The sequence below is a fragment of the Pseudoneobacillus rhizosphaerae genome, from assembly GCF_917563885.1.
GTDB lineage: Bacteria > Bacillota > Bacilli > Bacillales > Cytobacillaceae > Pseudoneobacillus > Pseudoneobacillus rhizosphaerae.
This window is the reverse complement of record NZ_CAKJTG010000007.1, coordinates 133741-191411: the sequence shown is the minus strand read 5'-3', so window position 1 is coordinate 191411 and position 57671 is coordinate 133741. Positions and strand designations below refer to the sequence as shown.

At 38.4% G+C, this 57671-nt stretch carries 41 protein-coding genes and 1 pseudogene (2 of these 42 only partly in view); 30 read left to right on the top strand and 12 right to left on the bottom strand.

Annotated features, from left to right (window positions below; genetic code table 11):
- On the bottom strand, window positions 1–358 hold the start of the coding sequence (locus tag LRP83_RS07885; protein WP_230496143.1) for a Rieske 2Fe-2S domain-containing protein. The gene continues 620 nt to the left of window position 1, outside the view; 358 of the gene's 978 nt are visible here — the first part of the coding sequence; it begins with the start codon at window positions 356–358; the stop codon falls past the left edge of the window.
- A gap of 313 nt (window positions 359–671) precedes the next feature.
- Between LRP83_RS07885 and LRP83_RS07880 the strand changes: the two genes are divergently transcribed.
- The 6 genes from LRP83_RS07880 (at window position 672) to LRP83_RS23205 (ending at window position 9530) form a co-directional block, all read left to right on the top strand.
- Window positions 672–2036 carry a uracil-xanthine permease family protein gene (locus LRP83_RS07880; protein WP_435531335.1) on the top strand — a complete coding sequence of 455 codons (1365 nt, stop codon included), beginning with the start codon at window positions 672–674 and terminating at the stop codon, window positions 2034–2036.
- A 242-nt stretch (window positions 2037–2278) separates the two neighbouring features.
- Entirely contained in the window at window positions 2279–3289 is a 1011-nt protein-coding gene (locus LRP83_RS07875) for an asparaginase (RefSeq protein ID WP_230496142.1), read from the top strand.
- A 53-nt stretch (window positions 3290–3342) separates the two neighbouring features.
- Window positions 3343–4995: a peptide ABC transporter substrate-binding protein gene (locus tag LRP83_RS07870; protein ID WP_230496141.1), complete on the top strand. Its 1653-nt coding sequence runs from the start codon at window positions 3343–3345 to the stop codon at window positions 4993–4995.
- Window positions 4996–5573: 578 nt separating this feature from the next.
- A complete protein-coding gene (locus tag LRP83_RS07865) occupies window positions 5574–6509 on the top strand; it encodes an ABC transporter permease (protein WP_230496140.1) in 936 nt (311 codons plus the stop codon).
- Window positions 6510–6514: 5 nt separating this feature from the next.
- On the top strand, window positions 6515–7498 hold the full coding sequence (locus LRP83_RS07860) for an ABC transporter permease (RefSeq protein WP_230496139.1): 984 nt from the start codon (window positions 6515–6517) through the stop codon (window positions 7496–7498).
- Between the two features lie 28 nt (window positions 7499–7526).
- On the top strand, window positions 7527–9530 hold the full coding sequence (locus LRP83_RS23205) for an ABC transporter ATP-binding protein (RefSeq protein ID WP_290369512.1): 2004 nt from the start codon (window positions 7527–7529) through the stop codon (window positions 9528–9530).
- A 332-nt stretch (window positions 9531–9862) separates the two neighbouring features.
- Here LRP83_RS23205 and pepV read toward each other — a convergent pair whose 3' ends face one another.
- On the bottom strand, window positions 9863–11257 hold the full coding sequence (pepV, locus tag LRP83_RS07845) for a dipeptidase PepV (protein WP_230496138.1): 1395 nt from the start codon (window positions 11255–11257) through the stop codon (window positions 9863–9865).
- 217 nt (window positions 11258–11474) lie between these two features.
- Here pepV and LRP83_RS07840 point away from each other — a divergent pair, with 217 nt between their 5' ends.
- Window positions 11475–12458, top strand: coding sequence for a winged-helix domain-containing protein (locus tag LRP83_RS07840; RefSeq protein WP_230496137.1), 984 nt, complete (start codon window positions 11475–11477; stop codon window positions 12456–12458).
- 160 nt (window positions 12459–12618) lie between these two features.
- Here the strand turns inward: LRP83_RS07840 and LRP83_RS07835 are convergent, their stop codons facing one another.
- Window positions 12619–13314, bottom strand: coding sequence for a response regulator transcription factor (locus LRP83_RS07835; protein WP_230496136.1), 696 nt, complete (start codon window positions 13312–13314; stop codon window positions 12619–12621).
- A gap of 129 nt (window positions 13315–13443) precedes the next feature.
- Between LRP83_RS07835 and LRP83_RS07830 the strand changes: the two genes are divergently transcribed.
- On the top strand, window positions 13444–15603 hold the full coding sequence (locus LRP83_RS07830; protein WP_230496135.1) for a PQQ-dependent dehydrogenase, methanol/ethanol family: 2160 nt from the start codon (window positions 13444–13446) through the stop codon (window positions 15601–15603).
- A 742-nt stretch (window positions 15604–16345) separates the two neighbouring features.
- Here the strand turns inward: LRP83_RS07830 and LRP83_RS07825 are convergent.
- On the bottom strand, window positions 16346–17020 hold the full coding sequence (locus LRP83_RS07825; protein WP_230496134.1) for a DUF2642 domain-containing protein: 675 nt from the start codon (window positions 17018–17020) through the stop codon (window positions 16346–16348).
- Window positions 17021–17048: 28 nt separating this feature from the next.
- Window positions 17049–18410: an arsenic transporter gene (locus LRP83_RS07820; RefSeq protein ID WP_230496133.1), complete on the bottom strand. Its 1362-nt coding sequence runs from the start codon at window positions 18408–18410 to the stop codon at window positions 17049–17051.
- A gap of 418 nt (window positions 18411–18828) precedes the next feature.
- Between LRP83_RS07820 and LRP83_RS07815 the strand changes: the two genes are divergently transcribed.
- The 12 genes from LRP83_RS07815 (at window position 18829) to LRP83_RS07760 (ending at window position 35717) form a co-directional block, all read left to right on the top strand.
- The gene (locus LRP83_RS07815) at window positions 18829–20121 is read left to right on the top strand and encodes a methyl-accepting chemotaxis protein (RefSeq protein WP_230496132.1); all 1293 of its coding nucleotides are present in this window, start codon (window positions 18829–18831) and stop codon (window positions 20119–20121) included.
- A gap of 236 nt (window positions 20122–20357) precedes the next feature.
- A complete protein-coding gene (locus LRP83_RS07810) occupies window positions 20358–21689 on the top strand; it encodes a hypothetical protein (protein ID WP_230496131.1) in 1332 nt (443 codons plus the stop codon).
- A 375-nt stretch (window positions 21690–22064) separates the two neighbouring features.
- Entirely contained in the window at window positions 22065–23309 is a 1245-nt protein-coding gene (locus LRP83_RS07805) for an ABC transporter substrate-binding protein (protein ID WP_230496130.1), read from the top strand.
- 77 nt (window positions 23310–23386) lie between these two features.
- Window positions 23387–24313, top strand: a complete 927-nt coding sequence (locus LRP83_RS07800) for a carbohydrate ABC transporter permease (protein ID WP_230496129.1) — start codon at window positions 23387–23389, stop codon at window positions 24311–24313.
- A complete protein-coding gene (locus LRP83_RS07795) occupies window positions 24310–25131 on the top strand; it encodes a carbohydrate ABC transporter permease (RefSeq protein WP_230496128.1) in 822 nt (273 codons plus the stop codon). Before LRP83_RS07800 ends, LRP83_RS07795 begins: the two co-directional genes overlap by 4 nt.
- Window positions 25132–25147: 16 nt before the next feature.
- Window positions 25148–28219 carry a glycoside hydrolase family 2 TIM barrel-domain containing protein gene (locus LRP83_RS07790; protein WP_230496127.1) on the top strand — a complete coding sequence of 1024 codons (3072 nt, stop codon included), beginning with the start codon at window positions 25148–25150 and terminating at the stop codon, window positions 28217–28219.
- A gap of 12 nt (window positions 28220–28231) precedes the next feature.
- On the top strand, window positions 28232–29908 hold the full coding sequence (locus tag LRP83_RS07785; protein ID WP_230496126.1) for an amylo-alpha-1,6-glucosidase: 1677 nt from the start codon (window positions 28232–28234) through the stop codon (window positions 29906–29908).
- Window positions 29909–30790, top strand: a complete 882-nt coding sequence (locus tag LRP83_RS07780; protein ID WP_230496125.1) for a DMT family transporter — start codon at window positions 29909–29911, stop codon at window positions 30788–30790.
- Window positions 30791–30818: 28 nt separating this feature from the next.
- A complete protein-coding gene (locus LRP83_RS07775) occupies window positions 30819–31814 on the top strand; it encodes a LacI family DNA-binding transcriptional regulator (RefSeq protein WP_230496124.1) in 996 nt (331 codons plus the stop codon).
- A gap of 135 nt (window positions 31815–31949) precedes the next feature.
- A complete protein-coding gene (locus LRP83_RS07770; protein ID WP_435531334.1) occupies window positions 31950–33128 on the top strand; it encodes a galactokinase in 1179 nt (392 codons plus the stop codon).
- 5 nt (window positions 33129–33133) lie between these two features.
- On the top strand, window positions 33134–34627 hold the full coding sequence (gene galT / locus LRP83_RS07765) for a UDP-glucose--hexose-1-phosphate uridylyltransferase (RefSeq protein ID WP_230496174.1): 1494 nt from the start codon (window positions 33134–33136) through the stop codon (window positions 34625–34627).
- Window positions 34628–34640: 13 nt separating this feature from the next.
- Window positions 34641–35717: an aldose epimerase family protein gene (locus LRP83_RS07760; protein ID WP_230496123.1), complete on the top strand. Its 1077-nt coding sequence runs from the start codon at window positions 34641–34643 to the stop codon at window positions 35715–35717.
- Window positions 35718–35928: 211 nt separating this feature from the next.
- Here the strand turns inward: LRP83_RS07760 and LRP83_RS07755 are convergent, their stop codons facing one another.
- The 4 genes from LRP83_RS07755 to LRP83_RS07740 form a co-directional block, all read right to left on the bottom strand.
- Entirely contained in the window at window positions 35929–36180 is a 252-nt protein-coding gene (locus LRP83_RS07755) for a hypothetical protein (protein WP_230496122.1), read from the bottom strand.
- Window positions 36181–36397: 217 nt separating this feature from the next.
- Window positions 36398–37030, bottom strand: a complete 633-nt coding sequence (locus LRP83_RS07750) for a nitroreductase family protein (protein WP_230496121.1) — start codon at window positions 37028–37030, stop codon at window positions 36398–36400.
- Between the two features lie 410 nt (window positions 37031–37440).
- The gene (locus LRP83_RS07745; RefSeq protein ID WP_230496120.1) at window positions 37441–37992 is read right to left on the bottom strand and encodes a CBO0543 family protein; all 552 of its coding nucleotides are present in this window, start codon (window positions 37990–37992) and stop codon (window positions 37441–37443) included.
- Between the two features lie 215 nt (window positions 37993–38207).
- Window positions 38208–39407 carry a uracil-xanthine permease family protein gene (locus LRP83_RS07740; RefSeq protein ID WP_230496119.1) on the bottom strand — a complete coding sequence of 400 codons (1200 nt, stop codon included), beginning with the start codon at window positions 39405–39407 and terminating at the stop codon, window positions 38208–38210.
- 650 nt (window positions 39408–40057) lie between these two features.
- Here LRP83_RS07740 and LRP83_RS07735 point away from each other — a divergent pair.
- Entirely contained in the window at window positions 40058–41761 is a 1704-nt protein-coding gene (locus LRP83_RS07735; RefSeq protein WP_230496118.1) for a methyl-accepting chemotaxis protein, read from the top strand.
- Between the two features lie 360 nt (window positions 41762–42121).
- Here LRP83_RS07735 and LRP83_RS07730 read toward each other — a convergent pair whose 3' ends face one another.
- Together LRP83_RS07730 and LRP83_RS07725 are read right to left on the bottom strand one after the other, a co-directional pair.
- Window positions 42122–43810: a putative bifunctional diguanylate cyclase/phosphodiesterase gene (locus LRP83_RS07730; RefSeq protein ID WP_230496117.1), complete on the bottom strand. Its 1689-nt coding sequence runs from the start codon at window positions 43808–43810 to the stop codon at window positions 42122–42124.
- Between the two features lie 127 nt (window positions 43811–43937).
- Window positions 43938–44675 (bottom strand): IclR family transcriptional regulator, encoded by a 738-nt coding sequence (locus LRP83_RS07725; RefSeq protein WP_230496116.1) that lies wholly within the window; start codon window positions 44673–44675, stop codon window positions 43938–43940.
- 201 nt (window positions 44676–44876) lie between these two features.
- Here LRP83_RS07725 and LRP83_RS07720 point away from each other — a divergent pair, with 201 nt between their 5' ends.
- The 7 genes from LRP83_RS07720 to LRP83_RS07690 all read left to right on the top strand — a co-directional run bounded on the left by LRP83_RS07720 (window position 44877) and on the right by LRP83_RS07690 (window position 53940).
- A complete protein-coding gene (locus LRP83_RS07720; RefSeq protein ID WP_230496173.1) occupies window positions 44877–45731 on the top strand; it encodes a dimethylarginine dimethylaminohydrolase family protein in 855 nt (284 codons plus the stop codon).
- Window positions 45732–45756: 25 nt separating this feature from the next.
- Window positions 45757–46518 carry a dimethylarginine dimethylaminohydrolase family protein gene (locus LRP83_RS07715; RefSeq protein ID WP_230496115.1) on the top strand — a complete coding sequence of 254 codons (762 nt, stop codon included), beginning with the start codon at window positions 45757–45759 and terminating at the stop codon, window positions 46516–46518.
- Between the two features lie 35 nt (window positions 46519–46553).
- Window positions 46554–47960, top strand: coding sequence for an amino acid permease (locus LRP83_RS07710; RefSeq protein WP_230496114.1), 1407 nt, complete (start codon window positions 46554–46556; stop codon window positions 47958–47960).
- A 144-nt stretch (window positions 47961–48104) separates the two neighbouring features.
- Window positions 48105–49712, top strand: a complete 1608-nt coding sequence (locus LRP83_RS07705; RefSeq protein ID WP_230496113.1) for a M20/M25/M40 family metallo-hydrolase — start codon at window positions 48105–48107, stop codon at window positions 49710–49712.
- Window positions 49713–50494: 782 nt separating this feature from the next.
- Window positions 50495–51703: an ATP-binding protein gene (locus LRP83_RS07700; RefSeq protein ID WP_230496112.1), complete on the top strand. Its 1209-nt coding sequence runs from the start codon at window positions 50495–50497 to the stop codon at window positions 51701–51703.
- Window positions 51704–51945: 242 nt separating this feature from the next.
- A complete protein-coding gene (locus tag LRP83_RS07695) occupies window positions 51946–52605 on the top strand; it encodes a Yip1 family protein (protein WP_435531333.1) in 660 nt (219 codons plus the stop codon).
- Window positions 52606–52671: 66 nt separating this feature from the next.
- A complete protein-coding gene (locus LRP83_RS07690) occupies window positions 52672–53940 on the top strand; it encodes a M48 family metallopeptidase (protein WP_230496111.1) in 1269 nt (422 codons plus the stop codon).
- 21 nt (window positions 53941–53961) lie between these two features.
- Here LRP83_RS07690 and LRP83_RS07685 read toward each other — a convergent pair whose 3' ends face one another.
- Complete coding sequence (locus LRP83_RS07685; protein ID WP_230496110.1) at window positions 53962–54321, bottom strand: hypothetical protein; 360 nt, start codon at window positions 54319–54321, stop codon at window positions 53962–53964.
- A 299-nt stretch (window positions 54322–54620) separates the two neighbouring features.
- On the opposite strand from LRP83_RS07685, the pseudogene LRP83_RS07680 reads away from it, so the two are divergent.
- Together LRP83_RS07680 and LRP83_RS07675 are read left to right on the top strand one after the other, a co-directional pair.
- Window positions 54621–54939, top strand: a pseudogene (locus LRP83_RS07680) (transposase); the annotation flags it as partial.
- A 489-nt stretch (window positions 54940–55428) separates the two neighbouring features.
- Window positions 55429–57671: the 5' portion of a S8 family serine peptidase gene (locus LRP83_RS07675; RefSeq protein ID WP_230496109.1), read on the top strand. It continues 199 nt past the right edge of the window; only the first 2243 of its 2442 coding nucleotides appear in the window; its start codon is at window positions 55429–55431; its stop codon lies beyond the right edge, outside the window.

Genomic DNA, 57671 nt, shown 5'->3' with positions numbered 1-57671 from the left:
TGTTGTTCAGATTAATCCATACAAATCCATATGCTTCTTTACATAAATAGTTCATCGCTTTTGCTTTTAATGGAATCGGTCTTCCTTCAGGGAGCTGCGGAATTTTTACGCATGTACCTTCAGAATTATATTCCCAGCCATGATAATTACAAACGAGATTCCCGTCCTTCACACATCCTAGTGAAAGGGATGCGCCTCGATGAATACATAAATCCTTAAAGGCATGGATTCCTTCCTCGTTACGGAAGAGAACAATTCTTTCGCTCATGAGTACAACTTGTTTTGGCGCTTCTTTAATGTCTTCTATTTTACCCGCAACGATCCAATCGCTACGTAAAACATTATCTTCCACTATCATTTTTATCTTCCCTTCTTAAATCCGGATTCACCAATATTACGCTAATAATATCTTTATTCTAAGAAGCAATTATTAAAAAGTCAACCAAAAAGACGAACGTTAAATAACTAAAACGTTTTAATATACGTAAATTTATATTTACACCCATTGGAATCTTCCCTTATAATGCTAGTATGGTTTTTAAGTCAGCTGTATTGTAAAAGTGAAATTGAAATAAAAAAATCAGCTTAAAACCCATATTTAATAGCTATTTTCAAATGGTTAGACTGCTATTTTTCCTGATTACAGTTTATAAATTCAAGAAAAAATTATCATGGAGGCGAATATTTCAGTGGAGCAAAACGAGCAAAATCCGAACATTATCGTAGGCGTTGATGAAAAAATTAGTTGGGGGAAGGCTTTTTTACTTGGTATGCAGCATGTGCTAGCGATGGATCTCTATATCGCGCCAATCATTTTTGCTGGTTTACTTGCGTTGGATACGATGAATACAACCTTTTTCATTCAAATGTGTTTTCTGGCTGCAGGACTTGCTACACTCATTCAAACGATTGGCGGACTGAAATTACCAGTGGTCCAAGGGCCTTCCTACGTTCCTATAGGTGCATTGGCAGCTATTGGCGGCAAGCTTGGATTAGGAGCCGTTTTTGGTAGCCTTATACCAGGTGCATTACTTATTGCAATCCTCGGTTACCCGTTGAAATGGTTTGCTAAAGCGGTACACAAAGTAATTCCGCCATTAGTCGGGGGAACCGTTATTGTCATTGTAGGAATTTCATTAATGCCAGCTGCTTTTAATAGTATTTATCATGCACCTGGAAATGTCGGGCATAATGTTTTGATTGCGTTTGTCTCTGCTGCGGTTTTAATCATTTGTATTCTTCTTGGACGTAAGAAAAAGGGGTATGGAACATTTTTTCGTTTAGTTTCAGTCATTCTGGCCATTATTGCTGGCACGGTCACTGCATCGCTATTCGGATCCCTAAACTTCTCTGCTGTAAAAGAGGCTTCTTGGTTTGCACTTCCAAGCTTCTTCCCATTCGGGAAACCCATCTTTGATTTACAAGCAATTTTAACAATGGTATTTATCTATTTGGTTATTTTGATTGAAACAACTGGTACATGGTTCGTTGTATCAACCGTAACAGGCAGTGAATTAGATGAAAAAAGATTAAACCGTGCCTCTGTCGGCGAGGGACTTGGCTGTTTCGTTGGCTCTCTTTTTGGTGGTACACCAATGACTGGATATTCTTCAAACGCAGGTATCATTGCTATCACTGGAGTAGCAAGTAAAATGGCGATTATCGCTGCGGGTATTATTCTAGTAGCTCTTGGATTAATTCCTAAACTTTCTGCTGTCATTACATGCATTCCTGAACCAGTAATCAATGGAATTTTCGGTGTCGTTTGTGTGGCGATTGTTATGAACGGATTTAAGGTTATCCAAAAGATTGAAATTAACGACCGAAATATGATGGTCATTGGGGTACCAATCTTATTAACAGTAGGTACAATGGTGCTTCCGAAAGAAATCTTATACAGCGTTCCAGATTTCGCAAATTACATCTTATCTTCTGGAACAGCAGTTGGGGCAATCGCAACACTAATTCTAAATCTCATCATTCCGCAAGAACAAAATGAACCAAATGAAAAAAGACAAGAACCTTTAATTAGTTAGACGTAAATGGGTCCCACCAAAGGATAAAAATTAAAAGAACGATTTCTATGACGAGTTTCGTCTAGATATCGTTCTTTTTTTAGGGACAAGGGGAAATGGAATTAATAGGATGAAATAGGCAGACTATTTAAATTAAATAATATATTTATAGAAAAATAGGTTGCAATAGGGTTTAATGTGATTTACTATTATTCTAATATTATAAAAAACCCTAAAATTCTAATAATTTAAGAGGTGTCGGGATGACGGCGGAAGTTTTAGTTAAGGTATCTAGAGGCGGTTTGGTTGAGAGCTTACATAGAGGTCATATTGCGGTTGTTAATTCCAAAGGTGAATTACTGTATTCAAAAGGAAATCCACGAGAAGTTGTGTATGCAAGGTCGTCAATGAAGCCACTTCAAGCGATTCCGATTGTAGAGACAGGGGCTGCAGAGCATTTCCATTTTGACCATGCGGATTTATCTTTAACCTGTGCCTCGCATAATGGTGAGGATCAGCATACAAATCGAGTTCAATCGATATTGGAAAGAGCAGAGTTAACCTTCGCGGATTTACAGTGTGGAACGCATAATCCAAGATGGCAGGAAACGTATGAAGCGTTAGTAAAAGCGGGTGGAGAAGTTACAGCCATCTACAATAATTGTTCAGGGAAACATAGTGGGATGCTTGCAACAGCAAAGCATATGAATGAATCAACCAGTGATTATTACAAACTAGATCATCCCGTTCAGCAACGAATTATTGAAGCAATCAGTGATTTAACAGAGGTTCCGAAAGAGGAAATCGAAATTGGTATTGATGGTTGTGGAGTGCCTGTACACGGTATCCCGTTAGAAAGTTTAGCGTTAGGTTTCGCAAAAATGGCCGATCCGAGTTTGTTGCCTGTTAAACGTCAAGAAGCTATACATAGAATAACAACGGCGATGATGGAAGCACCAGAAATGGTTGGAGGGACGGAACGTTTTTGTTCAGACTTTATGCGTATTTTAGAAGGCAGAATGTTTGGGAAAGCCGGAGCAGAAGGCGTTTATTGCATTGGTGATAAAGAAACGGGAATCGGTATTGCGATTAAAATTGAAGATGGTAATGGAAGAGCCACATCCCCGGTAGCGGTGGAAGTTTTAAGTCAATTGGGTCTTTTAGGGGAAGTTCAAAAGGAACAATTACAATCCTATCATTACCCACAACTAAGAAATTGCCGAAAAGAGCAAATTGGAGAGTTACGACCAGCTTTTACGTTAGGACATGCATAATGCATTCTCTATAAAATTGTCAAAATAATAAAAATTAATAGGAGGAATTACAAGTGAGAAAATCTATTAAATTATTAGCACTGTCAATGCTAGCACTTGTTCTTGTATTGTCAGGCTGTAACTTCTCTAACTCATCTTCAACTAGTTCAGGAGATGGTAAAAATCAAGGGGAAAAAACAGAAGCGAAAAAGACACTAAACTTAAGTTTAGAAAATGATATTCCGGATTTAAATCAAGTGAAAACTACAGATGGTATTTCTTTTAGTGTTTTAAATAACATTATGGAAGGTCTTTACCGATTAGATGAAAATCACGAAGCTGTTCCAGCGATGGCAGAAAGTGTAGATATCTCTGACGACAAACTAACGTATACGTTCCATATTCGTGAAGGTGTGAAATGGAGTAATGGAGAAGTGGTAACAGCCCATGATTTCCGCTACTCATGGTTAAGAGCGATGCATCCAGATACAGCCGGATCTTATTCCTTTATCATTGCCGATTATGTAAAGGGTGGAGCGGAATATTTAGCTGGTGAAGCAGCAGATAGCGATGTAGGTATCGTAGCGGAAGACGACCAAACATTAGTCGTAACAATTAATGAACCAACACCTTATTTCCTTGGGTTAACAGCATTTGTTACGTACTTCCCTCTTAACGAAAAGTTTGTAACGGAAGCTGGAGATAGCTTTGCGCTTACAGCTGATAAAATTCTATATAATGGTCCGTTTACATTAACAGAATACGATCAAGCAGCAGGCGTAAAATTAGTCAAAAACGATCAATATTGGGACAGCTATAATGTAGATATTGATGAAGTTAGTTTAAAGGTTATTAAAGAAAATAGTACGGCTTTAAACCTATTTGATGCGGGAGAATTAGATAAAGTTTATCTTTCTTCTTCTGATATTTTATCTTACCAAGATAGCGAAGAATATGGTACAGAATCGAAGTTTAACTCATGGTTCTTACAAATGAACTTAACGAAAGCTCCATTTGATAATTTAAACATTAGAAAAGCATTCCAATTGGCAGTTGACCCAGAAATCTTGACTTCTCAAATTTTAAACAATGGTTCTACACCTGCTTCAGGGGTAGTAGCTGCTGGTATGGCTGGGGTTGACGGACAATTATTCCGTGAATTAAATCCAAATCTAGTAACACCTGACATTGAAAAAGCGAAAGAATATCTTGCTGCTGGACTTGCTGAAATCGGTGGAAAACTTCCTGAGGTTACCATCTTAACAGCTGATGACACAATTGCAAAAGATACAGCTACTTTCCTTCAAAGTGAATTTAAGAAAAATTTAGGTGTAGATGTACAAATTTCAACTAAGCCTTATAGCGGAAGACTTCAAGCGATGAGAGATGATGATTATCAGCTTGGTATCAACAAATGGGGCGCAGATTATAACGATGCAAGCACCTACTTAGATCTTTGGGTATCAGTTCCGGAAGCAAAACCACTTCGCGGTAACTACTCAAGTGAAAAGTACAATGATTTAGTGGCAAAAAGTAAAACAGAAAAAGACGAAGCGAAACGTATGGAATACCTTCTTGAAGCAGAAAGAGTCATGGTTGTAGAGGATTCCATTCTTACACCACTTTACGACGAAGGAAAAGCATTCTTATTAAACACAGACGTATCGAATTTCACAACACATCCTTATGGGGCACCATTAGAATTGAAATACGTGAAGAAAAACTAATAAAGAGTGTAGGGAAGAGAGAGAATTTCTCTCTCTTTTCTTCATTTGTATCCTTAACACATATAAACGAATTTCATTTAATAAGGCTATTTTCGTAAACATTGTTGTAATTTTTTTAAGGCTCTGTGACTTTCCTAAGAAACTAACGGAATTGAACAAGTAACAATTGGGTTATTGGTTACCAGTAGCAGCCAAAAAGAGAGAAAACGGTAACTAATAGAGGCTAATAGTTACCGTAAACAGTAAAAAAGAGAGAAAACGGTAACTAATAGAGGCTAATAGTTACCGTAAACAGTAAAAAAGAGAGAAAACGGTAACGAATAGAGGTTAATCGTTACCGTAAACAGCGCCAAAGAGAGAAAACGGTAACTAATAGAGGCTAATAGTTACCGTAAACAGTAAAAAAGAGAGAAAACGGTAACTAATAGAGGCTAATAGTTACCATCAACATCAAAAAGGTGAAAAAGCGAAGTTTTATCTTTTGTTCTAATATCAACATCGCATTTTAATAGAATCTTTATTAAAAAACACTAGCAACAATCTATACGAAAATAGCCATACCAAAGAGGTGAACTAGATTGAAAAAATTTCTTGCTGTAAGGATCTTCAATATCTTAGTGACATTATTCGTTATTGCAACAGTGACATTTTTCCTGATGAAATTGTTACCAGGATCTCCGTTTGATGAAGAGAAATTAGCCGATTTATCAGATGAAGCAAGAATGGAGTTTTACGCACGTTACGGACTTGATCAACCTGTTTATGTCCAGTATGCGAAGTATATGGGGAATCTTGTGCAGGGTGACCTAGGAATTTCTTATTACTATAAAGGACAAAAGGTTGAATCTTTAATTTCGGGCCGAATTGGTCCATCTGCTTTACTAGGTGTACAAGCTACTATTTTGGGCGTGTCCATTGGGTTAATTTTAGGAATGATTGCCGCCTTTAGGCATAATACCGCGTGGGACTTTTTCACGATGTTCATTGCCGTCATTGGCGTAGCCATACCAAACTTTGTGTTCGCCGCACTTTTACAATATTATGTTGGATTAAAATGGGGCATTTTGCCGGTAGCCTTCTGGGAGAGCTATGACAGCTCCATCCTACCGACAATCGCTCTTTCGATGATGGTTATCGCCTTGATTGCTCGTTTCATGAGGAATGAAATGCTCGAGGTGCTGCAGCAGGATTACATCTTAACCGCAAGATCAAAAGGATTATCTCAAATGAAGGTCATTATTCGTCATACACTCCGTAATTCAATGATTCCAATCCTTACGATTCTTGGACCGATTGTCGTTAGCTTACTGACAGGGTCGCTTGTCATTGAAAATATCTTTGGTATTCCAGGTATCGGCAGTTTGTTTGTTGATTCGATTAAAGTAAATGACTATACAACGATTATGGGCTTAACGATTTTTTACAGTACCTTTTACATTTTAACCGTTCTAGTTGTTGATTTACTATATGGAATCGTGGATCCGAGAATACGCATAGCTGGCTCAAAGGGGTGAAGAAAATGACGAACTCAACTCTAGAAAAATATGAAAAGACAAATATAGAAAAAAATGAAATGAACAATTTTGACCACCTTTTTAAGGAAGATTCCTTTAAAGTCGTTGGCGCAAAAAAAGATTCACAGGATGCCATCACAAGACCTTATGTAGGGATTTTCAAAGAAAGTTGGTTGAGATTGACCAAAAATAAAGGTGCCGTTGTTAGCTTGGTGGTTCTTTCAATTTTGATTATCCTAGCGTTAATTGGACCTTATATGAATGAATACACCTATGATGAAACTAATTATGAAAAGGCCTTCCAGGAGCCTAATAGTGAGCATTGGTTCGGGACGGATAAATTCGGACGTGACCAATGGACAAGAATTTGGGAAGGGACACGAATTTCCCTATACATTGCCCTTCTAGCGACTGTCTTGGACTTAGTCATTGGGGTCCTTTACGGCTCCATTTCAGCACTTGTCGGAGGTAAAGTCGATAATGTCATGCAACGTATTATTGAAGTACTCGTTGGGATTCCGAATCTTATTCTCATTATTTTATTGATTATGCTATTAAAACCAGGGATTTTCACGATTACCGTTGCCATGGTCATTACAGGTTGGGTAAATATGGCGAGGCTCGTTCGTTCACAAGTATTTAAGTTAAAGAATCAGGAATTCATTCTAGCATCAAAGGCATTAGGTGCTTCCAATAGCAGGCTGATTAAAGAACATTTCATACCAAACACGTTAGGTCTCATTATCGTTAATATGATGTTTACGATTCCATCAGCCATTTTTACCGAAGCCTTCTTAAGTTTTATCGGCTTAGGATTACAAGAGCCATTAGCTTCTCTAGGTGTACTAATCAATGATGGGTTCAAGGCTATGAGAAATAACTTCTACTTATTATTGTACCCAGCAGGTGTCATCGTTGGTTTAATGGTCTGCTTTAACTTATTAGCTGATGGGCTACGCGATGCATTGGACCCTAAAATGAGAAAATAATACATGAACGATAAGAGGGTGAATCATGATGGAAACACTATTAGAAGTAAAGGACTTGAATGTTTCATTTCGTACTCAGGCTGGTGTGGTAAAAGCGGTTCGAGGTGTTAATTTTAAAGTAAATAAAGGTGAAACATTAGCTATTGTAGGTGAATCCGGATCAGGTAAATCCGTAACCTCTAAAGCGATTATGCAGTTATTACCGAATCAAACCGCCACTTATGATAGTGGAGAAATCATTTTTGACGGTCAAAACATTCTTGAGATCAATGATAAAAAGATGGAAGCGATTCGCGGGTCGGAAATAGCGATGGTCTTCCAAGATCCGATGACGGCCCTTAATCCGACGATGACGATTGGGAAACAAGTCGCGGAAAGTATCTTGAACCATAATAAGAATGTAACGAAAAAAGAAGCGTTACAGCGAGCGGTTGAAATACTCGAGCTCGTTGGGATTCCGGAACCTGCTGCACGTGTGAACCAATATCCGCACCAATTTTCTGGAGGCATGCGTCAACGTGTCGTCATTGCGATAGCGATTGCCTGTAATCCAAGATTGCTTATTGCTGATGAACCGACCACTGCGCTAGATGTAACGATTCAAGCTCAAATTCTTGATTTGTTAAAGGATATTCAGAGGAAAACGGGAACGTCTATCATTTTGATTACTCATGATTTGGGCGTTGTTGCCAATATGGCGGATAAAGTGGCTGTAATGTATGCAGGTAGGATTGTCGAACAAGGAACGGTTGAAGAAGTATTTGATTCCGCGGAACATCCTTATACGTGGGGACTGTTAAAATCAATCCCTGATTTGGACGCAGATGAAGAATTGTATTCGATTCCTGGAACACCTCCTGACCTGCTGAGTCCGCCTATCGGTGATGCATTTGCAGCTCGAAATGAATTTGCGTTAGCGATTGATTATGAAGTGCAGCCGCCGATGTTCGCCGTTTCGGAAACGCATTCGGCTGCTACGTGGTTATTGCATGAAAAAGCACCTAAGCTTTCAACGATTGTCCAAGAAAAAGAATCCGTTAGAGCGAAGAGAAAAGGGAAAAAGAATCTCACATTGGCACAACCAATTATTCAAGTACGTGATTTGAAAAAACATTTCCGCATGTCAGGTGACAGTTATTTAAAAGCGGTTGACGGGGTTACTTTTGATATTAAAAAAGGCGAAACCCTCGGCTTAGTTGGAGAGTCTGGCTGTGGGAAGTCCACAACCGGTCGGACGATTTTACGATTATATGAACCAACGGGTGGAGAAGTGTATTTTAACGGAAAACCTATTCATGGTGATTTGAAGAAAAGTGATGAAAACACGATCAGACAGAAAATGCAAATGATTTTCCAAGATCCGTACGCTTCACTAGATCCGCGGAAAAAAGTACTTGATTCAGTGGCAGAAGGAATTGATATCCATAAGCTTGCAGCAAGTGCAAAGGACCGTAAAGATACCGTTCAAAACTTGTTGGAAATTGTTGGGTTGAATAAAAGCTTTATGAATCGCTATCCACATGAATTTTCAGGTGGACAAAGACAAAGGATCGGGATTGCTAGAGCATTAGCCCTCAATCCAGAGGTGATCATTGCGGACGAACCTATATCTGCACTAGATGTTTCGATTCAAGCTCAAGTAGTCAATTTGTTAAAGGATTTACAGCACAAACAAGACTTAACGTATTTATTCATTGCCCATGATATTTCCATGGTTAAATATATTAGCGATCGAATCGGCGTCATGTACTTAGGTAGCCTTGTTGAACTTGCACCGACAGATGAGCTAAGCAAGGAGCCGTTGCATCCGTACACGCAAGCCTTATTATCAGCTGTTCCTACACCAAATCCGAAAATTGAACGTGGAAGAGAACGGATTATTTTATCTGGAGACCTTCCTAATCCAATTAATCCACCAGTAGGTTGCCGTTTCAGAACTCGCTGTCCATATGCAATGGAGAAGTGCGGGGAGACTCCTATTTGGAAAGAGGCACAGCCAAACCATTGGGTTGCTTGCCATTTAATAGAATAGTAGAATGACCCACCAAATCATATTCGGTGGGTTGTTTTTTCATTAAGACTCAGTTAAAATTTGATGTTGTTTTTTTTAATGATTAGGTTTGTTTCCGGACATAGGTTCCGCTATTGGTGCAAAAAGTCCCTTTTTAAAGGTCTTTCCGGACATTGGATCCGTTATTTCGTAAAAAAGGGGATATTTTCATTAGAATTTAGTAGATAACGGATTCCATGTCCGTCAAAACCAAAAAGGATGTCATTTTTAGTCAAATAGCGGATTCTGTGTCCGCAAAAAAGTTTACCTTTTCTAATTTCAGCAACACCACTATTTAAAGAGCCTAATTAGATTTATTTCTCCAAATGAACTAATTTAGAAAGTGCCTTTTGATAGATATCGACTGCTTTATATAAATCTTCGAGTTCAGCGTACTCATCAATTTGGTGAGCGGTACTCTTTTTATTTGGAAAAAGTGCGCCAAATGCAACGCCGCTATCTAAATAACGAGCATAGGTTGCGCCTCCGGTCGAGAGCAGCGTTCCTTCTAATCCTGTTTCTTCCTCATAGGATTGAACGAGGGCTTGTACACCCGGGTGATCTCCGCTTACATAATGTGGATTACGCTCTCTGATGGCGTTAATGGTAAAGCCGTAGTTTAGTGCAGCCTTCTCCACATTTTGCTTCGTTGTTTCATATGGAGTGGTAACCGGGCAACGGATATTTAAAGAGATTTCTCCACCTTCAAGGGCTTTGAACTTGAAAATACCTGCATTTACCGTTAGCGGTCCTGTAACCTCATCAGAATGCTCAATCGACAGCTGTTCTCCATAATGATTATTTTGCAAGACAGTTTGGATGAAACGAATATAAGTAGATTGGCTACCGGAAAATGGAAGCTTGTGAAGTAGACTTGCAGCTGAAAATGCTGCATTCTCACCCTTAAAGGGCTCTGCTCCATGGGCTGATTTTCCCGTCACGGTTAAGGTCCAAACATCACCTTCATTGACCAAAGTGTAAGGAATGGACCGTTGGCTAGCCTCTTGCTCAATTGTGGTCACCCATTTGTCCACCTCGTTGCCTTGGAAGGTAGCTACACAATGATCCGGAACCATATTTCCGCGTTCACCAGATACAAAGGTTAGTAATGTAAAATCAGAGGCTGAGCCAGTTGTATCATCGATTTTTAACGTCAGGCTAATCTGTCCTTTTTCAGCATGAATGATTGGAAAACTAGCGTCAGGTGCAAATCCAAAAAGGGCTGCTGGCTCTGTTTCAACATATTTCTGCATACAGGACATCCCACTCTCTTCGTCCGTACCAATGATGAGGCGAACGCGGTGGGTTGGTGCTTTTTCTGTTTCCTTCAGCTGTTTCAACGCATAGAAAGCAGCCATTGTTGGCCCTTTATCGTCAATCGCACCGCGGGCTACGATTTTTCCGTCAACGATCGTCGGTGTGAACGGGTCACTTGTCCATTTTCCGGTTGCTGGAACCACATCTACATGGCAAAGGACAGCAATATAGTCTTCTGCCTCTTCTGGACCGTATTCTATGTACCCGTAATAGCCATTATGATTCTTTGTACGGAATCCAGCTTTCTCACCGAGGTTCAACATATAAAGTAAAGCGTCGTTCACTGCATTACCAAAAGGCGCCTGTTCTGTTGCTGCGGATGTGTCTTTTAGGCTTGGAATAACTAATAATCCAGATAAGTCTTTGATAAATTCGCTGCTTGCTGCTTTCATTTTTATCTCTCCCGTTTGAAGTTTATTTTTTAAAAAGATAGAATTGTGTGATAATAGTATTGTATCACTTTATTGGTGTGAATAGGTTGTTAGATGTTTGATTAGGTACACAAATGATACTATTTCCAAAAATCAGTCTTTGCTGTATTCTGTAGGTAGGTAAATGGTCCTAATGTTTTTTAAAAAATACTAAATGCCCCTAAATGAGGTTAATTATATGAAAAGAAAAGTTCATGTCATATCTATACAGGAAGAATATTTAGATATTATTTCAAAACAATTGATTGAAGTGTTGGGTGACAGAATCGAAATTTATTCGATAACGATAAAAAGTTTAAAAATGGATATGATTTTGCCTGGCGATATCGTTATTTTATCGAAGGGAATTTTGAAAGGGATTACACGGCCGTTTATCCCAGCCTCATGCCCGATTATTATTGGCAAACGTGAGATCAACATCGTGAATACAAAGGAATTAATCATCTTGCCGGATGGTCAAAATATATTAGTTGTTAATGATACGATCGAACAATCAAAGGAAACAGCCTTTTCGCTTGAAAATATATATTTTGAACATACGTATTTTGTCGATGATGGTGTTAATCCTATTCCTGAAAACATTGATTTTATTGTAACTCCTGGTGAAAAGCAGTTAGTGCCAGAACATTTTACCAATGTTATAGATATCGGACCACGGATATTGAGCTTTCAAACGTTTTTGGAGCTGTCCAATCTTATCGATGAGCACAATGATAAATTGCACTTAATGAATCGTTATATGAAATCGCAAATTTCCTTGGCGAAAGAATTCATCCATGACTTGGGCGGGAAAAGGAAGGATACAAGAGAGCTAGTAGAGTTGTATAATCCGGATATTCCACCAGTGAAAACTAGCAGCTCTATATTAACAGATGATAAAATCAACAGCATTACTAGTAAAATAGACAAACACGGATTTTTAGAGGAAAGCATTAAAATTCTTGAACTATATGAAAGAGGAAAAAGGCAATTTCAATCTTACGGAAGGCTGAAAGTGAAACAAATGCTAGAAGATAGCGGGTTTACCCTGTCTGAACAACAAATCCGTATCCGCCTCGAAGTCCTACAAGAATTAGGATTGCTACTCGCCCGCCAAGGTAGGGGAGGAACAACCATCACGACCGTTGGGGAGAAGTTTTTGGAGGTACAGAGGGGGAAGTAGGGACAAGGGGACAGGTTCCTTGTCCCAATCTGGGTTTACATATCCCCTTAAAGATAAAATTAAGGCAGAGAATTTATTAAAATCCTCTGCCTGTTTCTGTTCTCTGGTTTACATAATAACCAGGTCTTATTGGGACAAGGAACCTGTCCCCTTGTCCCGCTCAAGATAATATCCCCCTCCGAAAAAGTTCTCCTACGGCGTGTGATCGGTTATGAGCGCCTAGTTTTTTTATGGCTGATTTTACGTATTGTTTGACTGTTAGTTCGCTTATATCCATTTGTTCTGCCATTTCTTTGGTGCTTTCTCCCCAAGATATTTTTCTCATTACTTCTAATTCTCTTTTACTTAATTCTTGCGTTTCCTCTATATGATTGGTTTTCTCCATATATTTTCCTACTAATCTTCCAAATTGGCTAAGCGATGTAAGGATTTCTTCATCTATTACAACATCTTTAGCAAATTCATTTGTACATATATAACCAATCGCGACAGAACTAAAACATATTGGCACAACCAACAAGGCGTTCACATTAGAAGTTACGATGTATTTACTACTAGTTTGTTTTAAGAGTTCTAGTCCAGAGCAGTATTTTGCCTTCCTTTCAAGGGTAGAGGAGTACAAAATGGGCAGTGTCCGTACATCGTCCCGAATATCGTTAATGTATACGAGACCCTTTTGATCCAACATGATGATTCCTTCTCCAACATAGCCTAATGGAGAGAATCGAAATAAGTGGGCATTCAGAGCTGGATAAAGTGACATGTATATTTCTAGAATTTTATATAATTTTTCCTCATGACTTTTTACGTCCTTTAATTTTAGTAGCTGATCCGAAAAGGTATGGGATGGGATCATTTTATCATCTCCTTTTGGGGGATATGTCACATAGATAATTGGGAATATTCAAATTATATAGGAAATTGTACCATTAAAGTAGTCTTTTAGAGTATCGAAATAACTTTTTAGAAAAAGAGGGGGAAAAGAATGAGGAAAAATAAGCAATTTATTGTTATTGGTGCGTTTTTAATCCTTACTTTAGTCTTTATGGTAATGATGACAATTAGCATCGAAAATCGGACAGAGGAAGTATCAGGAGATGTGCCATCTAATGAGCCGGTTCAAAATGAAACCGATTCCAACCCTGAAGTCAAAGATTCGACTGCACCAGCTTTTACAGGATTGGATTTGACCGCTGTACCAAATGAAAATTGGTTTGCAAATGGGGGGAGCGTCTATAACCAACGTTACTCTACATTAGATGAAATCAATACATCTAACGTGGCAAACTTAAAAGGGAAGTGGGTAACCAAACTGGGTTCTGGTCTAGAATTTAAATATTCTGGTGAATCCAGTCCGATTGTCTATAACGGTGTGATGTATGTCAATACAGGTGCCCACGAAGTTTCTGCACTTGATGTAAAAACCGGGGACATTCTTTGGAAGTATAAGCCGGACCTTCCGGAATTGACAACAGTCTGTTGTGGATGGACGAGTCGAGGTGTTGGTCTTGGAGATGGACTTGTTTATGTAGGATTATTAGATGCTAGATTAGTAGCACTTGATCAAAAAACAGGTGAAGTCGTATGGGAGACTAAGGTTGAAGATTGGCAAAAAGGTTACACCATCACAAGTGCGCCGCTTTATTATGATGGAAAGGTTTATACTGGTTTAGCTGGCGGTGAATATGGTATTCGTGGAAGACTTACTGCCTTTGATGCTAAGACGGGAAAAGAGCTTTGGAGGTTTTACACGATTCCAGGACCTGGTGAGATTGGATATGACTCATGGCCAAGTGATAATGATTCCTGGAAACGGGGTGGGGCGCCAGTTTGGCAAACTCCAGCTGTCGATCCTGAGTTAGGCACTCTTTATTTTTCAACAGGTAACGCAGCACCAGATTTAGATGGAAGCACTAGAAAAGGAGATAACCTATTTGCAGCCTCCATCGTAGCAATTGATGCGGAAACTGGCGCTTATAAATGGCATTTCCAAGAAGTGCACCATGATATATGGGATTTAGACGCACCAAATCCGGTCATTCTTTTTGATGTAACGATTGATGGAAAAGAAAGAAAGGCACTTGGGCAAGCGGGTAAAACTGGTTGGGTCTATTTCTTAGACCGAACAAACGGGGAGCCGTTGATTGGTATTAATGAAACGCCAGTTCCACAGGATGAGCGACAAGCGACCTCGGCTACACAACCGATTCCAGTTGGTGATTCCTTTGTTCCTCAAATTGTTACCAAAGAGGATATAGAAAAGGAACTACCTAATTATGGTGGAACGTATGGGAAGATATTTGATCCTTTCTGGGATGAAGCTTTATTGTTAAAGCCATCTGCATTTGGAGGGGCAAACTGGCCGCCATCTGCTTACAATCCAGAAACTGAATTATTTTATGTTCTCGGAACGGATATGTATATGAATTTCACTAGAAGTGAAGATGAATATGAAGAAGGGGAAATGTACGTTGGTAGTATCATTGCCCCTGTTAATGAAGCTCCTGTAAGAGGAACGATCACCGCACTTGATGTTAAGACGAACAAAATCGTATGGCAGCAGGTATGGGATGCAATGGCTTACAGTGGGGTTATGACCACAAAGGGCGGATTGGTGTTTGTTGGACATAATGATGGAAGACTCATCGCGTTTGATGCTAAAACGGGTAAGCAAGTTTGGGAATTCCAAACAGACGCAGGAGTGAATGCTCCTCCTGTGACGTATGAAGTAGACGGTGTACAATATATTTCCGTACTTGTTGCGGGTAACTCATTAGCTGGCTCAAAACACGGCGATTCCTTATGGACCTTTGCTCTTGATGGCGATATTGAGTCAGGGGAAGCGGTAGCTGTGGACGGAGAGGCAACTTCTGATGATAAAACCGATGCAGAAGTGGTTGCTAATGCAGATGAAGGTTTAAAGGTATATGAAGGAAATTGCTTAGCTTGTCATGGTAAAGGTGGGGAAGACGGCCATAATGGTCCTAACCTTAAACTAAGTAAAGTAACAAGCGATGCCCAAAAAGTCATAGAACGAGTGAAAAAGGGCGGAACCACCATGCCGGCCTTTGAAGGTATCTTGACTGAAGAGCAAATCAATAATGTTGCTGCTTATCTTACAGACGTGATTGCTAAAGAGGAATAAATGTGTGGCGGGACAAGGGGACAGGTACCTTGTCCCGATTTTTTTTATCTGATTTTACTGGAATAGGTTAGGTAAACCAGCTGGGACAATTAACCTGTCCCCATGTCCCTTTAGTAAATGAGGTTTATTAGCCCAATACCACTCCTCTAGAACAGGTTAAGCATCCGACTTGATAAATAGGCGGAAAAACTTCGGTTAATTTGTAAATGGCGGTGAAAATTGCTTATATAGACGGAGAGATTCCGCTTATTGATTCGAAAAACGTGAAAATGAGGGCTTTTGCTTTGCATAGTCGGAAAACCTCCCCTTATATACCCTGAAACAAGCGCCATTCTAAATTTAACGGAAAATCCTCCGCTTATTTTAATTTCGCACGTTACAAAATTAAAGATTGGATCGGGACAAGACAAGGTTCCTTGTCTTGATTATTTATTTGATCTTCCTAAAATAGGTGAGGAAAAAGAGCTGGGACAATTAACCTGTCCCCATGTCCCATCTGAAAAATATTTTCTAACATGGACCAAAATTAAAAAAAATTCATATGTTAAGAGTAGAAGTACATCACACAAAAAAGACCGCTGCTTGAATGCTACGGTCTAAAAAACAACTTTAGAAGTGAGTGAGTAATCCATCCTCGTCTGCAAACACAGGGTGGATTATTTTTTTTTGTCTACACATCTAGATATCACCTACTGACTTATTTTTAGAAGAATTAAGTTCCACTTCACCTATACCTAGTTATTCACGGTAATTGTATCGATTTGATATGCTCTATATTCCGATACACCGTTTCTGCTTCGGCTGTAATTAGAATCATTTTGTTATTTCGAACCTTTTGAAGTAAGCCTATTTTTTCAGTATTTTCTCCACCATCGATTATAACTAGTTCATTTTCTAATTTTTTCAATTGTTCATCAAAGGTTTTGGCTAATGGGGCAGTTACGGGCGTAATGGATAGATTTTCGTTTTTTAAGGAATACGGTGTTTTATTTGGTGGATACGGAATGATCCATTTGACGTGGTTTATTGAAATTAACATTGTTTTATACACAGGAGAGTGAAAGACAATATAGTCGTTCATGATGTTAGTTAAATAGCCATGAATCGATTTATTTCCTGTGACGTAAACCTTGATAAACAAACCTTTAGCAATCGTTAAAGCTTTATAAAACGATATGACATCCGTTTCAATTGGTTTTTCTGAAGTAGGGTTATAGGCGGTATCTTCTTCTTCTATAATGGTTTCTTTCAATCTTTGAACATGAACAAATGGGATGTAGAGGTAAGAATTGGTACTTCCTTGGTATAACACAATGATGTCCACTCCAGAATCTATTAGGATTCCTTTATGAAAAACACCACCGGAAATTTCCACCTCAATTTTTTTTCCTATCAAATCAACAAAATCAATTAGCATCTAAATTCTCCTTTTTTTCTAAAAAGTCTTATCCTTGAAGAGTGCCACCAAAAAGCCAAGAAACCCAATAATATAAGACGATTAAAGTAAACAATGTCGCAGGTGGTATGACGACGATTGTGATTTTTATATACTGCATCCAAGTAATCCGAACTTTCCCTTTCCGTACGATATGCATCCACATCAGAGTAGCAAGAGTTCCCATTGGAAGTAATAACGATCCCATATCGCTGCCGATGACGTTCGCCAAATAGGCAATTTTCAATTCAAGTAAACTTAGATCCATATTCATTAATGTGAGTGTCCCAACCATGAGGGCAGGGTGGTTATTAAAAATATTGGAGAGTACCGTTAGTAGGGTACCCATCATGACACTCGCATGGAGTAGGCTTCCAGATACCATCGGCTTCATGAAGGTGATGAGCCAGTCTGTTAATCCGATGTTATTGAGGCCGTAAATGATGGTGTACATACAGAAGGCGAAAATGATAATATACCACGGTGTTTTTTTTAGCATATCGGCAGGGGATATTTTTAAATACACCCATCTCCAGGCTAAAAGAACAAGCGAGCCGATAACAGCCATAACAGAAACAGGGATGTTCATAAACGAAGCGACAAACAGGCTACAGCGGACTGCAAATACGAACAGCAGAACATTTCGCATAAATCTTGAACGGTCTTTTTCCGAAGTCTGCTGCATTCCCGTTTTGAGTGGGTGGTAGGATTTAAGTGACAACCCCGTTACGGTAGTAGGAACGGTTTTCGGTAAGACTTTTTTAAAGCGAAGGAACAAGAACCAAGTCAGCAATAGTAAACCTAGAGTGGCTGGAACGAACATCATCGCTGTATGCAACCATAAATCCATGTGGACGATTTTTAGAGCGATTAAATTCACGATGTTACTTACACCAATTGGAGCACTCGAAGCAGTCGCGATTAATGCTCCAGACAGCAAATATGGAATTTTTTGGTGATTTTTTAAACCCATGTTATTTAATAACATGACTAGAATGGGGGTTGTGATTAAGATACTTCCGTCATTATTGAAAAAGAGTGTCATGAGGAAACATAATAAATTGACATACCAGAATAAACGAACCCCTGACCCCTTTGCTTTTGCAGCGAGTTTTTCGGCCACCCAATTAAAGAAACCAAAACTTTCTAACACAATTGCCATGACGATTGTTGCCATAATGGTAATAGCTGCGCCGCTTATTGTTTCTGCGATGATACCCAGGTCTGATAATGAAACACTTCCAATTAGTACGACAATAATCGCGCCTATTGCTGCGGGGATGGCTTCGTTGATCTCTCTGGGTCTCCATAGAATAAATCCGAGGGTAACCAAAAAAGTTAAGATGGTTATCCAAACGGTTAGATGAATCATACTTTTTCTCCTTTCATTTTGCTAGGTTTCATGATGTTTCCATGAGATGACCTCACCTCCTCATGAAATTTTACTCCGCTCTTGTCCCCCCCTTCCATCTATCCCTCTTGAGTTGTTGTACTGTATTAATATGTATCACGGATAAGACATGTCATGGGTTTGTACCCATTTTTCTAATTTTCCGCATCAACCTATCGATAAATGCCTGAATAATAACGATAAAGGTGGTTGGTTGTCTTGAGTCTCCTTTAAATTGATATTTTTCTATTGGTGTGTGAAATGTCATAGAATTGCTACATGATTCTGGTTTTGCTTATTTTATACTAGTGTCAAATGTATTTTGTGTTTAGCAAACTTAAAAACGGGATGGTTTGGTTTATCTGTTTTAAAAAAAATCTTTATGGGAAAGGGTGGAAAAATGAAAGGAAAAAAACATAGCTTCGGAATTCAAAAAAAGATGGTATTGGGAATAACCGTTGTGGCATTTATTACCTACGGAACAAGTGCCTTATTTATTTTTTACTTGTCTGACTTTTTAGGTGAAATGCTAAATGTGAATGACTCTATTTTTACAATAGTGACACTTTTGTTTGGTGTATTTTGGTGTGGGGTTCTAGGATACTTTGGTTCATATTACATCACAAAACCGATTACTAGACTTGAGGAATCAGTATCAAAAGCAGCAAAGGGTGATATACGCCACGATATCCATATTCCAAAATCAAATGATGAAATTAGGTCGCTTTCCGTTTCTTATAATCTAATGTTAGAGAATTTAAGAAATATGGTAAAAGATATTAACTACAATTTTGAAGAAACGAATAAAAACGTAAGTGTGATTAGTGATTTTATAAAAACAGGCACAGATTCTTCGGAAGAGATTTTTAAAAATATGAAACAGATTACTCATGGTTCTGAAAGCACATCAAATGCTATTAATAATACTTCTAATTTAATCTCTGATACGAAAAGTATCGCATTGAATATTCAAACAAAAGCTAATTTATCTAAGGAATCTTCTGATAGTATGAAATTGACTTTAGATAATACAACGAAAATCGTCCAAATGGTCATAACCGGAATCGATAATATTTCACAAAAGAATAATGAATCCTTGAAATCTGTTCAGGAACTGCAAAAATATGCAGAAAAAATAAGTGATATTATTTCATTAGTAGGAGATATTTCTACACAAACTAACCTTTTAGCATTAAACGCTTCTATTGAGGCGGCAAGAGCTGGAGAGCATGGAAGAGGTTTTGCGGTTGTAGCTGAAGAGGTTAGAAAGTTAGCGGACGGAAGTGCTCAAGCTGTAAAAGAAGTCACTGAATACATCCAAGATATTCAAGGTGAAGTTCAAAATGTTGTTATAAAAATCGAAGAGCAAAGTGTTCTCACTGCTGAAGAAGCATCCCAAGGGGTTACAGTAGAAAACCAAATGAATAAGATGAATTTGGCTATTTTGAAGATTGCTAATGACATCGAGGAAATTAGTGGCTTAATTGATAATCAAATGGTGCATATGATGGAAACGGATGTGAAAGCACAAGAAGTTGCCCATATCGCTGGAAATACATATCATTTCTCTGAAATAGTAAAATCTGCTATTGAAGAACAAAATACCGGAATGAAACAGATGTTTAATTCATCCCATTCGTTATCATTATATTCAAACAGGTTGAAAGAAACTATTAACCAGTTTAAGGTTTAGAGAATTTGAAGAGGCTGTCCCGAAGGTAATTTTGGGGCAGCTTTATTTTTGAAATCGGGTGTCCGGTACCGACAAAAGACAACATTGAGAAGTTGTATGTGTGGAAAATACAAATCCATTTCATATCGTTTCGTCACCCGAAACTTTTCCATTGCTAATTGTTCTGTCTGGATTTAATATTTAAATAGCTTACTTGTTTCAAATGGTGATTTTTTTTCAGCTTAGGAGAGATACAGATGAGAAGCTATCTTATTTTGGGAATGTCTATTCTTTTTTTAATACATTATTTCATTGAGACACAATGGCTGCAATATTCACTCGTTATCGTTGCGTTGCTTGCCTTTTTCGGAAGTGTAACGAAGGCGGACCGTTTTCCACGTATCGTCGGTTTGATTATGATGGGGGTGGGAGTCATCACTGAGTGGAGTAAGGGGACTGGCGGCGACGGAATTAGTGATGGGATTATCTTAATTCTTCCCTTGCTTTGTCTGTTAACGTTAGTACCACTTCTCGCCATTCCACTTAGACTTAGTGGTTTCTTTGAGTCAATTTCGCTTCTGCTGCAGTATCTATTACATCAGCCGAAAAAATTATATACAGGAATAACGGGTACTTTATTTATATTAAGCCCAGTCCTGAACCTTGGTTCCATTAAAATTATTCATGAATTTTTGGAGGATTTGAAGTTTCCATCTGCGATGACAGCGAAGGGGTATATCATGGGATTTTCGACGGCCATTATGTGGTCACCTTATTTTGCCTCTGTTTCATTAGTCCTTCATTATCTTGATGTCTCGTTTAATGAATATATATTATTTGGTATCAGTCTTGGCCTATTATCTTTAATCGTAGGCAATATTTTATTTGCATTTTGGATCAAAAGGCACCCTTTGGCATTGGGAGATCCTCAAACAGGCCAAATGGATAAAAAGATACGAAAGCAATTACTAAAACTAATTTTATTGGTGTTGATTTTATTAGCGGCATGTCTTGGAATTGAGAGCATTACGCATTGGTCAATGATGGTAATTGTATGTTTCATGTCAATCATTGTTCCGTTAGTATACGGAATCATTACATCCGATTGGAAACGAATGCTCCCATTATTGGTTGACTACCGGGACCGTACCGTTCCGATGATGAATAATGAAATAATGTTATTTATGAGTGCTGGAATGTTGGCATTTGCTATGAAAGGGACAACGGTGATGAATGGAGTTAGCAGTATCCTCATGAGCATTGCAAATTTGTCCTTTTTCTTGTTCGCGGTAACAATTTTACTATTTGTTCTTGTTGTCAGCTATATAGGTATACATCAAATTGCGTCGGTTGGAGTATTAGCGATGCAGTTAAATCCAGTGGAACTTGGAATTAGTAATGTGGCATTAGCCTTGATTCTATTGTTATCCTGGTCCATTTCAACGGCGCTAAGTCCTTTTTCAGGGCTTAATCTAATGGTAAGTAAATTGGCAGGGGTATCGGGAATGAAGGAAGGACTGCGAGTAAATGGTCAACACGTAATCATTTTTTCCGTTATTAGTATTGTGATTATTTCTTTCGTTAAATAAGCGATATCCACTAAAAGGGACAAAGTGGCATCCTTTTACCAAATCAGACAATGTAATAGCGTTAGTAAAGTGCGCCACCGGAAATGGGAAAAAGGCGCACTTTTTATTTACCTTATCCTTTATCGATTTAAAGCATGTGGGGACTGTCCCCACATGCTTTAAATCGATAAAGGATTTTACTGTTTTTGTATGGTTTTTAGTAAAGTCCCTTTCTGTGGGATGAATGATTAGGCTAATGTTATTAACATATTATTATATGATTTTCCTTTACCAATATATCTTCTAGTAAAAATTTTAGTAAAAAAACTAATAAAAGCGTTTACATTTAGTAAAAATAATCGTAAAATTCAAATATATTCATATAGGAGGGATACGATGAAGGGGTCAACGTCAAGATTTAAGGTTATTTTGCTATTCGTATTAACCGCAGTACTAGTTTTAGCTGGGTGTAGCTCGTCAGCATCCAAGGAGGAGAAAAAGGATAAAGACGGTAAGGAAACGATCCGTTTTGCTACTTGGGATAATGAGGATACCCTCAATTTACAACAAAAAATGGTTGATGATTTTAATGCACAAAATGACAAAATTAAAGTTGTTTTGGAAGGGTATGGCGCTGATTACGATACGAAGATTGCTGCAGGAATGGGAGCCAAGGATGCTCCGGATGTCATGTATATGTGGAACTACCCGCTGTACAAGGATGCTTTAGAGCCGCTTGATTCCTATATTGAGAATGAAGGGGAAGAGTATAAGAATAATTTCTACGATGCTCTCTGGAACTATAATAAGACTGATGATAAGATGCTGGGCTTGCCTGTAGGGTATACAACGCATGTGGTTTATTACAACAAGGCACTTTTTGATGAAAAAGGATTGGAATATCCACAAGCTGGCTGGACGTGGAATGATCTACAAGAAGCAGCGAAGAAACTAACTGATAAATCAAAGAAAATTACAGGTTTTGCCTTCTCAGGTCAACCGGATCCATATGATTTTGAAATGTACTTATGGAGTAATGGTGCTTCTTTTGTGGATAAGGATGGAAATTTGGATGGGAATGTCAACTCCGCTAAATCAATCGAAGTATTCAATATGTTTCAAGGGATGTTAAAGGATGGCATCGCTATCACAACTGAAGGTTCAGGATCAACAGAAATGAAGTCAGGAAACGTTGCCATGTTTGTCAACGGTGCTTGGTCACTAGGATCGCTAACAGAAGCAGGAATCGATTATGGAGTTGTAGAGCTTCCTAAGTTTGAAAATGGTCAAAATGTAAGTATTGTTAGCTCTTCTGGTATTTCTATGTCAAAGGACTCTAAGCATAAAGAAGCCGCATTTGAGTTTATGCAATATTGGACAGGGGAAGAAGCGAATAAAGCAAGAATTGAATTTGAACTTCCTGTACTTAAGAGTTTAGTAGAATCAGAGCAATTAACACAGGATCCTGTGAAAAGTGTATTTTATTCAATGCTTGAAAAAAGTGACGGCTATACACCAACTTCTTATATCGTAGAGGACTGGACAACAGTAGCAGACGACTTAAGTTTAGTTTTCGAACAAATTTTCAACCCAAGTACTTTAATGGACCCTAAAAAGGTACTGAATGAAGTAGTCAAATAAAATAAAAAAAATTGGAAAAAGCATCGATGGCGTCATAAAGATGCTTTTTCCAAAATTAACTTCGTGAGGTCACTTTGATGATAAAAAAAACCAGACCACAAAAATACAATCTAGTAAATAAAAAGGTTCCTTATTTATTTATCCTGCCATGGATGATCGGATTTGTCGTGTTTACGTTGGGGCCATTAGTATTCTCGCTCATTATGAGTCTCTTTGATTGGCCGGTCACTAGCAGCCCAACCTTTGTCGGATTTGGCAACTATATTAAAATGTTTACCGATGATCCGCAGTTTTATAAATCGATTTCGATTACCTTTAAGTTTGCTTTAGTCTTTGTTCCTCTTAATCTTATCATAGCTCTAGTCCTTGCTCTCCTCATCACCCAATCAGTAAAGGGAATAAAAATCTTTAGAACAATTTTTTATCTTCCTACCGTCGTATCAGGAGTGGCCATTTCTATCATTTGGGGTTGGATTTTTAATTCTGAGTATGGGATTTTGAATTATCTTTTTTCCTTTATTGGAATTGAGGGACCAAAGTGGTTAATTGACCCCAAATGGGCCATTATTACGATCGTGATTGCTAGCGCTTGGGGAGTCGGTACGATGATGCTTATTTTTTATACCGATATAAAAAGTATTCCAAGGGATATCTACGAAGCAGCAGCCATTGATGGGGCGGGCCCACTAAGGCAGTTCTTTTATATCACGATTCCAAGTATTACGCCTACCATTCTATTTAATGTGATTACATCAGTTATTGGTGCGCTGCAGCAATTAACGCTCGTGCTCCTGTTAACTGGAGGAGGACCACTGAAGTCAACGTATTTCTACGGATTATTTGTTTATAATAACGCCTTTAAACATCACAAGCTCGGTTATGCCAGTGCGAATGCTTGGTTTATGTTTATTGTGATTCTATTACTAACATTATTAATCTTCAAATCGTCCTCTGCGTGGGTATTTTATGAAAATGAAGTGAAGAAGGAAGGTGGAAAAAAATGAAGACTTCAAAAACGTATAAATTCATCGTCTACATTTTTCTTGGTTTATTTTCATTGTACTTCTTATTTCCATTTATTTGGGTGATTTTAACGGCACTTAAGACTGAAACGGAAGTATTTGCTTTTCCACCAAAAATCTTTCCGGATATACCGCAGTTTCACAACTTTGTTGATGCATGGACTAGTCAGCCTTTTGGGGTCTATTTTAAAAACTCCGTTATTGTCACAGTCCTAACAACCATCGGTCAAGTGGCCTCTTGTTCACTGATTGCCTATGGTTTTGCTCGCTTTGATTTTAAATATAAGAATCTTCTTTTTATCCTGCTCTTATCAACGATGATGATTCCGTGGGATGTAACGATGATTCCGCTTTATATGCAATTTAATATATTTGGATGGATTAACACCTTAAAACCATTAATCGTCCCAGCCTTTTTTGGTTCCGCGTATTTTATCTTTTTACTGCGACAATTTTTAATGAATGTACCAAAGGATTTGGAGGATGCCGCTCGAATCGATGGGGCAAATGAATTTCAAATCTTTTATAAAATTTTCTTGCCTATTATGAAGGCACCACTCATTCTGATTGCGGTATTGAATATTTTAGTCGTTTGGAATGATTATTTAGGACCATTAATTTATTTGCAGGATCAATCGAAATATACGATGGCGTTAGGGTTAGCAGCCTTTAGAGGAGTCCATGATATGCAAATATTACCGATTATGTCTATCACATTAGTGATGATTATTCCACCTATCCTTGTATTTGCTTTGGCGCAGAAATACATTGTGGAGGGAATTAGTGGTTCAATAAAGTAATTCGGAGGAAATGTATATGCTACGAGAAATGAAAAGATGGGAAGATATCACACTAACAGGAATAAACAGGCTCGAAGCCCATACCGATTTCTATCGCTATCGAGAATTAGCAACGGCCCTTTCTTACGATAAAAATAAAAGTCAAGGTTACTCGTCTCTCGATGGGTCTTGGAAGTTTCTTTTCCTAGAAGCGCCTGAGTATTCACCACAAGACTTTGAAAAAAAAGACTTTGACACGAGCTCATTAGATTCGATTATGGTCCCTTCCTGCTGGCAATTACATGGATACGGGAACATGCATTATACGGATGTTCTTTACCCATTCCCGATTAATCCGCCGTTTGTTCCGGATGAGAATCCAACGGGAATCTATTTTACAGACATCACCCTAGAGGAAGTAGATGGTGATGAAAAGCTGATTTTGAAATTTAATGGCGTCGATTCGGCGTTTGATTTATATGTGAATGGCCATCATGCTGGTTATAGTAAAGTGTCGAGAATGCCTTCCGAATTTGATATTACTGGGTTTGTACAGGTTGGAAGCAATCGAATTACCGTTAGAGTGTATCAATTTTCGGATGGAACGTATTTAGAGGACCAGGATATGTGGTGGCTTTCTGGTATTTTCAGATCGGTAGAACTCTATCGAATCCACAAAAATACGCTTGCCGATTGCTATATTGAAACACTACCAGATGAAAACTATCAACATTTCGACTTACACATTGTGGGTAATTTTTTCAAAAATAAAACGACTGACATCAACGCAACGCTATGGCATGAAGGAAAAGTAGTGGAGAACTTTGCGGTTGAAGTAGTAGATGGAAAGTTCCGTGTACTGAAGAAGGTGGAAAACCCACTGCTGTGGAGTGCTGAGGAGCCGAATCTATACACGTTAACACTGGAATACACACTAGTTGATGGTGAAAAAGAAATTGTTCCATTGCGCTTCGGATTCAGAGCTATTGAAGTGATTGATAACCAAATAAGCTTAAATGGCAAAAGGATCTTTTTTAACGGTGTGAATCGTCATGATTCCCATCCGAAAACAGGACGGACGGTTAGTTATGAGGACATGCTTGAAGATGTTCTGTTAATGAAAAAGCATAATATTAACGCCGTTCGGACTGCCCATTATCCGAATCATGATGTTTTTTATGATTTATGTGATGAGTATGGCCTTTATGTGATTGATGAAGCGGATTTAGAGTGCCATGGATTCGAAAACACCGGGAACTATAATTGGATTAGTGACAATGAACTGTGGGAAAAGCAGTACGTTGATCGAGCGGTTCGGATGGTCAAACGGGACCGTAATCACCCGAGCGTCATCATGTGGTCATTAGGAAATGAATCGGGAGCGGGTAGAAACTTTGGGGCGATGTACAAGGCCATTAAGGAAATGGATGCTTCACGATTGGTTCATTACGAAGGGGATCGCACGGCTTCCTTTAGTGACGTGTTTACGACAATGTATACAAGACTAAATAGGCTTGAGGAAATTGGTCAGGATGCAGAAGGGAAGAAGCCGCATATTCTTTGCGAGTACGGTCATGCGATGGGGAATGGTCCTGGTGGGCTAACGGAATATCAAGAAGTCATGCGGAAATATCCTAGACTGCAAGGCGGATTTATTTGGGAATGGTGCGATCATGGGATTGAACAGGTTGAGGAAGATGGAACGATTCGTTATCTATATGGCGGCGACTATGGTGATTTTCCGACAAATGGTAACTTTTGTATCGATGGATTAGTCTATCCTGACCGGACACCATCACCAGGATTAATCGAATATAAAAAAGTGATTGAGCCAATCGTCACGGAATTAATCGATGAGCAAGAATTAATGATTAAGGTAAAAAATCGATATGATTTTAGAAACCTTGAAGGAATTGCGGCGCATATCAAGCTAGTATCCTTTGATAAAGTAATTGAAGAGAAAACAATCCTGTTGCCAACTGTTCATGCTCAAGAAGAAAAGGAAATCCGATTGCCGCTTAACCTTGACGATGCGTTAAAATACGAGGATGTCCATCTGTATGTAAGTTATGTAGAGCCAACTGATACTCCGTATGCCCAAAAAGGCCATGAAATTACGAAGGAAGTTTTTCTTCTTGAGGCGACAAAGCTTGTGAAGCAGGTGGCTTGCACGACCACTAATAGCGATGATGTAGCGGAAATGACTATCCGTGAGGATCATTTACAGCTTGTTCTTGAAACTAATCAGTTGAAAACCGTCTTTTCAAAGGTAAAGGGTAAGCTCGTCTCGCATGAAGTAGATGGAGAAGTGATTATTGAAAGTGGACCTGAGTTGACGCTATGGCGGGCAATTATGGATAACGATATGTACAAGAAGGACGATTGGATTAATAAGTACTTTTTGAAAAATGGAAAAGAACAATTGGTCTCGTTTAACTATGTGAAGCAAGATGGATATGTGGACATTGTCATCGAGAAGTATTTTTCAACCGTTAACCAAGGCTGGGGCTTTCATTTGCAATACCATTATAAGGTCACAAATGAGGGAGTATTAAGCCTTACCCTAAATGGAAAAGCGGTTATCCGTGGTAAGGAAATCCCACAGCTATTACCGAGGATCGGTATTACGATGCATGTAAATCAAGAACATAAGGATGTCATTTGGTATGGCCGTGGTCCTTCTGAAAGCTATCAAGATAGTAAAAGAAGCCAGTTGATGGGTCTATATCATAAAACGGTGGAGGAAATGCATACTGATTACGTGTATCCACAGGAAAACGGCTCAAGATGTGATACTTCTTTCCTCGCTGTTGCCAAAGGGGAACAGGCTTACTTGTTTAATTTTAATGAAAATCGCGATTTCACTATTCATGACTATGAAACAAATGCCCTAGAGGAAGCGAAGCATCGAGGAAAGATTAAGAAATCACCCTTTCATGTGCTTACGATTGATTACCGCCAGAGTGGGGTTGGCAGTAATAGTTGTGGGGAAGAGCAGCTTCCGAGTTACCGAGTGGATCTTCGGGATTTCGCTATTCATTTTGAATTGAGAAAAGTACAAAAAAGCCATTTGGTAGAAGAAAGTAAATACTTTAGAACGAGTATATAAGGAGAACATTTTATGAATCTAGATATAAGAGAAATTCCTTTTTCGCGATTTGGGTCGTACTTTTGTATATCAATGGAAAGGGATTGTAAGGATGTCTATATAAGAGATGTTCATGGTGGAGATGAAGCACCGTCCCGACTGTTTAAATTGGAGTTCCTCCAGGACGGTCAAACAAAAGATGTGGAAGTCGAGGCGACGGAAACTTCTCTTACCTTCCGTATAAAAGAGGATCCGAGTAGCTATGTAGAGTTCATTATCCCGGAAGAAGATGAACTTCATATCGAAGTAAACGGAATCGAATTGCGGCTAACGGATAAAAAAGTGAAATACGATTCCCTTATGGAAATCGAGGATGGGATGTATGAATACCATATCTATCCGAAGGAATTAAAGCTGATGATTATGAAGCTCGAAGGGGAAATGACGGTTCACGCCCCTTGGAAAATCATCGGTAATGATTTTATTGATATTCGGATGAACAACGGTCACTTTGTCATCGAAAGCTATCGAACCGTTTATCAGAAGAAGGACTATCTTCCATTTAATGAAGGAAAACAACAGGTAGAACGAATCTATCATGAATGGTTTGGGAAATTCAGTAACGGAGATGAAACCTATCTTCCGTCGATTGAACGGGCTTCCTATATCACCTGGTCCAGTGTTGTCCATCCGCATGGAATCTTAAAGGATTACGCCATGTATATGTCAAAGCTGTGGATGTACAATATTTGGTCTTGGGATAACTGCTTTAATGCCTTAAACCTTGGAAAGCACTATCCGGAACTCGCTTACGCTCAACTGGAAGCCTTTATTGATAAGCAAGATGAATCTGGGGCGTATCCTGATTTTATCAATGATAAATACATTTCGTACAACTGTGTGAAGCCTCCGATTTTTGCGCTTGCCTATGAGAAGCTAATGGAAATCAATGATTATTTCCAAGAACAAACTCGGTTGAGAAAAGTGTATGAGTCTACCAAAAGGGTTGCTTTATACTTTGAGAATTATCGGACCTATCCAAATCGTTTGCCGCATTACAAGCACGGAAACGATTCAGGATGGGATAATGCGTCATTGTTTCATGTTGGAATGCCCGTAGAAGCGCCAGACTTGGCCAGCTTTTTAATCCGTACCTATGATATTCTTGCCAATTTTGCGGAAAAGCTAGGAGAAGTCGAGCAGGCAAACCTATTTAAACAGAAAGCAGATTCTCTTTATGAGCTGCTGATGGATCGGCTTCACGATGAGAATGGCTTCTTTGGTCGGGTTGGGAAAAATGCTGAAAAAATCTCCATTCGATCTAGTTTAATCTTAAGGCTGCCAGTCATCATTGGTTATCGGTTGGACGAAAAGGTAATGGCAAGGCTCGTAGCGGATTTAGAAACAGATTTTGAAACCCAATTTGGCTTGGCGACGGAAAGTTTAACTAGTCCGTACCATAAAGAAAATGGCTATTGGCTTGGTCCGATTTGGGCGCCAGTAACCTACTTATTCATTGATTCGTTACGTAAGTATGGATATGAGAAAATCGCAAATAGAGTAAGAGACAAGTTTCTGGAGCTAACATTAGTTGGCGGCATGGCGGAAAATTTTGACCCATTAACCGGAAAAGGGTTGGTTGATACCTCTTTTACTTGGACGTCGAGTGTATTCCTTTTACTACATGAAGATAAGTGGTTGGAGGAGTAAATGAAAAAGTATATTGGTGAGATTGGGTTATTCATTACAGCTGTTATTTGGGGAAGCGGATTTGTTGCCAGTGCCGTTTCTTTAGAGTATTACACACCTTATCAAATATTGGCTGGCAGGTTTTTGATCGGGGTCATTTTGTTAAGCTGCTTTTTTTATAAAAAGCTCAGACAGATTAAGAAATCAGTGATCATTAAAGGAGCAGTTGTAGGACTGTTCCTCTATATCGCTTTTGTTTTACAAACAGTGGGATTACAATATACAACACCTTCGAAAAACGCCTTTCTTACGGCAGTAAATGTTGTCATCGTGCCGTTTATTGCCTATTTTATGTATAAAAGAAAGGTCAATCGTTTTGAAGTGATCGGTGCGATTCTAGCTGTTACAGGCGTGGGAGTTATCTCGCTTAAATTATCTGGTCAAATCAATTTCGGTGACCTGCTTACTCTATTCTGTGCTGTTGCTTTTGCGTTCCATATCTTTTACACAGCCAAATTTGTCAAGGATGAAGACCCCGTACTTTTGACCTTAATTCAAATGATTACAGCAACCGTATTAGGGTTTATTATGGTATTATTTAGGGGAGAAGTAAACGTTTCATTTGAAAAAGAAGGCATTAATTCGCTGCTATATTTAGGTGTATTTTCGACAACCATAGCCTTTTTACTGCAAACGGTTGCCCAAAAATATACGACCGAAACGAATGCAGCGATTATTCTTTCAACAGAAGCCTTTTGGGGCATGGTCTTTTCAGTGATCATTTTGAATGAAATTTTAACAATGAAAATGGCCGTAGGAGCGGTTCTAATCCTCATGGCGATTATCATTTCCGAAACGAAATTGACATTTTTGACAAAACAAGTTGTTAAAGAAGGCACTTAAAATAAAATGGGTAAGTAGGTAGAGGTAAATGGCAACAATTAAAGATATTGCAGAGCTGGCAAATGTATCAATCGCAACTGTATCAAGGGTATTAAATTATGACGAAACCTTAAGTGTGACCCCAGAGACACGACAAAGAATCTTTGAAGCCGCAGAGGAACTAGAGTATGTCATTAGCCCTAAGAAAAAATCAAAAACGAAAATGAAGGTAGGCTTGTACTACTCCTATTCACTTGAGGAGGAGTTAGTCGATACCTACTATTTGTCCATCAGGGTAGCTTTAGAGAAAAAGTTGAGAGAAAAAGGCATTGAAATCCAAAAGCTATTGAGGGATGAGGCGAAAAAAAACGTTGAGAAAATGATGGGGATTATTTGTCTAGGCACCTTTAAAAAAGAGGATATTGAGCGGTTCAAAGGTTATGACAAACCCTGTGTATTTGTTGACTCCAATCCGGATGGTTCGCATTTTGATTCAGTTGTCATTGATTTTAATTCGGCAACAAGAAAAGCTCTTGATTATTTAATTGAGCTAGGTCATCAACAAATTGGCTTTATTGGCGGAACCGAAACCGATATGTACGGAAATCGTTTTAAGGATTTGCGGCAGGATGTATTTGAAACGTATTTACAGGAAAAAGGATTATTTAACGAGGAATTTGTTAAAATCGGCGGCTATAATCCTACAGAAGGCTATGTCCTTTTGCGTGAAATGCTAAGTGGGGAAAATCGCCCTACAGCGATATTTGTCGGTAATGACACGATTGCAATTGGATGCTATAAGGCTGCACATGAATTAGGTGTATCCATTCCAGAGGAATTAAGCATCGTCGGCTTCAACGACATTTCATCCGCTCAATACATGGTTCCACCACTTACAACCGTAAAACTTTACACCGAAATAATGGGTGAAACCGCAGTTGATCTACTACTTGAAAGAATCAACTCCAAAAGACCCGTTTGTAAAAAAGTCGTTATCAACACAAATTTAATTATAAGAGAGAGTGCGGCAAAACGGGAAGTATAAGGACGGTTCTCTACTTCTTAAATAATTGAAAAAGGAGTTTATCATCTATCACTTTGTAGATTGTAGACTCCTTTTCTATTGGACCTTTTGGTAAAGGACGGCACCTCTCTCACTTTTAGAAATGGAGAGAAAAATGTGAACATCAACAATCTAACGACCCTATTTCAATCCCTATATCAGGCAGAACCAGAGCGGGGATTTTTCGCCCCAGGTAGGATTAATTTAATTGGCGAACATACAGATTACAACGGTGGCCATGTTTTTCCATGTGCGATTACCTATGGTACCTACGCGGTAGCGAGAAAGCGCGAGGATCAACTGATAAAGATGTATTCCGCGAACTTCCCGGAAATCGGTATCGTTGAATTTAGGTTAAACGAGCTTGATTACGAGAAGGCTCATCATTGGGCTAATTACCCTAAAGGGATGATTCGTTACATGATAGAAGCGGGCTTTCACATACCAGCTGGCTTTGAGTGTGCGATTCACGGAAATATTCCAAATGGGGCTGGTCTTTCATCTTCTGCCTCGATTGAACTGTTAACTGGTATTCTTGTAAATGGCTTGTATGGATTAGATATTCCGAGAATGGATTTAATTCAAATAGGCAAAAAGGTGGAGAATGAATTTATTGGTGTTAATAGCGGCATTATGGATCAATTTGCTGTTGCGATGGGCAAAAAGGATGCTGGAATTTTACTAGATTGCCAGACTCTCCAATATAAGTATGCGCCGATTCAACTAGAGGACCACAAAATCCTAATCATAAATACGAACAAACGCAGAGAGTTGGCCGATTCGAAATATAACGAGCGCAGAGCTGAATGTGAAGTTGCGTTAGCGCAGCTACAGCAAAGGCTACCGATCGAATCACTTGGGCAGCTTTCTGAAGAAGCGTTTGAAGAAAATAAATCGTTGATTACAAACGAAGCGAGTCGTAAGCGTGCAAAGCATGCAGTCTATGAAAATCGAAGAACACTTAAGGCGCTTTCGGAATTAAATGCTAGCAATCTCGAAGCGTTTGGACAGCTCATGAATGAATCGCATCTATCTTTACGAGATGATTATGAGGTGACTGGAGCTGAACTTGATTGTTTAGTAGAGGCTGCCTGGAAGCAAGAAGGCGTTCTCGGTGCGCGGATGACAGGGGCTGGTTTTGGCGGCTGTGCCATTGCGATTGTAAAAAATGAAGCGGTTGACCGTTTTATCACAAATGTTGGGGCTGCCTACCATGCAAAGATAGGATATTCAGCCAATTTTTATGTGGCAAGTATTGGTGATGGCGCGAAGGAAATTCAACTAACGAAAGAGTGAGAATGATGATTTTTCAACTTATTCAGCAATTGATTCATCAAGCGATTTCTGTGCAATTAATCGAGAGAGATGATCAAATTTATGTCCGGAATCAACTCATGTCGCTTTGGCAATTAAATGAGTTTCGCGAAGTTGACCAGATCGATAAAAGGGAATTATCCATTCAGGATATCCTTGATTTAATGGTTCAATATGCATGTGAAAAGGGGATTATTGAGGATATTTTTGATTTGAAAGAGATGTTATCGAGTAAAATCATGAACTGTTTTGTGGCACGCCCATCGACCGTTAATCGAATTTTTTATGAAAAATATCAACAAAGCCCCGATTTGGCAACACGGTACTTTTATGAATTAAGTCAAAATAGCAACTATATCCAAATGAAGAGAATTCGAAAGAATATGGATTTCCAAGTGACTACTGAATACGGAGAATTAGACATTACGATTAATTTATCCAAGCCGGAAAAGGATCCTAAGAGTATCGAGCTAGAACGGGCTGCAACTACGAAGAAGAGCGATTACCCGATGTGCTTACTTTGCGCCGAGAATGAAGGATACGATGGCAGAATCGGACATCCCGCCCGCGCAAATCACCGGATGATTCGACTGAACCTTGTGGAAGAAAATTGGTTACTCCAATATTCACCGTATGTATACTACAATGAACATTGTATTGTGTTATCTGAGAAACACACTGATATGAAAATTAGCAAAAGGACCTTTATGCGACTATTAACGTTTGTGAAAAAGTTCCCTCATTACTTTTTGGGGTCGAATGCAGATATCCCCATTGTAGGTGGCTCCATCCTATCTCATGATCATTATCAAGGTGGTCATTTCGAGTTTGCCATGGAGAGGGCAGAGGTAGATTGGACCTTTGAAATGAAAGGGTTCACAGATGTCCAATGTTCGGTTGTGAAATGGCCGATGTCTGTCATCCGAATTCAATCGGAACAGATTAGTAGTCTTGTTGAAGCAGCAACGCATGTTTTGGAAACATGGAAGAAATATAGCGATGAAGCAGTGGGTATTTTTGCGAAAACGAATCAAACGCCACACAATACCATTACACCAATTGCGCGCAAAAAAGGTGAAAGATTTGAACTTGATTTAGTGCTTCGCAATAATCGAACAAGTGAGGAGCATCCACTAGGAATTTTTCATCCACATTCGGATGTTCATCATATTAAAAAGGAAAACATCGGTCTCATTGAAGTGATGGGGCTTGCCGTTTTGCCCGCACGTTTAAAGCAGGAATTGGCGCAAGTGGAAAGCTTTATTCTTGGTGAAGAAAACAATGTTGGAGAATATCATAACGATTGGGCTAACATGCTAAAGGAAAAATATCAACGAAAAGCCAATTCGACTAATATTGAAGAGCTCGTCCGAATGGAAGTTGGGAAGAAATTTTTGAAAGGGTTAGAGGACGCGGGTGTTTATAAGCGTAGTGAAGAAGGAATGGCCGGGTTCAAGCGCTTTATTGCCACTTTATCGTAGGGGATAGATGATAATGGAATTAAAAGAACGAGTATTTGGTTATGTAGAGGGAGATCCTGTTATCGAGTATACCCTTTCGAACGATTTGGGTATGTCTGTCGTTTGCCTGAATTATGGTTGTGTGATTTCCAAAATCATCGTTCCGGACCGCGATGGGAACTGTGAAAATGTTGTGCTTGGTTTTGATGAATTGGAAGGTTATTTGCAATCGCCTCATTACTTTGGGGCGATTGTAGGGCGTGTTGCCGGAAGAATTAAGGGCGCAGCCTTTGAATTAGATGGAAAGGTTTATTCGTTAACGGAAAATCAGCCCCCGAACCATTTGCATGGCGGTGAGAAAGGGTTTAATACGGTTAGTTGGAAAACGGAAAAACTAGCTGTAGTTGAAGATGATGTAGTTGGTTTGAAATTTTATTACCGTAGCCCTGATGGAGAGGAAGGATATCCGGGGAATCTCGATACCATTGTCACCTATCAGTTAACTAATCAAAATGAATTTAAGATTACGTATGAAGCTAAAACCGACCAAAAAACGGTAGTTAATTTAACGAACCACTCTTACTTTAATTTGAGTGGAAATATGAAAAGAGATTGTTTGGAGCATAGGCTTCAGCTTGATTGTGAACACTTTTTAGAATTGGATGAGGATTTTATTCCAACGGGAAGATTACTTGAGGCAGCTAATACCGAATTTGATTTTTCCAAGGGCAGACTTGTACGTGAGGGGGTTTTTTCTGAGAACCCTCAAAATCTCTTAGTTGGAAAAGGGTACGATCATCCACTGATTTTTAAAGAGGCTGGAGTAAATGCGATTGAGTTAAGGGATGAGGAAAGCGGCCGTTGCCTACAAGTAACAACCGATCAGCCATGTGTTGTTTTCTATTCAGGTAATCAATTAGAGGGCTCCTATTCGATATACGGAAAAAAGGCACAAAATTATTTGGGAGTATGCCTAGAAACGCAAGGGTATCCAAATGCAATCCATCACCCTAAGTTTCCGTCAATCGTTCTAAAACCTGACCAAACCTACCAAACCTCAACAAGCTACCGCTTTGTAAGCAGATTAAAAACAAACGGTAAAGCGCTTTAGTGCTTTAAAACATATGTGGACTAATCCCCTGTCTCATAGTAGAAAATTTTATAATGGGAAAATACTAACTGAAGCATGTTTTCACCCGAAAGTACAAAAAACATACCTCAGTTAGTCTAACAGAAGCATGTTTTCACCCGAAAGTACGAAAAACATACCTCAGTTAGTCTAACTGAAGCATGCTTTCACCCTAAAATTCAAAAGACATACCTCAGTTATTCCAATTGAAGCCTGCCAAGTATCGTGAAAAGTTCACAGCCTTCAGCCCTAGAAATTGTTCATCAAGGCGCCGAAGTGACGGTAGATTAGTCCTAGTGTCCTGCTTCTCAAAAACTCGTTCAGCTGTTGGCAGCGACTCGATATACTTTTGCATGACCATTTCTTTAGGAGCATTTATACCAAAAGTTAAAAATGGCGTTATAACGAGTACACTTAATAAGCTTACTATTAAAGTACTTTCCAATTTAACTAGTAATCTTATAAACTAATATTTCCATTCCATCCAGTTATTTTGAAAAGATTCATTGACCAATAAGCATGAAACGGTATCCATGCTTATTTTTTTACAAATGGAAGCGGTAGAAGAAAGAAATCGCTAAAGTGACAGCAATTAAAAATTTTTTTAATAAATGTAATAGCCAATATCCTCTAAATGAGCAGTTCATATATTCTAACTGTTATTAATAACCGTTAAAATTAACGAATTCCCCTACTAGTTTACGATAACCACGTGGACGTATTTTATTAACACTTTTACCAATTGTAATCATCATGACAGGTAATAAGTGTTCAGGAATATTAAACTCTTGTCTTAACTGTTCTACATTATGTACATGCATGGGGCAAGTATCGAATCCAAAATGTTTTGCACTTAACATAAATAGCATTGCATGAATCCCAGTGTTTCGAACTAATTCCAATTCTAATTTATTTCGATCTGCTTTTAAATCCTCAGCATAGCCTTTTATATGATCTAATGTCATTTCGTATTCTAGTTCATCTATAATTTTTAACATTTTCATCGGACTGTAAAGTTTTTCAACTTCTGATATTTCAATACTGTTTTTATTACCCATTACAATAATTACAGCGCTCGCTGTATGAATTTTATACTGATTATAGCTTAATTCTTTAACGCGTTCCTTTTTTTCATCATCTGTTATGACCAAATAATCTGTAAATTGTAAGTTATAAGCACTTGGCGCCAACTTGGTTAATTTAAATATTTTTTCAAAATCCTCTTCTGTCATCTTTTCATCTTTGACAAAATTATCTGCCGAATGGCGGGATGTTACTAATTCTTCAAAATTCATGTTTATTTTCCTCGTTTCTCTAAGAAGTTAATTAAGATATCTTTTAAAACTTTAAACAATTTCCCCTTAATTTCCCCTTAATTTTACCTTAATCTTGCCTAATCGCGTTATTGGAAATATCACATCTTTTAGGGAATTGTACTATTCTTATCTTTACTAATCTAGTTATTTAAATTACTCATGTAAGTATTAGCTGTCCATGGCTGGAATGTTAGAGTTTTCTATAGGGATTAATTTCCAGGCGGTGACCCTGCCGCTGTGTGGGGACAAGTGACAGCACCTTGGACCGAGGAGAAAAACTAGAAGGAATAAATTAAAAAGAGGAAGACTCAAAAGCATATGCCTTTGAGTTTTCCTCTTTATTTTTTGCCAAGGCGTAGTAATACTAACTACAGCCAAAAGAAGAATGTTTAGTGCTGTCTCTCTCCTATTTTTGCTATTAAATAAGCTGCATAGTAAAGAAACAGAAAAATAATAAAATCATATAATGTAGACCAATTTTTAGGGTTATAGAAGCCGATTGCATGAAAGAAATTCATTCCTCCAAATGCAGCAATGGCAGAGAATATGATCCCTTTTAACAGTGAATTCATTTTTGGCTTTATTTGTAATGCGAACATGATCCCAACTGGTGCTAAAGAGAAATGATAAGGTAAAAATACAAATGGTGACACAGGAACCATGATCATTGGGTAGGACCACAAATCTAGAGATAAGGCTGAAAGATCTATCGTAAGTGCCAATATGATCGTCAATAAGCCTCCTAAAAGAAGTTGTGCTGTACGATCTCTATCCCTGAATATAAACCAAATAATCCATGGGACTATAAATAATGCAAGACCGAACCACCATTGCCAGGTAAAGATAAAATACTCTGTCACCGTTTTTGCAAATAATGAGTCAACCTCTGCGAATTGATTATAAGCTTTTTCTGCTTGCTTTAGTCCTTCCTTAAATGCCATATATCATAACAGCTCCCAAGAAACTTAGTTAATGGTATTTTTTTCAACTAAGCAGTCTTTTATACAGAGGTAGAATCAATACTTTTTTCTGAAGTAAGTTAAATATTCTTATAAACATCCCATGCCTCAACAACAACCATAAAACGCTCAGAGTGAAATCTCTGAGCGTTTTTGCCTGTTAATAAGTATTTGAATATTGCCTGAACCTCCCCAAGTTAACTCCCAGATGGAGTGGCTTTTTCAGTTTTATGGTCGTTTTTTGTTGTAAAATCAGGCACAAGCCAATGGATGAGTAATCCAGCGATGGTAGCGTAGGCGATACCATTATGAGCATATCCAACTCCGATGATGAAGATGATGGCGACGATGACTAAATTTTTCATATTAGCTAAACTGACCTTTTCCTCAATGAGGTGACGGATTCCCATGGCGGCAATCATACCAAACAACAGAATACATATTCCGCCCATCACTGCAACTGGAATGGATTGGATAACAGCTCCCACTTTACCGAACAAGCCAAGAATAATCGCAATAACAGCAGCACCTTGAATGATCCTACTGGAAAACTGGCGTGTGATAGCCAGAACCCCTAAGTTTTCCGCATAGGTTGTTTGGGCAGGCCCACCGATTAAGCCGGAGACTAAAGTGGCAAAGCCATTGCCCAATAGGATTTTTGAAAAACCAGGATCCTTTGTTACATCTTTTTCAGTAATCTCATTTAGAACGAACATATGTCCAAGATCTTCAATTATGGTAACTAGGGCAATTGGTGCCATTCCGAAGATCACGACCCAAGTGAATTCAGGCATGATGAACTGCGGAAGAGCAAAAGTCGGGGCATCGGAGATAATATGAAAATCAACAAATCCACGCACTGCGGCATATACATACCCGACCGCAAGACCAATGATGAGTGGAAAGAGACGGATCACTTTTGTGCCTGCAAGTGTTGCGATAACTGCTGCAAGAAGGCTGACGATAGCGACATCCCAATTGACCGAAGCCATGCTGGTCACCGCCGTGGTTGCCAAGGCAAGACCGATAATACTGACAACCGGTCCGACGACAACTGCAGGAATTACCTTGCGTACTTTTTCAAAACCGACAACTGAGATAATTAATGATACAATGGCATAAACAATAGAAACGCTTACAAGACCTGCAACAGCTTCACCTGGTGAATCTAGCTTCCCCACATACAACGCAAGTGGAGCAATAAAGGCAAAAGATGAACCTAGATACGTAGGAACCTTTCCACGCGTAATAAGATGGAAAATCAAGGTGCCTACACCACTGGCAACGAGTGCACTTCCCGGATCGAGACCGGTGAGTGCTGGCACTAAAACGGTTGCCCCAAACATCGCAAACAAATGTTGTAATGATAATGGTAAGGCACTAAAAAATTTTTTCATACCATTTCCCCCCTTCAACTGTCCTACTTATGATATATTTCTACTATTTAATTTTAGAATAAGTATTCGTTTGAAAATTCATAAAAGTGTAAATATTTAACCTAAAATAACCCCTTATCCCAAAATAGGGATTAGGGGTTATTTGTTGTTGCTTATGTATAAACGGTAATTGTATGTAAGATCGGACCTTATATTCTTATCGATCCATTTCTAAAATATTTTCGTATATTACTTAAGATCATCTAAAGGATGAGGGAAATAGAAGTAAGGGATTATTATTTCAATTTATTGTGCGGAGAATGTTGCTTTTTGTCACTAGGGGAAAATCCATTGAAAATGGCATATCAATTGTAAATTTAATCAAACGTTGTTTGAAAATTATTATGGTAGAAAAGTTATAGTAGAAAGCATGGCTCACAATAGAACCGTCATAACAGGTTTCAGGAGCAGAAAGCTGTAGAACTTGTAAACCTTATCCTGTTTTTCCCCATGTTAACTGAATAGGATTTTAAAGGTACTTCTGTTATGAATAAATTACACTATTATTTCAATTTTCACTCAAAATAGTGACATTTGTCACATTCAAATTCCTTCTTTTTAGATTATATGAGATTAGGACTAAAGTAACAGAAGGGAAGTCGTGGGTATAATTGAAAAAGTCTATAATAGCTAGATTATCATGGTTAATCATTATCGTTACTCTTATCAGTTTATCGGTTATTTCTTTTACAAATTATCGCATTACGTATTCAAAGGTGAAGGAAGCAGCAGGAATTGAATTAATAGGATGTGCCAACATTACAACAGGATTGCTAACAGAACAGGATATCGAAAGTCTTGAGAGTCTTTCTTCTAGTGAAGTGAAGGAGATCGAACAAAAGATTAATTGGACAACGGAACATAAACCTATATTTGAGAATCAATATTTATTATCATTAGATGGTAAAATACTTGTCTCCGATAAAAACCTACAAAAGAAAGGTATTCATGTAGGGGATAAATATAAAGTAGATCCTCAAATACTAAAAAAAATAATAAAAGATAAAAAGCCTATCTTCTCTGACGTATATGAATTTGGTGGAATTAAACGATTAACAGGCTACGCTCCCATTTTTAAAGACCATCAAACCCAAGGAGAAATTATAGCAATTAGTGCTATTGACTTTAATGCAAATATTTTAACGGAGAGAACGTGGAGTATGGTTTCATTAACCATAATCGTGGGAATTCTTTCTCTTTTAAGTACAGGAACCATTATCATATTGTTTGTCCGTAAGCTTATCTCACCATTAAGGGATTTGACACTCTATACTCAACAAATTTCAAATGGAGATTTAAGTATAGAGCCAAAGAAATTAAAAGCAAGTGGAGAAATTTTATTACTAAATGAAAATTTCAATCAGATGGTAGCAAATTTAAAAGAAGCTTTATTACAAACTTCATTTACATCTAAAGAATTAGCGGCATCTACAGAACAATTATCTGTTAGTACTATAGAAGTTACTAAAATGGTAGAAAACGTATCCAATACATATAAGGATGTCGCTGATTACTCCAATAATCAAACAAATGAATCTGAAAAAATATTAGAAGTGTTTCAGCAAATTAAAAACCAAACGAATAATATAACGACTAAAATTCAAACCACTTCCAATGATTCTTTTGAAGTATCCTCAAAAGCAATAGAAGGAAATGAAATGATCTTAAATTCTATGCAAGCGATGAAGAATATTCAATCTAGTACGAACAACATTTTCAATACAATGAGTGAGTTAAAAGATAAAGCCAATAAGGTTAATGAAATTCTTACGATCATAAAAAATATATCGAGCGAAACAAATTTATTATCTCTTAATGCATCCATTGAGAGTGCAAGGGCTGGAGAACACGGAAGAGGATTTGCAGTCGTTGCAAATGAGATTCGAAAGTTGGCAGATGCGACGTCTAACAGTATTGAGAGTATAAACCGAATAGTTTCTGAAATGGAAAGTAAAACATCAGAAGCGGTAGAACTTACCTATATCGGTAAGAATACTGTTGAACTTGGAATTGAAAAAGTAAAACTTGCAGGGATTGCCTTTAATGAAATCAAAGAATCTACTCAAAAAGTGAGTGAGGAAGTATCAGAAATTCACTTAACCGTAACAAATATTCAAGAGGAAATTGAAATCGCAAATAATCAAATCGTTCATATGACTTCATTATCGAGAGAAATTTCTTCACAAATGCAACAAGTCGCGACAACTTCCAAACACCAAACTATCTCAATGGAGGAAATCTCATCTGCAATACAAATGTTAGTCCATTTAGCATATGAGATGGAACGAAAATCAAATCAATTTAAAATAAAGTAATAAAGCATGGGGACGGTTCTCACGTTTTTTTTAAGATTTCTTATTTCTAGTTGTATAAACTACTTTATTTGTCGCATCCGGGTGGAAGGGATTTTCATCCAGATGCGATTTTTTAATAATTGGTATAGGTAGATGCAATTAATTTAGCAGAAGTGAGGCAGAAACATACTAAGATATAGAGCTATATAATGTCCATTACCGAAAAAGACAAAACATTAAATTTGTAAGTGTGGAAAATACACAGGTTTTAGATAGGGATAATGCTAGAATAATAGACATAGTAAAAAAGGAGATAAGGGGAATTCCGGAAAGGGTGCTAAAATAAGTAAGATCCATCCGTAAATACAAGCCCTCTACATATTAAGGGCTTGCATTTTTTCTAAGGATTTCTTCCATATTGCTAATAGGTACAGGTGGACTAATGAAATAACCTTGAATATAGTCACAGTTTAAATCATAAAGGAAGTTGAATTGTTCTTCTGTTTCAACTCCTTCGGCTATGACGGGCAAATTTAAACTATGTGCAATGGAGATGATTGAAGTTACAATAGCGGCCGTTTGACAATTTTGCATGACGTCATTGATAAAAGAACGGTCTATCTTTAAACAATCAATAGGGAACTGTCTTAAATAATTGAGAGAAGAGTAGCCTGTCCCAAAATCATCCAACGCGACTTTAATTCCAAATTCCCTTATCTGATTAAGCTTTGAAATGGTATCTTCAAAGTTATCAATCGCTACACTTTCGGTTATTTCTATTTCTAGGTGTTGAGCTATAAAGTGTTGTTCTTTTAAAATGGACTTAACTTTGTTCAATAGTTGTGAGTCCATTAGCTGTCTTGGCGAGATATTGATACACAAATTTCCAGGGGCAATTCCTTGTGATTCCCAATCTTTATAATTCTTGCAGGCTTCCTGCAAAACCCATTCTCCTATCGGTATAATCATTCCGGTTTCTTCGGCTACGGGAATAAACTCGCCAGGGGATATAAATCCATGTAGTGGATGATTCCACCTTAATAACGCTTCAACTCCAGCAACTGCTTTAGAGGAGGTGAAGATTTTCGGTTGATAAAACAACTCAAATTCTTTGTTTTCAAGCGCTTTATGTAGGCCATTGATAATAGTCATTTTGCGATTATTAGCATTCTCTATCTCTAATGAATAGTATTTGAAATTATTTTTGCCGTAAAACTTTGCATCGTACATAGCAGCATCCGCATTTTTTATTAAAGTTTCAGGGTCTCTGCCATGCAATGGATAGATACTTATACCGATACTAGCACTGATGAAAATTTCATTTTCTATTATAAAAAATGGAGCCTCCAGGGAACGTAGAATTTTTCCTGCTATGGTGTCAATCTCATTGTTGGAGACATTTTCAACTAAAATAATAAATTCATCCCCAGCATGGCGAGCCACAATATCTTGACTACGAACGGAGTTACTAATTCGTTTACCTACTTCATTGAGTAACTGATCACCTATATTGTGGCCAAGCGTATCATTCACGATTTTAAACTGATCTAAATCAATAAATAGAAGAGTTAGCTTATCATTCAAATTAGCATTCTTGATAGTAATGTCGAGATGTTCATTGAAAAACTTGCGATTTGGCAAACCGGTCAAATCATCATGATAAGCCAAGTATTTGATTTTCTCATCGGTCTTTTTCCTTTCAGTAATGTCTAATAACATACCAATATAGATACTCCATTGCCCATCTGTATCTTGGTAGGGAATGCCGCGATCCTGTACCCAACGAACATCTCCATTTGGAGTAATGATCCGATACTCATCAATCGTAACCTCCCTTTTTTGTTTATCGGATTTCCGTTTTTTGACGACTGATATATCCTCTGGATGTATTGTTTTCTCCCAAAGACCGGCATCTTGATAAAATTCGCCAGGTGACCGGCCAAATACTTTGCGAAACCCCTCTGAGAACAAAGCTTTATTGTTTTGGATGTTAATAATCCACACAGCTACATCCATATGATTAATAAGTCTGATAAAATCCTCCGTTTGTAATGAAAGCCTTTCATGCATGTTTATCACCCTTTATGGAAGTAATTTACTGTTTAGCTTTCCTTAAAAGGGACTTAATTATTAATAGACCCGACGTACGGTACCGTCAAAAGTGAGGCATGAGAACCGTCCCTATGCCTCACATACCTTAACCTCTGTACCCCAATTTCCTTGAAATCCGCAGGCCATACTCATAGATTTTTTCTATTAGGAACTGTTCTCTTTCCTCCGTCACATTAAAATTAACGTAGCCAATGCTAATAGCCCCAATTAATTCATTTAATTGATTGAAGATGGGGGCAGCTACGGATGAGGTACCTTTTGTTTTCTCCCCATGGCTCACTCCATAGCCTACCTCCTTTGTCTGCTTCAAGATTTCTAAGAAAGCTTCCTTTTTCTCCTGAGGTAATAAGGAATCCACGATTTTCAACATTTCATGGTTAGGCATGTGCGCTAGCATTGTTTTATTGGCTGCCCCTATATGTAAAGGGATTCGAATCCCAAGCTGATCATTAAGACGGATCGGATTTTGTAGACAGTCAATTCTTTCGACGATTAAGGACTCTAACCCAACTGGCTTACTGAAATAAACACTTTCCTCCACTTCATGCATTAATTTCTCCATTTCTGGGCGAATCAAGCTGACGAAATCAAAGGTATCGTACATTTGTAATCCGTATTCTAACCATTTATTCCCTAATGAGTATAGCTTTAAATCCGGATCCTGTTGAATGAGTCCATGTTCCTTCATGGATTGTAGTAAACGATGCAAGGTACTTACCGGTAGTTCACATTCCTTTGATAATTCCGTAATCGAAAACCATTTCTTTGAGTCATTACTAGCAAGAACAGCTGTAACCTTCATGGCTCGATCGATTGTTTGCATAATGGTCATCTCCCTATTTCCTATCTACAACAACTATAACTGAAAAAAAGTTTCCGTTAAATAAGTCTGTATATTCATAATATATTGACATAAATCTCATGCTACGATAATATCATAAATATAAGTTTTCCTCTAGAAGGAATCGTTTTCCACTATGCGGAAAAGTGAGAAAGGAAGGTAGATGTGAGTTACTGTCAATCCATGTATAAAAAGCTAGATATGGTCATCGTCAAGCATCCAAAAGACGCCTTTATTCATCAGGACCACCTAAGTCAAGAATGGAAGAATTTCAACTACATACAAGAGCCTCATTTCAGCAAAGCCGAACAAGAATATGAAAAATTTCTATCCATTCTTAGACAACACGTCAAACATATTGAGTTTTTACCCCATTCGGAGCTTGTTGGCCTAGATTCCCTCTATGCCCACGACCCAGTCAAATTTACAGCAAAAGGTGCCATCATCCTTAAGTCAGGGAAAAAATTGCGTCAGCCAGAAGCTGAGGTGTACAGACAATTTTTACTAGAAAAAGAGATTCCGATTATTGGAGAACTCACTGGAGAGGCAATGGCAGACGGAGGGGATCTTGTTTGGCTAGATGACCGTACCTTATTAGTAGGACGAGGATATCGTACGAATGATGAGGCAATTGAACAATTAAAGGAAATGACAAAGGATTTAGTGGATGAGTTTATTGTCGTTCAGCTTCCACATGATCAAGGTGAAAGTGAATGTCTCCATCTCATGTCATTTATCAGTTTAGTAGATGAGGATCTTGCTGTCGTTCATTCGCGTTTAATGCCGGTATTCTTAAGGCAGCTACTGATGAAACGCGGTATTAAGCTCATTGAAGTTCCAGAAGAAGAATATCATCAACTTGGCTGCAACGTACTGGCTTTAGCACCAAGAATTTGTATGATGGTTTCTGAAAGCCCTTACACAAAGCAGCAGTTAATCGAAGCGGGAGCTACCGTTTATGAATATGAAGGTCATGAAATCTCTTATTTAGGAACAGGTGGACCGACTTGCCTAACATGTCCTGTCATTCGTAATTAATCCATAACCATCAGGAGGGTTTAGTATGTTTAAAAATACAATCGTCAAAACACCAGGTGAAAGCTATATTCATGGCCTTACAACCTCGGACCTAGGAAAGCCGGATTATGAAAAGGCACTTCAACAACATAATGCCTATATTGAAGCTCTTAAAAAATGTGCAGTAGAAGTCCATGTATTAGCTAGCAACCCAGAATTTCCAGACTCAACGTTTGTCGAGGATACCGCGGTATTAACTCCAGGGTTTGCGGTTATTTCCAATCCAGGAGCCATATCACGAAATCGTGAGATTATTGAAATGGATCCTGTTTTAAAATCCTATTATGAAAAAACGTATTCGATTCAGTCCCCAGGAACATTGGATGGTGGGGATGTATTACAAATTGACGATCACTTCTATATTGGAATTTCTGAGCGGACTAATCTGGAAGGGGCCCAACAGTTAAAACAGATTTTAGAAGGAGAAAACTACAAAGCTTCGATTATCCAATTAGAAAAGTTTTTTCATCTAAAGACAGGTATTTCTTACTTAGGGAATCAAGAAATTGTCGTAGCAGGTGAATTTATTGATCATCCCGAATTTCAATCTTATAAAAAAATTATCGTGCCAGCTGAAGAGGAATATGCAGCCAACTGTATTCGTGTTAATGATTATGTAATTATTCCAGCTGGATTCCCAAAGACAAAACAAAAAATGAACGATGCTGGCTACAAAACGATTGAGCTAGATGTGTCTGAATTTCGTAAGCTTGATGGGGGATTAAGCTGTTTGTCGCTTCGCTTTTAAAACGGGTTTATTAAAATCACAGGGGTGTGAGAAGGATGATTGAAAAGAGGGTAGAGGAAAATCAGTTAAATCGTTCAATGAAAAGCCGCCATTTGTTTATGTTGTCACTTGGTGGCGTAATTGGGACAGGGTTATTTTTAAACGCGGGGTACACAATCAATCAGGCAGGTGCGGGTGGAGCGCTCATCGGCTATTTATTCGGTGGATTAATTCTCTATTTAGTTATGGTGTGTTTAGGTGAGCTTGCTGTCTATATGCCAGTTACCGGTTCCTTCCAAACATATGCGAGTAAGTTTATTAGTCCCTCCGCTGGATTTTCGTTAGGATGGATGTACTTTGTCGGTTCCGCTACAACGGCAGGGGTGGAATTTACCGCTGCGGGAATTCTTATGCAACGATGGTTTCCTGATATATCAATTTGGGTTTGGTGTGCGATCTTTATCGCTCTATTGTTTGCGATAAATGCGCTGACGACAAGAGGATTTGCTGAGGCAGAATATTGGTTTGCTGGAATTAAAGTGTTAGCCGTTATTATTTTTATTCTTATTGGTTTTGCCGCGATTTTTGGAATCATTCCTTTGTCAGACCGTCCAGCACCGTTTATGGAAAATTTAGCACCATCGGGTCTATTTCCTGCAGGGTTTGTTATTCTCTTTGTGACGATGATGAATGTTATTTTTTCCTATCAAGGGTCTGAATTGATAGGAATTGCCGCAGGGGAAAGTGAGGATCCGCAAAAAAATATTCCGAGAGCGATCCGTAACGTTCTATTTAGAATAATCGTTTTCTACTTGGCTTCGATTGTGATTTTATCAGCGATTTTCCCGTCGAAGGAATTGGGACTGTTAGAAAGCCCATTTGTTACGTTAATGGAAAGGGCTGGGATCCCATTCGCGCCTGACATTATGAACTTCGTTATTCTCACAGCGATTTTATCAGTAGGAAATTCATGTATTTACGCTTCCACCCGTTTATTATGGGCGATGGCAAACGAAGGGATGGCACCAAAACGCTTCGGAACGCTTTCCAAACGAAAAGTTCCATTTGCGGCCCTCGTATTTACGATGATTTTCTCGTTATTATCTTTATTAACAAGTGTTATTGCTGCAGACACCGTGTTTGTCTTATTAATGTCGATTGCCGGAATATCGGTGACGATTTCTTGGATTGGAATTGCTCTTTCACAACTTATGTTCCGACGTAAATATTTACAAGGCGGAGGTAAATTAGAGGATTTACAATATAAAGTTCCCTATTATCCACTCATTCCAATCATCTGTATCGTATTTTGTGTGTCCATCCTATTATTCCTAGCCTTTGATCCGACTCAATTAGTAGGATTACTCATCGGTATTGGGTTTTTAATTGCCTGTATTCTGTTTTATCACTTTAAGCTTAGAAAAAATGATAAGGTAGATTCAGATACAACGCTTAGTTCTTAAAACAAAAATGGTTATAGGTTACTTGGGACAAAGGGACAGGTTCCATGTCCCAATTTTTTTGATGATATTACTGAAATATATGTTAGTAAACAAGGCAAGGACATGGAACCTGTCCCCATGTCCTTGGTGAAGGAGTTATTAGTAATGAATCAGCTTAAATGGGGAACACCAGCAGCACTAAGGGAATTATTATGTGAGGTTGTTAGCTGGAAAAGCATGACCCTAACAGAAGGGGAACGACTTTTTCCAAGCAAGGTTCAGGGGAAGCTTCAGGAATTGACCTATTTTCAGGAGAATTCTAGTCACCTTGGTTTGCACGATGCCGACCTTGGGCGTCGGTTTCTAACTGCCCTATATCAACATCCTAAAGCGGAAAAAACAATTGTTTTGATCAGCCATTTTGATGTGGTTAATACGGAGGAATATGGTGATCTCGAGGAATTTGCTTTTCAACCGGAAATTTTAACGAAGCTGCTTCACGGTAAAAAGAACGAACTGCCAGAGGACGCTAGGCGGGATTTAGAATCAGGTGATTATTTATTTGGCCGCGGTACGATGGATATGAAAATGGGTCTCGTCATGCATATGGGACTAATTGAAAAAGCGTCTGTTGAGCAATGGCCCATTAATCTACTGTTGTTGACCGTACCAGATGAGGAAGTGAATTCCGCTGGTATGCGTGCGGCGGTTAGTAAATTGGTTGAAATGAAGGAAAAGCACGATCTTCACTATACCCTTTTCTTGAATGGGGAGCCCGTATTTACCCAGCAGCCGGGTGATACCCAGTATTACGTTTATTCAGGCTCAATTGGAAAAATTATGCCATCTGCCCTTTTTTACGGGAAGGAGACCCATGTAGGCGAACCACTCGGTGGGATTACCGCCCCATTTATCGCTTCCTTTTTGACCCAGCGGATGGAGTGGAACACGAGTTTTCAAGAAACTGATTTAGGTGAAACGACACCACTCCCGGTCACCTTGCAGCTAAAGGATTTGAAAATGGAGTATTCCGTTCAAACGCCTTATCGAGCAGCCGCCTTATATAATGTGTTTTTAATGAAACGAAATGCGGCCGAAGTGATGGATATTTTTGAAAAGATAGCAGTGGACGCCGTTCTGGCATGTAATGAGGTTTATAATAAAATCTGCACCGAGCAAGGTGTCGTTCCAGTCGGCCAAGTGAAGGTCATACGATATGAAGATTTGCTCAAGCATGCTCTCGATAAGTTTGGCAGCGACTTTTTGGAGTCGACGAAGGCTACCATTCTGGCAAATGATGCTTGGGATGACCGGGAAAAATCGTTAAGGATTGCTGATACATTGATGATTCAATGTCAGGAGCTAGCACCGGCCATTGTGTTACTTTATGCACCGCCTTACTATCCGGCTGTCAATTCGTCGGATAATGAGCTCGTAGAACAATGCATCGACTTTGCGAAAAAATATGGTCATGAAACTTTCAATCTATCAGTCGAACAAATTCATTATTTTAATGGAATTAGTGATTTAAGCTATTTTAATTATGTAGACGAAGAGGAAGGCTGGACCACCTTTCAATCCAACACACCTGTTTGGGGAGAGAGCTACAGCATCCCATTCGATGACATGAAACAGCTCCAGGCCCCAGTCCTAAATATTGGACCCTTCGGAAAAGACGCCCACAAACGAACCGAGCGCCTACACACGAAAAGCGCTTTCGAAATCGTGCCGGTGTTGGTCGAAGAGATGGTTAGGATGGTTATGGGGAAATAAAGAATTGGGATGGCTACTCCTGTTTCACAAGTGAACTCTCGAAATAGAATATTTATCATCCAAAACTCTGTCTTCGGTGGCAGAGTTTTTTTGTTGGTTTCTATTTTAACGAACAAATTGTGACAGCACTGTGAAAATGGCGCATAGTATAGGGTTTTAGGCGCATAAATACAAAAAATACACGCATAACATGCACAAATCCGCGCAAAGACACCTGAAAATGGCGCATAAATTTTTTTCAACAGGTTTTAGGCGCAGAAAATCACCGTAAATCGCGTAAACTTAATTCGAAAACCTACTAAAAAGTTAAAAACCTGGCGTGTTTTCCGCCGGGCAGCAAATATTCACGTTAAAACAATTTTAATCTCGCAATAATAATAGTCCAAAGGACCAAAGTTACTATTGGAAATGTTATTAAAGTAACCAACCAGGCTCTTTCAAATAGGCTAAAGCCTTTCTTTTCGGCGTACCATTCACACAATAATATAAGAATATAAAGAGCAATAAACTGAAGGCAAATGGACAATAACTTGTATATAACAAAATCTATGAAACCTTCATTAGTCATTCTTTTATCCCCCTTCGCTTGTACCAATATATTCACGTGGGGAAGGTTATATTAGATTTTTTTAGGAGTCATGGTACGGTTCTCTGCCTCCCTTTTATGGTCTAAACCCATAGCCTGGGAGATCGCCCCGTCTCCCTGGTTTATATGTTAAAATCTATAAATGTGGCATTTGTTTTTTTGTGCCTATTTATGAGAGACATAAGAGGGTGTATAGATGAAAGAAATTAAATTACATATGAATCATAAATTGTATTATGCTTTTATTTTTATCATCATTGCACTTATGATTATGGGGCTATTAGTAGATAATCCTTTATTAAGTAAAGGAAATCTAGGATATATCGTGCATTGTGGACTTGTTTTCATTTTATCCGTATGTATTTTGCTTTATCCTAAAAAGGAAACACATGTCTTTAGGCTAATCATTATTACGGTAGCTTCTGCCTATTTCTATACGATGTTCTTTTTATATCCAGATAATGGATCTGGTATTATTTTTCTATGCTTTATTCCGGCCATATCGATTTTGTTTTTTGATACCAAACTCTTTTATTTTTCCTTACTATTGAACAGTATTTCGATTATTTTTACCTTTAGTTATATTATTTTCTTTGAACAAGGGATTGTGTATACGCATATTCAAAACGATATCCTAGGGAATGCGTTTAATTTTATCGGAAGCCAAGTAATCCTTTATTTGATATTTTATTTTTCCTCTGTTCGGATTCAAAAACAACGTACTTACTATGAGCAATTGCAGCAATCAGAACGATTAAAGTTAACGGGCCAATTAGCTGCTGCTGTGGCTCATGAGATTCGAAATCCGTTAACGGTGGTCAAAGGATTTTTGCAACTATATGAAAAAAGCAGCCACCTAAACTCAGATATAAAAAAACATTTTACCTTAATGATCGATGAAATAAATACAGCCGAACATGTCATATCTCAATTTTTAACCGTGGCGAAACCAGATAGAAAAAACAAGACAGAAACCTTGGATGTAAAGGCTGCTCTTCAGAGTGTTACCGACCTGCTCAATTCGTACGGTTCTTTACATGATAATTGGATTGAATTACATGTAGAAGGCAATTGCACTATTTCCGTTAATATCATCGAATTTAAACAGTTAATCATAAATATTATAAAAAATGCTATTGAAGTTTCTAACGAGGGTGACTCTGTAAGGGTTGAAGCGAAAAGCGAAAAGGGCTTCGTCGTAATAAAAGTGATCGATGGGGGTTGCGGTATGACTGAAGCAGAAGTTCAATCTCTTGGCACCCCATTCTACTCCTTAAAAAATAAAGGAACTGGATTGGGTCTCATGATCTGCTACAACATAGCCCAAAAATATAACGGAACAATTGAATTCGACAGTACCAAAGGGAAAGGGACAACAGTTATCATAAAGTTTCCTGCTGTATAGGGGAAACGATGGGGACGGTTCCCGTATCTCATTTACTTGTTAGTATCTAATTAAAATAGGCTAGAGGTCCATCCCCTAATCAGGAATATTTCATTCAAAACTCTGTCTCGTGTTGCAGAGTTTTTTTGTCGGTTTCTAATTACATAGAAAGCTAGAATTTTGTTAGACTTTATTATGTAATTACAGTTGTCAGAAATGTTAGAATAAATAACGATAGAGATGGATATATCTAGAAAAAGGGGATGTTTTTGCTGAAAACTCAATTAGACGATCAATTTAAAGGTGGTTTAAATCCGTGGTTTTCTATTTGGACAAAGCCACGTGATACTATGAAGGAAGTTTTTCAATCTTCGCCTAAAGGAGTATTTCTGCTTTTCTTAGCTGGTGCCTTTGTGCAGGTTTTAGACCGTGCGGCTCAACGGCATTCAGGGGATTCTATGAACAGTCTGACTGGATTGATTATGACTTGTATCATTAGTACTTTGATAGGGGCTGCCACTTATTATTACCTGGTTCCAGTTATGCTACGTTGGGTAGGAAGTTTAGTTGGTGGTAGAGGTACGACGGAGAGAGTTCGATATTCATTAGCTTATTCATACATACCAATTGCTTATTCCCTAGTAATTGTTTGGTTGCCAAGTCTCTTGTTGTTTGGTATCGAGAATTTTACAACCAATACGCCAGTAGTGGATAGTAGCACCACACTTACTTTATTATTCTTTCTTTTCGGCATCATCGATCTAGTCATTGGAATTTGGGCTATCATTATCTTTTTAAAATGTTTAGGAGAAGCACATCAGTTTTCAGCATGGAAAGCCCTTTTAACTACTATTTTGTCTATATTGATATTCGTTGGTCCATTAATCGTGATTGGCCTTCTTGTAGTTGTTTCAATGGGGTAAAAGGAAGCATGGTGGCGGTTATCGACCATATGCCATTAACTAATTTAAGATGTAGGTGAATTTGAAATGAGTGTGAGTGTTCAAATAAAAGGTTCGGAAATCTGTCCTTCCTGTGGAGCGGATATGGGGTGGGATGAGGAGTATATTGTTTGGTGCGAAGCTTGTGAATATAATATTAATCCTTCTCACAAACAGGAATATGTGAAGAAGCTAGATTTGATTTATGAGAAATTAGGACGAAGATTTGGTGAATCGATGCTCCAGCAAGTTAGTGAACGGCAGTCTTTGCGGCCGGGGTTTAGTTTTTCAAGACTTGCTGCCTATGTTTTGGCCGCGGCTGTCCATTTGGTAAGTTTGTTCTTTTTGGTTAGTAGTATTTATTTTATTGCCCAATGGCAGGAAAGTATTTGGTTTGCGGTTTTGGGGCTTTTTTTACTAGCATTGAGTTGGGTTACTAGACCACGTTTTGGAAAATTGGATAAAAGTGAGCAGATTGTGCCCCGGGAGGAGCTCCCTGAACTATACCATGTAGTGGACAAATTATGTGAGACAGCAGGGGTTCGCCCAATTGATGGAATCATCATTGATCAGGAGTTTAATGCTTCAGTTCGAACGGTAGGAGTTAGGGGTAAGCGAATATTAACCATTGGCCTGCCGTTGTTTACTATATTACCTAAAGACGAACGGATGGCGCTGCTTGGACATGAAATTGGCCATTTCGCGAATAACGACGTGGCTAGATCGATTTTTGTAGGGGGAGCCATTGGCACACTAGCTACTTGGTATGATTTATTGGATGTGCAGCATGTGGATGAAATCGAAGGTATCTTTGGGATTATCTCTGGCTTTTTCATGAAGGGATTAGCGCTTATTCCTTATGTATTATTTATGCTTATCATCCATTTATTGTGGCATGATGGTCAGCGAGCTGAATATTTTGCCGACTTAGTTGGCGCGGAACTATCAGGAACAAAATCTTCGATTAGTTTAATGGAAAAAATCCAGTTCGACCAGATTTTTTATCATGTTGTTCGTAAAGCTGCTGTGACGAATAGTTCGTCCAGTCTTTTAGACCAGTTTAGAAAAAAAGTAGAAGAGTTACCAAGCAAAGAATTTCGCAGACTGAAAAGAGTCTCCGAACTAGAGCTATCTAAATTAAATTACACCCATCCACCAAATGCCTACCGAATTCAATTTTTAAACAGTCAAAACTTCTATTCTTCAAGAATCAGTCTAACTGTAGAGCAGAATAAGAAGATTGATAGGGAATTGGCTAAGCATGAGGAGAGGGTTCAGGACACGTTGGTGGGGGAGTATCTGGCATCGTTGTATTAGAGAGGCGTGTATCATGCCTCTCTAATATTTTACAAAGACAAATATGATAAAGAGTAAAAGGAAAATAAAGAAAATTAGACTTGTAATATTTCGGACTTGATAGGGATGGAGATTATCGAAGTAGTCTATAAATCTTCGCATCTTCATTTCTGATCCATTAGGCGAACCTATAATACTATTAATATTCACACCGCATGTTCTACAAATAATGGCTCCGCTTCCAATCTTCTCAGAGCAACTTGGACATTTAGAATACGTTGTCATATTCATTCGAACTATACCAATGACAGTAAACAAAACTATTATTAGAAATGAAGCTATTAGTAAATAAAAAAATGCAAGAAAATAAACATTATCAAGTGCTGCAATTGATATTCCCAATCATTACCCCCCTTTTTAGAAACTCCTTTTCTTTAATTTTACATAAATAACCATCTTTTAGTTTAAATTTAATCTAACATTTCTCTAAAGACACACTCCTGAAAAACGATTATCCAACCATAACTCAAGGCAATAGTCTAATTCCACCTAAAATAAAACACAAATTACTAGAATTTCTAGTAATTTGCGTTTTAAAGTACTCTCGAACCGTCACTTTGCATTTTTTAAGTTAAATGTAAGTTGATAATTTATGTAAAACGGTTGATAGATAAGATAGGTGCAAGTGAAAATCAAACTGATACGTATATTATTTTGATTTGGGAAAATATAAATCTTGTCCATATGAAAGAAGATGTTTTAAGGAAGGTGCTAAACCAAGAGCTACTCCGTAAGGATAAAATCCGATGTACATAAAGAGAACAAATAAATTTCAAGAAAGCGACTATTTTAAGAAAAGTCAAAAGAGCAATATAAAAAGAAGCTAAAAATAGCGAATTAAAACACAGACACGGGTATGATGTTGCAAAATCCTCGGGTCTAAATGGCAAGCAATTACAAGGGGAAATGGCTATCTTCGCAGTGAATGTAAAAAGAAAATTGACACTAATGAACCAATAGGAAATAGAACTATCACAAAAACACAAAAGACAGCTCAAAATTCAAAAATGAATTTGAACTGTCTTTTTATTTAAAACGTTCAATACTTCTTTGAAAAACACTAGTTATTCAGTGCCCCTGTTTTGTCCGGTTTTTGTTATTGTTAGAATTTAATAGGAGTTTTTACGGTGAATGGATTTGGTTTTAACTGATAGATTTCACCATCTAACACCAATCCTACCTAAAAGATTACGACAATCTTCATTCATTTTATAATAGATTATGCCACTTTCTATCAACTTTAATCGACTGCTATCCTTTTTGATGCAATATTTGTCTAATTCCGACTAAATTACTCGAAATAATTGGTTCTTTAGACGCAGGAATATTACTAATGTTGACGGAATTAAATAAATGTTTAATAAATTCGGACTTGTGTGCGTAGGTATAGGAGGGGTGTCTTTTTAATAACACACAAAATAAAACAGACTAAGGGGTTGTTGGGTAAAAATGCAAAAAAAGTTATTTAAGTCTATGATTATGTCTTCCGCACTTTTAGTATCTTTAGCACCATTTGGAACGGGGGTAGGTGCAAACAACACAGCAAATAATGTGGCAACTGCACAGCTCGCTGAATTATTTGGTGATTATAACTTATCATCCTCTCAAATGACCTCAGTCATCGTAGAATTAAAAGAACAATCCATTGTTGAGGCGAAGCACAAAGGGAAAAACCAAACAAAAGCTAATCTTACAAAGGCACGTAACCAAGTAAAAGCTGACCTTAATAAAGCAGTAAAAGCTGCAAAAGTAAACCGCGAATATGATTATGTATTTTCCGGTTTCTCTGTTGAACTACCTGCTAATCAAATTCCTGCACTTCTTGCTTTACCAGGAGTGAAAGCTGTATATCCTAACCTTACATATACGGTAGATAGCGTTGGTGAAGGGGAAGTCATACCAGAAGAGGCATATAGCCCAGAAATGTTCGCAAGTGCTCCACATATTGGTGCAAATGCCGCTTGGAGTGCTGGGGTAACAGGAAAAGGTGTTAAAGTAGCGGTTATTGATACTGGTGCAGACTATACCCACCCTGATTTAGCACATGCCTTTGGAAGTTATAAAGGCTGGGACTTCGTTGATAACGATGCAGACCCACAAGAAACACCTAAAAATGATCCGAGAGGTGCCTCAACAGATCACGGTTCTCACGTATCAGGTACAGTTGCTGCTAACGGTACAATTAAAGGTGTTGCCCCAGAGGCATCATTACTTGCTTACCGTGTATTAGGACCTGGTGGAAGCGGATCAACTGAAAATGTTGTTGCCGGTGTGGAAAGAGCTGTTCAAGATGGTGCGGATGTTATGAACCTATCATTAGGTAATTCATTAAATGCACCTGACTGGGCGACAAGTATTGCCTTAGACTGGGCAATGTCTGAAGGCGTTGTTGCGGTTACCTCTAATGGTAACAGTGGTCCTAATAACTGGACTGTAGGTTCACCGGGTACTTCCCGTCAAGCAATTTCCGTTGGTGCAACTCAGTTACCATATAACTTATATAATTCAGTGATTTCTACAACAGAAGGAGTTTCTTATCCATCTGCAAAAGTTCAAGGATTCCCATCAGACGCTGAACTATTGGCTTTAAATGGAAAAGAGTTTGAATTTGTTCATGTTGAGATGGGTGCTCCTGCAGACTTTGTAGGGAAAAATCTAGCTGGAAAAATAGCTCTAATTAGCCGTGGAGCAGGAATAGCATTTGTTGACAAAGCTTCTGCTGCAAAAGCTGCAGGCGCAGTTGGTGCGATTATTTACAATAACGTTGCTGGCGAACATGCTGATGTTCCTGGTATAGCTGTTCCAACCATTAAAACGACATTAGAAGACGGGCAAAAGCTTCTCGCTGAATTAGAAAAAGGAAACAACAAAGTTTCATTTAATATTACACACTCACAACGTGTTGGTGAAGCAATGGCAAGCTTCTCATCTCGTGGTCCTGCTTTTGGAACCTGGATGATTAAGCCAGATGTGTCTGCACCTGGTGTAAATATCACTAGTACGATTCCAACACATAATGCAACGAACCCTCATGGCTATGGCTCAAAACAAGGAACAAGTATGGCATCTCCACACGTAGCTGGTGCTGCAGCATTATTATTACAAGCTCATCCAAGCTGGAATGTGGATGATGTTAAAGCAGCACTAATGAATACGGCTGAAAAATTAACGGATCCAGCAACTGGCAAAGCATATCCTCATAATACTCAAGGTGCTGGAGGCATTCGAGTAATGGATGCGTTAAATACTAAGACACTTGCGACACCTGGTAGCCATTCATTTGGAACGTTTTATAAAGATAAAGGTAAACAAGTAGAAAAACAACAATTTACGATTAAGAACCTTTCTTCAGAACGTCAAACGTATACATTTGATGTTAATTTTGGCGAAAACTCTAATGCAATAAAAGTATTAGCTAGCAACAATCTTCGTGTAAATGCTGGTCAGTCACAACAAGTGAACTTAAATGTCCAGGTAGATGCTGGACAGCTTGCACCAGGCTATTATGAAGGTACAATTGTTATAAGTAATGGGACAGAAACGTTTGATCTTCCAACCATTCTTTTTGTAAAAGAACCAAATTATCCTCGTGTAACGAGCGTTGGAGTGTCACAAGAAAGCAGTGATAAGTTTTCGATTTATGGCTATTTCCCTACTGGGGCAGAGTCAGCTACTGTGTTTATCTATAGTGC

Coding starts and splice junctions, on each gene's coding strand:
- LRP83_RS07880 (WP_435531335.1), top strand. CDS start 672: ATGGAGGCGAATATTTCAGTGGAGCAAAACGAGCAAAATCCGAACATT.
- LRP83_RS07875 (WP_230496142.1), top strand. CDS start 2,279: ATGACGGCGGAAGTTTTAGTTAAGGTATCTAGAGGCGGTTTGGTTGAG.
- LRP83_RS07860 (WP_230496139.1), top strand. CDS start 6,515: ATGACGAACTCAACTCTAGAAAAATATGAAAAGACAAATATAGAAAAA.
- LRP83_RS23205 (WP_290369512.1), top strand. CDS start 7,527: ATGGAAACACTATTAGAAGTAAAGGACTTGAATGTTTCATTTCGTACT.
- pepV (WP_230496138.1), bottom strand. CDS start 11,257: ATGAAAGCAGCAAGCAGCGAATTTATCAAAGACTTATCTGGATTATTA.
- LRP83_RS07840 (WP_230496137.1), top strand. CDS start 11,475: ATGAAAAGAAAAGTTCATGTCATATCTATACAGGAAGAATATTTAGAT.
- LRP83_RS07835 (WP_230496136.1), bottom strand. CDS start 13,314: ATGATCCCATCCCATACCTTTTCGGATCAGCTACTAAAATTAAAGGAC.
- LRP83_RS07830 (WP_230496135.1), top strand. CDS start 13,444: ATGAGGAAAAATAAGCAATTTATTGTTATTGGTGCGTTTTTAATCCTT.
- LRP83_RS07825 (WP_230496134.1), bottom strand. CDS start 17,020: ATGCTAATTGATTTTGTTGATTTGATAGGAAAAAAAATTGAGGTGGAA.
- LRP83_RS07820 (WP_230496133.1), bottom strand. CDS start 18,410: ATGATTCATCTAACCGTTTGGATAACCATCTTAACTTTTTTGGTTACC.
- LRP83_RS07815 (WP_230496132.1), top strand. CDS start 18,829: ATGAAAGGAAAAAAACATAGCTTCGGAATTCAAAAAAAGATGGTATTG.
- LRP83_RS07810 (WP_230496131.1), top strand. CDS start 20,358: ATGAGAAGCTATCTTATTTTGGGAATGTCTATTCTTTTTTTAATACAT.
- LRP83_RS07805 (WP_230496130.1), top strand. CDS start 22,065: ATGAAGGGGTCAACGTCAAGATTTAAGGTTATTTTGCTATTCGTATTA.
- LRP83_RS07800 (WP_230496129.1), top strand. CDS start 23,387: ATGATAAAAAAAACCAGACCACAAAAATACAATCTAGTAAATAAAAAG.
- LRP83_RS07795 (WP_230496128.1), top strand. CDS start 24,310: ATGAAGACTTCAAAAACGTATAAATTCATCGTCTACATTTTTCTTGGT.
- LRP83_RS07790 (WP_230496127.1), top strand. CDS start 25,148: ATGCTACGAGAAATGAAAAGATGGGAAGATATCACACTAACAGGAATA.
- LRP83_RS07785 (WP_230496126.1), top strand. CDS start 28,232: ATGAATCTAGATATAAGAGAAATTCCTTTTTCGCGATTTGGGTCGTAC.
- LRP83_RS07780 (WP_230496125.1), top strand. CDS start 29,909: ATGAAAAAGTATATTGGTGAGATTGGGTTATTCATTACAGCTGTTATT.
- LRP83_RS07775 (WP_230496124.1), top strand. CDS start 30,819: ATGGCAACAATTAAAGATATTGCAGAGCTGGCAAATGTATCAATCGCA.
- galT (WP_230496174.1), top strand. CDS start 33,134: ATGATTTTTCAACTTATTCAGCAATTGATTCATCAAGCGATTTCTGTG.
- LRP83_RS07760 (WP_230496123.1), top strand. CDS start 34,641: ATGGAATTAAAAGAACGAGTATTTGGTTATGTAGAGGGAGATCCTGTT.
- LRP83_RS07750 (WP_230496121.1), bottom strand. CDS start 37,030: ATGAATTTTGAAGAATTAGTAACATCCCGCCATTCGGCAGATAATTTT.
- LRP83_RS07745 (WP_230496120.1), bottom strand. CDS start 37,992: ATGGCATTTAAGGAAGGACTAAAGCAAGCAGAAAAAGCTTATAATCAA.
- LRP83_RS07740 (WP_230496119.1), bottom strand. CDS start 39,407: ATGAAAAAATTTTTTAGTGCCTTACCATTATCATTACAACATTTGTTT.
- LRP83_RS07730 (WP_230496117.1), bottom strand. CDS start 43,810: ATGCATGAAAGGCTTTCATTACAAACGGAGGATTTTATCAGACTTATT.
- LRP83_RS07725 (WP_230496116.1), bottom strand. CDS start 44,675: ATGCAAACAATCGATCGAGCCATGAAGGTTACAGCTGTTCTTGCTAGT.
- LRP83_RS07720 (WP_230496173.1), top strand. CDS start 44,877: ATGTATAAAAAGCTAGATATGGTCATCGTCAAGCATCCAAAAGACGCC.
- LRP83_RS07715 (WP_230496115.1), top strand. CDS start 45,757: ATGTTTAAAAATACAATCGTCAAAACACCAGGTGAAAGCTATATTCAT.
- LRP83_RS07710 (WP_230496114.1), top strand. CDS start 46,554: ATGATTGAAAAGAGGGTAGAGGAAAATCAGTTAAATCGTTCAATGAAA.
- LRP83_RS07705 (WP_230496113.1), top strand. CDS start 48,105: ATGAATCAGCTTAAATGGGGAACACCAGCAGCACTAAGGGAATTATTA.
- LRP83_RS07700 (WP_230496112.1), top strand. CDS start 50,495: ATGAAAGAAATTAAATTACATATGAATCATAAATTGTATTATGCTTTT.
- LRP83_RS07695 (WP_435531333.1), top strand. CDS start 51,946: ATGTTTTTGCTGAAAACTCAATTAGACGATCAATTTAAAGGTGGTTTA.
- LRP83_RS07690 (WP_230496111.1), top strand. CDS start 52,672: ATGAGTGTGAGTGTTCAAATAAAAGGTTCGGAAATCTGTCCTTCCTGT.